51 protein-coding genes, 1 tRNA gene, 1 riboswitch and 2 other annotated features (1 of these 55 only partly in view) are annotated in these 57,671 nt (G+C 37.4%); of the genes, 4 read left to right on the top strand and 48 right to left on the bottom strand.

The genetic code is table 11. From position 1 onward, the window contains the following. Nucleotides 1-229 precede the first annotated feature (229 nt). From U9M49_RS09405 to U9M49_RS09520, 24 genes are all read right to left on the bottom strand, one after another. Nucleotides 230-469: a hypothetical protein gene (locus U9M49_RS09405; RefSeq protein WP_322909647.1), complete on the bottom strand. Its 240-nt coding sequence runs from the start codon at nucleotides 467-469 to the stop codon at nucleotides 230-232. Nucleotides 470-600: 131 nt separating this feature from the next. Continuing rightward, nucleotides 601-1,866, bottom strand: a complete 1,266-nt coding sequence (gene clpX, locus U9M49_RS09410; RefSeq protein WP_095372368.1) for an ATP-dependent protease ATP-binding subunit ClpX — start codon at nucleotides 1,864-1,866, stop codon at nucleotides 601-603. 448 nt (nucleotides 1,867-2,314) lie between these two features. Then, entirely contained in the window at nucleotides 2,315-3,601 is a 1,287-nt protein-coding gene (gene tig, locus U9M49_RS09415; RefSeq protein WP_095372367.1) for a trigger factor, read from the bottom strand. 158 nt (nucleotides 3,602-3,759) lie between these two features. Next, a complete protein-coding gene (locus tag U9M49_RS09420) occupies nucleotides 3,760-4,776 on the bottom strand; it encodes a tetratricopeptide repeat protein (RefSeq protein WP_307312702.1) in 1,017 nt (338 codons plus the stop codon). 158 nt (nucleotides 4,777-4,934) lie between these two features. After that, complete coding sequence (leuD, locus tag U9M49_RS09425; RefSeq protein WP_307312701.1) at nucleotides 4,935-5,519, bottom strand: 3-isopropylmalate dehydratase small subunit; 585 nt, start codon at nucleotides 5,517-5,519, stop codon at nucleotides 4,935-4,937. 12 nt (nucleotides 5,520-5,531) lie between these two features. Next, nucleotides 5,532-6,947 carry a 3-isopropylmalate dehydratase large subunit gene (gene leuC, locus U9M49_RS09430; protein ID WP_095372364.1) on the bottom strand — a complete coding sequence of 472 codons (1,416 nt, stop codon included), beginning with the start codon at nucleotides 6,945-6,947 and terminating at the stop codon, nucleotides 5,532-5,534. Nucleotides 6,948-7,011: 64 nt separating this feature from the next. Continuing rightward, nucleotides 7,012-8,124, bottom strand: coding sequence for a 3-isopropylmalate dehydrogenase (gene leuB, locus U9M49_RS09435; protein ID WP_307312699.1), 1,113 nt, complete (start codon nucleotides 8,122-8,124; stop codon nucleotides 7,012-7,014). Nucleotides 8,125-8,151: 27 nt separating this feature from the next. After that, entirely contained in the window at nucleotides 8,152-9,693 is a 1,542-nt protein-coding gene (locus U9M49_RS09440; protein ID WP_322909648.1) for a 2-isopropylmalate synthase, read from the bottom strand. Further along, nucleotides 9,680-10,702 (bottom strand): ketol-acid reductoisomerase, encoded by a 1,023-nt coding sequence (ilvC, locus tag U9M49_RS09445; protein WP_095372361.1) that lies wholly within the window; start codon nucleotides 10,700-10,702, stop codon nucleotides 9,680-9,682. Before ilvC ends, U9M49_RS09440 begins: the two co-directional genes overlap by 14 nt. 32 nt (nucleotides 10,703-10,734) lie before the next feature. After that, on the bottom strand, nucleotides 10,735-11,253 hold the full coding sequence (ilvN, locus tag U9M49_RS09450; RefSeq protein ID WP_095372360.1) for an acetolactate synthase small subunit: 519 nt from the start codon (nucleotides 11,251-11,253) through the stop codon (nucleotides 10,735-10,737). Next, nucleotides 11,250-12,971 carry an acetolactate synthase large subunit gene (gene ilvB, locus U9M49_RS09455; RefSeq protein ID WP_307312698.1) on the bottom strand — a complete coding sequence of 574 codons (1,722 nt, stop codon included), beginning with the start codon at nucleotides 12,969-12,971 and terminating at the stop codon, nucleotides 11,250-11,252. The genes ilvN and ilvB overlap by 4 nt, the downstream gene beginning before the upstream one ends. 74 nt (nucleotides 12,972-13,045) lie before the next feature. Next, nucleotides 13,046-13,306 (bottom strand) — a binding site (T-box leader). 735 nt (nucleotides 13,307-14,041) lie between these two features. Beyond that, nucleotides 14,042-14,118: transfer RNA gene (locus U9M49_RS09460), tRNA-Arg, on the bottom strand. Nucleotides 14,119-14,227: 109 nt separating this feature from the next. Next, nucleotides 14,228-14,740, bottom strand: a complete 513-nt coding sequence (locus tag U9M49_RS09465) for a metallophosphoesterase (RefSeq protein WP_322909649.1) — start codon at nucleotides 14,738-14,740, stop codon at nucleotides 14,228-14,230. A 13-nt stretch (nucleotides 14,741-14,753) separates the two neighbouring features. Next, nucleotides 14,754-15,347 (bottom strand): XTP/dITP diphosphatase, encoded by a 594-nt coding sequence (locus U9M49_RS09470; RefSeq protein ID WP_322909650.1) that lies wholly within the window; start codon nucleotides 15,345-15,347, stop codon nucleotides 14,754-14,756. A 101-nt stretch (nucleotides 15,348-15,448) separates the two neighbouring features. Further along, the gene (locus tag U9M49_RS09475; protein ID WP_322909651.1) at nucleotides 15,449-16,519 is read right to left on the bottom strand and encodes a GerMN domain-containing protein; all 1,071 of its coding nucleotides are present in this window, start codon (nucleotides 16,517-16,519) and stop codon (nucleotides 15,449-15,451) included. Between the two features lie 115 nt (nucleotides 16,520-16,634). Continuing rightward, a complete protein-coding gene (recQ, locus tag U9M49_RS09480) occupies nucleotides 16,635-18,779 on the bottom strand; it encodes a DNA helicase RecQ (protein ID WP_322909652.1) in 2,145 nt (714 codons plus the stop codon). A gap of 135 nt (nucleotides 18,780-18,914) precedes the next feature. Beyond that, the gene (gene racE, locus U9M49_RS09485) at nucleotides 18,915-19,712 is read right to left on the bottom strand and encodes a glutamate racemase (protein WP_095372355.1); all 798 of its coding nucleotides are present in this window, start codon (nucleotides 19,710-19,712) and stop codon (nucleotides 18,915-18,917) included. Nucleotides 19,713-19,724: 12 nt separating this feature from the next. Beyond that, the gene (locus U9M49_RS09490; RefSeq protein ID WP_095372354.1) at nucleotides 19,725-20,183 is read right to left on the bottom strand and encodes a MarR family winged helix-turn-helix transcriptional regulator; all 459 of its coding nucleotides are present in this window, start codon (nucleotides 20,181-20,183) and stop codon (nucleotides 19,725-19,727) included. Between the two features lie 217 nt (nucleotides 20,184-20,400). Then, nucleotides 20,401-20,625: a helix-turn-helix domain-containing protein gene (locus U9M49_RS09495; protein WP_066191568.1), complete on the bottom strand. Its 225-nt coding sequence runs from the start codon at nucleotides 20,623-20,625 to the stop codon at nucleotides 20,401-20,403. 148 nt (nucleotides 20,626-20,773) lie between these two features. Next, a complete protein-coding gene (locus U9M49_RS09500) occupies nucleotides 20,774-21,241 on the bottom strand; it encodes an acyl-CoA thioesterase (RefSeq protein WP_095372353.1) in 468 nt (155 codons plus the stop codon). Between the two features lie 369 nt (nucleotides 21,242-21,610). Further along, nucleotides 21,611-25,489, bottom strand: a complete 3,879-nt coding sequence (locus U9M49_RS09505; RefSeq protein ID WP_322909653.1) for a 5'-nucleotidase C-terminal domain-containing protein — start codon at nucleotides 25,487-25,489, stop codon at nucleotides 21,611-21,613. A 291-nt stretch (nucleotides 25,490-25,780) separates the two neighbouring features. Beyond that, on the bottom strand, nucleotides 25,781-26,554 hold the full coding sequence (gene sdhB / locus U9M49_RS09510) for a succinate dehydrogenase iron-sulfur subunit (RefSeq protein ID WP_095372351.1): 774 nt from the start codon (nucleotides 26,552-26,554) through the stop codon (nucleotides 25,781-25,783). A gap of 32 nt (nucleotides 26,555-26,586) precedes the next feature. Next, the gene (gene sdhA / locus U9M49_RS09515) at nucleotides 26,587-28,338 is read right to left on the bottom strand and encodes a succinate dehydrogenase flavoprotein subunit (protein WP_095372350.1); all 1,752 of its coding nucleotides are present in this window, start codon (nucleotides 28,336-28,338) and stop codon (nucleotides 26,587-26,589) included. A 72-nt stretch (nucleotides 28,339-28,410) separates the two neighbouring features. Next, nucleotides 28,411-29,019 (bottom strand): succinate dehydrogenase cytochrome b558 subunit, encoded by a 609-nt coding sequence (locus U9M49_RS09520; protein WP_095372349.1) that lies wholly within the window; start codon nucleotides 29,017-29,019, stop codon nucleotides 28,411-28,413. A gap of 447 nt (nucleotides 29,020-29,466) precedes the next feature. Here U9M49_RS09520 and U9M49_RS09525 point away from each other — a divergent pair, with 447 nt between their 5' ends. Further along, nucleotides 29,467-29,943: a YslB family protein gene (locus U9M49_RS09525; protein WP_322909654.1), complete on the top strand. Its 477-nt coding sequence runs from the start codon at nucleotides 29,467-29,469 to the stop codon at nucleotides 29,941-29,943. Between the two features lie 97 nt (nucleotides 29,944-30,040). On the opposite strand, the gene U9M49_RS09530 is transcribed toward U9M49_RS09525, so the two are convergent. The 13 genes from U9M49_RS09530 to zapA form a co-directional block, all read right to left on the bottom strand. After that, the gene (locus U9M49_RS09530; protein WP_095372348.1) at nucleotides 30,041-31,270 is read right to left on the bottom strand and encodes an aspartate kinase; all 1,230 of its coding nucleotides are present in this window, start codon (nucleotides 31,268-31,270) and stop codon (nucleotides 30,041-30,043) included. 154 nt (nucleotides 31,271-31,424) lie between these two features. After that, nucleotides 31,425-31,605: riboswitch (Lysine riboswitch) on the bottom strand. 69 nt (nucleotides 31,606-31,674) lie between these two features. Next, nucleotides 31,675-33,447: an excinuclease ABC subunit UvrC gene (uvrC, locus tag U9M49_RS09535; protein ID WP_251162600.1), complete on the bottom strand. Its 1,773-nt coding sequence runs from the start codon at nucleotides 33,445-33,447 to the stop codon at nucleotides 31,675-31,677. Between the two features lie 142 nt (nucleotides 33,448-33,589). Then, on the bottom strand, nucleotides 33,590-33,907 hold the full coding sequence (gene trxA, locus U9M49_RS09540) for a thioredoxin (RefSeq protein WP_095372346.1): 318 nt from the start codon (nucleotides 33,905-33,907) through the stop codon (nucleotides 33,590-33,592). Between the two features lie 230 nt (nucleotides 33,908-34,137). After that, complete coding sequence (locus U9M49_RS09545; protein WP_095372345.1) at nucleotides 34,138-35,115, bottom strand: electron transfer flavoprotein subunit alpha/FixB family protein; 978 nt, start codon at nucleotides 35,113-35,115, stop codon at nucleotides 34,138-34,140. A 39-nt stretch (nucleotides 35,116-35,154) separates the two neighbouring features. After that, on the bottom strand, nucleotides 35,155-35,928 hold the full coding sequence (locus tag U9M49_RS09550; RefSeq protein ID WP_224935805.1) for an electron transfer flavoprotein subunit beta/FixA family protein: 774 nt from the start codon (nucleotides 35,926-35,928) through the stop codon (nucleotides 35,155-35,157). Between the two features lie 211 nt (nucleotides 35,929-36,139). Further along, entirely contained in the window at nucleotides 36,140-36,913 is a 774-nt protein-coding gene (locus U9M49_RS09555) for an enoyl-CoA hydratase (protein WP_322909655.1), read from the bottom strand. Between the two features lie 25 nt (nucleotides 36,914-36,938). Next, complete coding sequence (locus tag U9M49_RS09560) at nucleotides 36,939-37,523, bottom strand: TetR/AcrR family transcriptional regulator (RefSeq protein ID WP_095372342.1); 585 nt, start codon at nucleotides 37,521-37,523, stop codon at nucleotides 36,939-36,941. A gap of 234 nt (nucleotides 37,524-37,757) precedes the next feature. Further along, nucleotides 37,758-39,464 carry an AMP-binding protein gene (locus U9M49_RS09565; protein WP_322909656.1) on the bottom strand — a complete coding sequence of 569 codons (1,707 nt, stop codon included), beginning with the start codon at nucleotides 39,462-39,464 and terminating at the stop codon, nucleotides 37,758-37,760. Nucleotides 39,465-39,844: 380 nt separating this feature from the next. After that, on the bottom strand, nucleotides 39,845-40,252 hold the full coding sequence (locus U9M49_RS09570) for a DUF350 domain-containing protein (RefSeq protein WP_095372340.1): 408 nt from the start codon (nucleotides 40,250-40,252) through the stop codon (nucleotides 39,845-39,847). A 76-nt stretch (nucleotides 40,253-40,328) separates the two neighbouring features. Beyond that, nucleotides 40,329-42,686 carry an endonuclease MutS2 gene (locus U9M49_RS09575; protein ID WP_307312691.1) on the bottom strand — a complete coding sequence of 786 codons (2,358 nt, stop codon included), beginning with the start codon at nucleotides 42,684-42,686 and terminating at the stop codon, nucleotides 40,329-40,331. 40 nt (nucleotides 42,687-42,726) lie between these two features. After that, nucleotides 42,727-44,445, bottom strand: coding sequence for a DNA polymerase/3'-5' exonuclease PolX (gene polX, locus U9M49_RS09580; protein WP_322909657.1), 1,719 nt, complete (start codon nucleotides 44,443-44,445; stop codon nucleotides 42,727-42,729). Nucleotides 44,446-44,617: 172 nt separating this feature from the next. Further along, entirely contained in the window at nucleotides 44,618-45,157 is a 540-nt protein-coding gene (locus tag U9M49_RS09585; RefSeq protein WP_322909658.1) for a CvpA family protein, read from the bottom strand. Nucleotides 45,158-45,165: 8 nt separating this feature from the next. After that, nucleotides 45,166-45,426 carry a cell division protein ZapA gene (gene zapA, locus U9M49_RS09590; RefSeq protein ID WP_095373635.1) on the bottom strand — a complete coding sequence of 87 codons (261 nt, stop codon included), beginning with the start codon at nucleotides 45,424-45,426 and terminating at the stop codon, nucleotides 45,166-45,168. Between the two features lie 116 nt (nucleotides 45,427-45,542). On the opposite strand from zapA, the gene rnhC reads away from it, so the two are divergent. Next, complete coding sequence (gene rnhC, locus U9M49_RS09595; protein ID WP_322909659.1) at nucleotides 45,543-46,487, top strand: ribonuclease HIII; 945 nt, start codon at nucleotides 45,543-45,545, stop codon at nucleotides 46,485-46,487. A gap of 253 nt (nucleotides 46,488-46,740) precedes the next feature. Here the strand turns inward: rnhC and pheT are convergent, their stop codons facing one another. The 3 genes from pheT to U9M49_RS09610 all read right to left on the bottom strand — a co-directional run bounded on the left by pheT (nucleotide 46,741) and on the right by U9M49_RS09610 (nucleotide 51,346). After that, nucleotides 46,741-49,155 carry a phenylalanine--tRNA ligase subunit beta gene (gene pheT, locus U9M49_RS09600; RefSeq protein ID WP_322909660.1) on the bottom strand — a complete coding sequence of 805 codons (2,415 nt, stop codon included), beginning with the start codon at nucleotides 49,153-49,155 and terminating at the stop codon, nucleotides 46,741-46,743. Between the two features lie 17 nt (nucleotides 49,156-49,172). After that, a complete protein-coding gene (pheS, locus tag U9M49_RS09605) occupies nucleotides 49,173-50,210 on the bottom strand; it encodes a phenylalanine--tRNA ligase subunit alpha (protein WP_307312687.1) in 1,038 nt (345 codons plus the stop codon). Between the two features lie 377 nt (nucleotides 50,211-50,587). Further along, on the bottom strand, nucleotides 50,588-51,346 hold the full coding sequence (locus U9M49_RS09610) for an RNA methyltransferase (RefSeq protein WP_322909661.1): 759 nt from the start codon (nucleotides 51,344-51,346) through the stop codon (nucleotides 50,588-50,590). A 127-nt stretch (nucleotides 51,347-51,473) separates the two neighbouring features. Here U9M49_RS09610 and sspI point away from each other — a divergent pair, with 127 nt between their 5' ends. Then, the gene (sspI, locus tag U9M49_RS09615) at nucleotides 51,474-51,680 is read left to right on the top strand and encodes a small acid-soluble spore protein SspI (RefSeq protein WP_095372333.1); all 207 of its coding nucleotides are present in this window, start codon (nucleotides 51,474-51,476) and stop codon (nucleotides 51,678-51,680) included. Nucleotides 51,681-51,714: 34 nt separating this feature from the next. On the opposite strand, the gene U9M49_RS09620 is transcribed toward sspI, so the two are convergent. Then, a complete protein-coding gene (locus U9M49_RS09620; protein ID WP_095372332.1) occupies nucleotides 51,715-52,800 on the bottom strand; it encodes a M42 family metallopeptidase in 1,086 nt (361 codons plus the stop codon). A gap of 160 nt (nucleotides 52,801-52,960) precedes the next feature. After that, on the bottom strand, nucleotides 52,961-53,395 hold the full coding sequence (gene dut / locus U9M49_RS09625) for a dUTP diphosphatase (RefSeq protein ID WP_095372331.1): 435 nt from the start codon (nucleotides 53,393-53,395) through the stop codon (nucleotides 52,961-52,963). A gap of 217 nt (nucleotides 53,396-53,612) precedes the next feature. On the opposite strand from dut, the gene U9M49_RS09630 reads away from it, so the two are divergent. After that, on the top strand, nucleotides 53,613-54,005 hold the full coding sequence (locus U9M49_RS09630; RefSeq protein WP_095372330.1) for a sigma-w pathway protein ysdB: 393 nt from the start codon (nucleotides 53,613-53,615) through the stop codon (nucleotides 54,003-54,005). Nucleotides 54,006-54,192: 187 nt separating this feature from the next. Here U9M49_RS09630 and U9M49_RS09635 read toward each other — a convergent pair whose 3' ends face one another. The 6 genes from U9M49_RS09635 to thrS all read right to left on the bottom strand — a co-directional run. Continuing rightward, nucleotides 54,193-54,780: a TVP38/TMEM64 family protein gene (locus tag U9M49_RS09635; RefSeq protein ID WP_322909662.1), complete on the bottom strand. Its 588-nt coding sequence runs from the start codon at nucleotides 54,778-54,780 to the stop codon at nucleotides 54,193-54,195. A gap of 73 nt (nucleotides 54,781-54,853) precedes the next feature. Then, a complete protein-coding gene (locus U9M49_RS09640) occupies nucleotides 54,854-55,126 on the bottom strand; it encodes a DUF1294 domain-containing protein (RefSeq protein WP_307312684.1) in 273 nt (90 codons plus the stop codon). Between the two features lie 226 nt (nucleotides 55,127-55,352). After that, a complete protein-coding gene (rplT, locus tag U9M49_RS09645) occupies nucleotides 55,353-55,712 on the bottom strand; it encodes a 50S ribosomal protein L20 (RefSeq protein ID WP_095372327.1) in 360 nt (119 codons plus the stop codon). A 25-nt stretch (nucleotides 55,713-55,737) separates the two neighbouring features. After that, nucleotides 55,738-55,938 (bottom strand): 50S ribosomal protein L35, encoded by a 201-nt coding sequence (gene rpmI / locus U9M49_RS09650; protein WP_095372326.1) that lies wholly within the window; start codon nucleotides 55,936-55,938, stop codon nucleotides 55,738-55,740. A 15-nt stretch (nucleotides 55,939-55,953) separates the two neighbouring features. Next, nucleotides 55,954-56,457 carry a translation initiation factor IF-3 gene (infC, locus tag U9M49_RS09655; protein WP_095372325.1) on the bottom strand — a complete coding sequence of 168 codons (504 nt, stop codon included), beginning with the start codon at nucleotides 56,455-56,457 and terminating at the stop codon, nucleotides 55,954-55,956. Nucleotides 56,458-56,559: 102 nt separating this feature from the next. Then, nucleotides 56,560-56,680: a sequence feature (ribosomal protein L20 leader region), on the bottom strand. 232 nt (nucleotides 56,681-56,912) lie between these two features. Beyond that, nucleotides 56,913-57,671 carry the 3' portion of a threonine--tRNA ligase gene (thrS, locus tag U9M49_RS09660; RefSeq protein ID WP_095372324.1) on the bottom strand. It continues 1,176 nt past the right edge of the window, so only the last 759 of its 1,935 coding nucleotides appear in the window; its start codon lies off the right edge, out of view; it ends in the stop codon at nucleotides 56,913-56,915.

Here is a 57,671-nt window from a genome sequence, read left to right on the forward strand (position 1 = left end):
AGAATTTTAAATTCAATAAGAGGAAGCTTATGGTTGTTTTAGCATTTATTATAGGCGAATTATTTAGTAAAAAAGGAAATCAATGAAAATAAGTTTCACTTTTTGTTAAGCTGTGATTGAGCTACACAAAAAAGTGGTTGTTTTCATCTTCTACTTTACCTAGAGTTATAAACCTCAATCGTACGATAATTAACAAGTTTTACTATTTTTGATGATTTCCTATTTTACGTTAAAAGAACACACAGCTTACCTTGACTGAAAGGTATTTTTGGGGTCCTCTTTTTCGAGTGAGTTGTTTTTGCTCTGCTAGCTTTGTGGTTTTCACGTTGGATGTACGAGGAAATCGGCTTTGTTCTGCTATCTTTGGTATTTTCTTTTTGGATGTACGAGCTAATTGACTTTGTTCTGCTATCTTTGACATTTCTACACGAGCTAATCGACTTACCCCTGCTATTTTTGCGATTTCCACTCTACAACTACGAGCAACTACCGTTTACTCCATAATGGGGCGAAATCACTTATCTTTTTTCTCTATCCCTTCAACCTTTTTGCTGGAGGTAATAGAAAAGGAACTAAACCGTAGTTTAGTTCCTTTCAAACTTATGCAGACGTTTTTCTTTCTTCTTTCACAATTGTACCGTCTTCAAGTAATAACTTTGGTGAACCATTCTCAAGGACTGTATCTTTTGTAATGATACATTTTTTAATGTCTTCACGAGAAGGTAAATCAAACATGACATCAAGCATAATTCCTTCAATAATTGAACGTAATCCACGGGCACCTGTTTTTCTTTCAATTGCTTTCTTAGCAATTTCAATTAGTGCTTCATCCTCGAATTCTAACTCAACATCATCTAATTCAAGCATTTTTTGGAATTGTTTTACTAAAGCATTTTTCGGCTTTGTTAAAATTTCAATTAATGCTTCTTCATCTAATGGTGTTAAGCTTGCAATAACCGGTAGACGACCAATAAATTCAGGAATTAAACCGAAACGCAATAAGTCCTCTGGTAAAACCTTAGATAGTAACTCATGTTGTTCAAGTTCTTTCTGCTTATTATCCGAACCGAAACCGATCACTTTTTGACCTAAACGGCGTTTAATGATTTGTTCGATACCGTCGAAGGCACCACCACAAATAAATAAAATGTTCGTCGTATCAATTTGAATAAATTCTTGATGCGGATGTTTTCTTCCACCTTGTGGAGGTACGCTGGCAACAGTGCCTTCAAGAATTTTCAATAATGCTTGTTGCACACCTTCACCAGATACATCTCTTGTAATCGACGGATTTTCTGACTTACGGGCCACTTTATCAATCTCATCGATATAAATAATTCCTTTTTCAGCTTTTTCCACGTCATAGTCAGCAGATTGGATAAGCTTTAGGAGAATGTTCTCAACATCTTCACCAACATAACCTGCTTCTGTTAACGAAGTCGCATCTGCAATTGCGAATGGTACATTTAGAATTCTTGCTAATGTTTGGGCTAGTAATGTTTTACCACTTCCTGTTGGCCCAATCATTGCAATATTACTTTTTGCCAGTTCTACATCATCTACTTTACTGTTCGAATTAATTCGTTTGTAATGATTGTAAACTGCCACAGCTAGGTTTTTCTTTGCTTGGTCTTGACCAATTACATATTCATCGAGAATGTCGCGAATCTCGGACGGCTTTGGCACATCCTTAAATTCAACTTCTTCCTCTGTTCCAAGTTCTTCTTCCACAATCTCGGTGCATAATTCAATACATTCGTCACAAATGTAAACACCAGGACCAGCTACTAGCTTACGAACTTGATCTTGTGTTTTCCCACAGAAGGAACACTTTAATTGACCTTTTTCATCATTAAATTTAAACAAATCCTTCACCCCTTGATCAAACTTCTAAGCGATATATCTTCTGCGAACTTTTGTTTATCATTAGCTAAATATTTGAGCCAATTCACTCGCCAGTTCTTATTAAAAACGCTTGATAAAAACTAACCTTTAAGTTATGTATTGCATTGTAACACACTTCAGCAAAAGACAGGAAATAATAACACTTACCTCTAAGTTATGTACGTAATACGTTATTCATGATTCGCAGAAGGAAATCACTCAATAAAACTTGTACTTCCATAAGCATGTCCATTTTTATGCCCATCCATAAGTGGAATTTTTTTCAGGCAGTTATGTATGTGATAAGGTATCCTGCTTTTGCCGTACTGCTATTATGTAATATCTTAAATTGTAGAAAACAAGGCACGATGTGATCGCGCCTTGTTATGTGTAAGTTCCGGGTTGCTACCGTTACTTTGTTATATTCATTTTAAACAGTTTTACTATTTTCTACAAGTAAATCGATTGCTTTTTTCGCTTTAATATCAGATTGTAAACCATCAAGGCTACCACCCAGCGCCATTTGAATATTTTCAGCTGTCATATTATACATTTCAGCCATTTTATTTACTTCTTCGTTTATTTCATCTTCAGAAACTTCGATGTTTTCTGCAGCAGCAATTGCTTCAAGAGTTAAGTTAATGCGCACGCGCTTCTCTGCGTCAACTTTCATTTGCTCACGTAATGCAGACTCATCTTGTCCAGAGAATTGATAATAAAGCTCAAGGTTCATACCTTGCATTTGTAAACGTTGTTCGAATTCTTGCATCATGCGATCTAATTCAGTATCAACCATTGCAGCTGGAATATCAATTGTTGTGTTTTCTGCTGCTTTTTCTACTACAGAATCACGCACATGGTGCTCTGCTTCATGGTTTTTACTATCAACTAGTTGTTTCTTCGTTTTTTCTTTTAGTGCATCTAATGTTTCAACTTCTTCATCTACATCTTTAGCGAATTCATCATCTAATGCAGGAAGTTCTTTTGTTTTGATTTCATGTACAGTCGTTTTGAATACTGCTTTTTTACCCGCAAGCTCAGCAGCATGGTATTCTTCTGGGAACGTAACATTTACTTCTTTAGATTCACCAGCAGAAACACCAATTAATTCTTCTTCAAAACCTGGAATGAATTGTCCAGAACCAAGTTCTAATGAGAAGTTGTCACCTTTTCCACCTTCGAATGCTTCTCCATCAACGAAACCTTCAAAGTCGATAACAACTGTATCACCTTGTTCTGCTGTACCTTCTTCTTTAACAACAAGCTCAGCTTGTTTTTCTTGTAGGCCTTTTAATTCGTTTTCTACATCTTCATCCGTTACTTCTGTATCGAATTTTTCTACTTCAAGGCCTTTATATTCGCCAAGTTCTACTTCAGGTTTTACAGTTACTTTCGCAGTGAAAATAAGCGCTTTACCTTTTTCGATTTGTTCTACATCGATTTCAGGACGATCAACTGGCTCAATGCCTGTTTCATCAATTGCATTTGCATACGCTTCTGGTAAAAGAAAATCTACTGCATCTTGGTATAAAGACTCAACACCAAAGCGTTTTTCAAATAGGCTGCGAGGCATTTTACCTTTTCTGAAGCCAGGAACATTTACTTGTTTAACTACTTTTTTAAATGCAGCGTCTAAACCTTCGTTTAACTTCTCTGCATCTACTTCAATTGTAAGAACCCCTTGGTTCCCTTCTAACTTTTCAAATTTAGCAGACATACTATTATTTCCCTCCAAAATCTATGATCATTTCATTCACAGCAAATAGAATGAATATGTCTAATCGATTATTCATTTATATAAGGTGAATCAGCTTTCTATCCACATAATACAACCATTATATTATAACATAACGTCTCTAGCTTTCAACAATGAGACTATATTTTAGGATAAGAAAATTCTTCTATTGCTTCAATATAAGTAATAGCTGCATGATAATCCTCTTCTTCGACACAATATTTCTCAAGCATCTCATCCACAGCAAGGTCCATCCCTAGGTAATCAATCGCAAGAGTATGATAAGCTGCAGACCATGTTTCAATAGAAAAAGGTTCTAATTCTATCGGATACATGAGAAATAAATGACGGTTCACAAGAGATGCAGCATGTTCAAGTAAAATGGGGTCATCTTGCTCCATTTTTTCTTCTAACACTTTGAGCATTTCAATCCTTTGTTGGAAATGCTCAAAGTCAGGCAAGTGTGCAGGAACAAAACTTTTTATATTACCCATTTTTTCAACAATAACTTCCTTATTATATAGATGCTGTTTTAACACATCGAGAAGTAATGTCTTAAAAAAGGGATGTCCCTCCTCAGATCGTAAATAGGAAAGGATTTCTTTTACATTGTGCACAATATTCTTTTCTGCCAATTCTTTAGCGAGCATCATCTGCTCTTGTTGATCTTTTATTTCAAAAAGCTGTAGGTGATTTTCCGAGCCGTCCTCTACCTCACTGGATTTTATGTCTGCTTCAGCCATTCTACGGCTGAATTCTAATAACCGACTAAAATGTTCAAATTTTTCATGAGGTACTTTGTTCTCTTCAAATAAGTATTCAATAGTGGTCACAATTTCATCGTAGCGATGTAATTGTACTAAAATCATCAAATACATATCTACCACTTGAAGGTAGTCACCTATCCCATTATGGAGCATGTATTCCGCTTGTTTTTGCGCATGTTGTAATTGACCTGATTCAAAAAAGGCAAGCACAAGACCCGTTTGAATATCTTCATCCTTATCATTTAGCTCTGAAGCTTCTGTTAAGAAATCTACTGCCTCTTGAAACTCCCTACGGTGTAAAGCCTCTAACCCTTTCTCTAATAAACGTCTATCTAAAAAGGGAAAGGGAATCACTTTATTTTTTTTGTCATCACGATTATGTTTTGTCATTTTGCCTACGTCCCTTTAATTCCTTATTTAGAGGTAAGTGTAGCATGAAAAGAGAAAAATGCAAAAGGATTGTGCGATTGAGAGGTTCAGCGGAAAAACTTCATAAAAAATGAGCCCTATATACAATGCATACGGGCTCACAAGTAATGATTTATTTACTATCTTAATGCTTGTTCATATGCAGTGATGTGATCATCTAATTGCAAGGTAATTTCAATTTCATCCCACCCATTCATTAGCATCGTTTTCCAATAAGCATCAATTTCAAATGATACTTGGAACCCTGCTTCATCACCAATCGTTTGCTTCTCTAGATTCACTTCTAATTGATAAGGCTGTTGTTTGCCTTTTTCAAGTAATTGCACAATTTGCTCCTTTGGTAACGCAATCGGTAACACACCATTTTTCAGGCAATTTTGATGAAAAATATCTGCGAAGGATGGTGCTAATATCACTTTGAACCCATAATCTAGGAGGGCCCATGGTGCATGCTCCCTAGATGACCCGCAACCGAAATTCTCATTTGCAATTAAAATCGATGCATGTTGATTTTCATCTTGATTCAATTCAAATGTTGGGTTTAAACTACCATCTGCCATATAACGCCAGTCATAGAACAAAAATTGACCAAAGCCCGTTTTTTCAATTCGTTTTAGAAATTGCTTAGGAATAATCTGATCTGTATCTACATTGGCACGGTCAAAAGCAATCGCTTTATCCTTTAAAGTTTTAAATCCAGTCATCTACTCCGCTCCCTATCTTACTGGTTGTCTTTCAACCATTTTTCTAACATCGACAAAATGACCATGAATAGCTGCTGCTGCAGCCATAATTGGACTGACTAAATGAGTTCTCGCTCCAGATCCTTGCCGACCCTCAAAATTCCGATTAGATGTGGAAGCACAATGTTCACCGCTAGGGACAATATCATTATTCATACTCAAACACATACTGCAACCCGAATCTCTCCATTCAAACCCAGCTTCTCTAAAAATTTCATCCAGACCTTCTTCTTCTGCAAGCGACTTGACCGTTTGTGAACCTGGCACAACTAGTGCACGCACATCAGGATGAACTTTATTGCCTTTGATTACAGAAGCAGCCTCACGTAGATCTTCTAGTCGTGAATTGGTACAAGAACCGATAAATACATGTTGAATCTGAATATCTTCTATTTTCTGTCCTTCCTTTAGTCCCATGTATTTAAGCGCACTCTCAAGTGATTTCTTTTCCACGGCTGTTTCATAATCACTTGATGTAGGAATTGAATCAGTAACTTTAGATGTCATCGCTGGGTTTGTCCCCCAGCTAACCATTGGGGCAATATTAGCTGCATCAATAGTAATCACACGATCATAAGTTGCATCTTCATCCGACACTAATGATCTCCATTTTGTCACTAGCTCTTCAAAGGCATCCCCTGTTGGGACATACTTACGTCCTCTTAAGTAAGAAAATGTTGTTTCATCAGGGTTCACTAATCCCGCCCTCGCGCCACCTTCTATCGACATATTACAAATCGTCATCCGCTCTTCCATTGACATATGAGCAATAACTTCTCCCGTATATTCAATGACATGTCCTGTTCCAAAATCAAACCCATACTGAGAAAGGACATAAAGGATAACATCTTTTGCTGATACACCTTGTTGCCTTTTTCCATTGATTTCGATTTTTAACGTTTTCGGTTTTTGGCGCCAGATGGTTTGTGTGGCTAACACATGCTCCACCTCACTTGTACCGATACCGAATGCAATCGAGCCGAATGCACCGTGTGTGGATGTATGACTATCGCCACATACAATTGTCATCCCTGGTTGCGTTAGGCCTAATTCCGGACCAATGACATGAACAATTCCTTGGTCTGGATGATCAATTCCTGCTAGTGGTACTTGGAACTCTTCACAGTTTTTTTCTAGTGTTGTCATCTGGTTTAATGCAATCTTATCATTGATGACTTTACGATTATCTGTTGGGATATTATGATCCATCGTAGCGAAGGTTTTATCTGGTCTTCTAACCGTTCTTCCTTTCATTCTTAGGCCAGAAAACGCTTGAGGCGATGTCACTTCATGCACTAAATGCAGATCTATATACAATAAGTCCGGTTTTCCCTCTTCTTGATGAACAATATGTTGTTTCCATATTTTCTCTATAATTGATTGCCCCATTAATATTCACACCTTTCTAAAAGAAACACGGACCCACAATAGGGCCGTGTCCCTTCTTCATTATTTAAGCGTACGCACCCATAATATGCATAATGGCTTCATTATCAAGTAGCATCGCTTTTACTTCCGCAATCATTTCTGTTGTCGATGTCACTTGTTGGCCGAACTCCGCAATATCACTCGTTCTAAAGCCTGCATCTAACACTTGCTTTACAGCACGTTCTACTTCATTCGCTTCTGTTTCTAACCCGAACGATTCACGAAGCATCATTGCAGCAGATAAAATCATTGCTAACGGATTGGCCACGTTTTTCCCAGCGATATCAGGTGCCGAACCATGAATCGGTTCAAATAAATATGGACCATTCTCAGATAAACTAGCAGATGGTAGCATACCTAATGAACCGGTTAAAACGGAAGCCTCATCACTTAAAATATCACCAAACATATTCTCGGTTACGACAACATCAAACTGTTTAGGATTTGTCACCATCTGCATCGCCGCATTGTCAACTAACATATGCTCAAGATACACATGGGGATAATCTTTTGCCACTTCCTCTGCTGTTTCCCTCCACATCCTACTTGATTCAAGCACGTTTGCTTTATCAATAGATGTGACTTTTTTTCTTCTCTTATCTGCTAAAATAAACGCTTTTTCGATTACTCGCTTCATTTCTGCTTTTTTATAAAATAATGTATCGACTACCGCAGACTCCCCGTTAGCATCCATGCGTTCACTCGGTTGACCAAAATATAATCCGCCAGTTAATTCGCGTACCATCAATAAGTCTACACCTTGGATCACTTCATCTTTTAGAGGAGAAGATTTCGCCAAACTTTCAAAATAAGTTGTTGGACGAAGATTGGCATATAGATTAAGCTCTTTACGGATTTGTAATAACCCTCTCTCCGGACGGATATCAGGATTTACTTGATCCCATTTAGGACCACCCACTGCTCCTAAAAGAATCGCATCGCTTTCTTTGCAAAGTTGAATGGTTTCTTCCGGAAGTGGTTTGCCTTTTTCATCAATCGCATGGCCGCCAATCATACCATAAGCAAATTCAAATTGGTGATTATAGCGCTCTCCGACTGCTTGGAGAATTTCAACTGCTCCCTTTGCAACTTCTTTCCCGATCCCGTCTCCTGGTAGTACAGCGATACGTTTTTTCATCTTTTATCCCTCCGATTAAAGTGTAAGTTAACTATTCTGCATAGCTGGTTCCGTTTTTTCCTTCATATATATGACTCGGTTAACTGCATTTAAATAGGCTTTTGCTGATGCTTCTAGCACATCTTGAGCGAGCCCTCTACCACTCGTTTCTACCCCTTGGTAAGCTAACTTAACGAACACTTGCGCAAGTGCATCTCTACCGGCACCAACTGATTGAATGCGATAATCGAGTAAACTAATCTCACCATTCACACTTGCTTCTAATGTGTTATATAGTGCCTCAATACTACCTGCACCCGTACCTGCTTCTTGTATCACTTGATTATCGCTACCGGATAATGTAACCGTTGCTGTCGGCACTTGATTCGTACCGTACTGAATTTGGATTTGAATTAATTCATAGAATCGTTGTTCCTTCGACAATTTTTCTTCTAGCACAAGGGCGACTAAGTCTTCATCTGTCATCTCTTTTTTGCGATCGGCTAAATCTTTGAATACGGTAAATAGTGGTTTGATATCTTCATCTGCCACATCTAAACCTAATTCGTCTAAACGATTTTTAAATGCATGTCGTCCTGAATGTTTACCAAGAACAAGAGAGTTAGATTGCACACCGACTAATTGCGGTGAAATAATTTCATAAGTGGTTACTTCTTTTAATACGCCATCTTGATGTATACCAGATTCATGAGCATAAGCGATTTCTCCAATAAATGCTTTATTTGATGGGACCGGCATTCCGGAAAGTTTGCTTACAAGGCTACTTGTTCGGCTAATCTCCCCTAGGTTTAACGTTGTTTGGGCATTATAGAAATCTTTTCTGATGTGAAGGGCGACAGCTATTTCCTCAAGCGCTGCATTGCCCGCTCGCTCACCAATTCCGTTAATCGTTCCCTCTATTTGTGTCGCACCATTTTCGATCGCAGCTAAAGAATTCGCTGTCGCCATCCCTAGATCATCATGGCAATGAGCAGATAATGCTACTTTATCGATAGATGGGACATTATTTTTTAAATATTTAAAAATCTCTCCGTATTCCTTCGGTGTTGCATATCCGACTGTGTCCGGGATGTTGATCACCCTCGCTCCTGCTTGGATGACTTTCTCCACGATTTCTGCCAAGAAGGGCAATTCCGTCCTTGAAGCATCCTCTGCTGACCATTGCACAATGGAGAAGCGTTCCGCCGCATACTTAACGGTGTTAACTGCCGTTTCCACTACTTGCTCTTTTGTCATTTTAAGTTTGTAATCACGATGGATAGGGCTAGTTGCTAAGAAGGTATGGAGCCTTGGTTCGGCTCCTCCCTTCAATGAGTCCCATGCTGCATCTATATCCGATAAAACCGCTCTCGCTAAACCTGTTACAGAAGCGTTCTTTACTGTTTCTGCAATAGATTTTACCGATCCAAAGTCTCCTTTAGACGCGGCTGGAAAACCTGCTTCGATGATGTTTACATTCAGTCTTTCTAGCTGTCTAGCAATCTCTAATTTCTCAGAGAAGTTCAAGTTGACTCCTGCTGATTGTTCTCCATCTCTAAGCGTTGTATCGAATATATTAATTTGTTGCACTGCTCACCACTTCTTTCTTTTTATTGTTTTGGACGAATGGCATCATTTTGCGAAGCTCTCTACCAACTCTTTCAATTTCATGTTCACTTTCTTTTGCATTAATAGCTGTAAACACCGGACGATTCACCTGGTTTTCCATAATCCAGCCTTTAGCAAATTTGCCTTCTTGAATATCTTTTAATACTTCTTTCATTTCTGCTTTTACCCGTTCATCTACAACCCGTGGGCCACTGACGAAATCTCCCCATTGTGCTGTATCAGAAATAGAATATCTCATTCCTTCTAATCCACCTTCATACATAAGGTCAACAATTAATTTGAGTTCATGGAGACATTCAAAGTAAGCGAGTTCCGGCTGATAACCTGCTTCCGTTAACGTTTCAAATCCTGCTTTAACAAGAGAAGTCAGTCCGCCACATAATACTGCCTGTTCTCCAAATAAATCTGTTTCTGTCTCTTCTTTAAATGTCGTTTCTAAGCCCCCGGCTCTTAGTGCCCCAATTGCTCTTGCATAAGCTAGTGCTAATTCTCTTGCTTCACCTGATACATCTTGGTGAACGGCGAATAACGCTGGTACACCTGCTCCCTCTTCATATGTTCTTCTTACTAAATGACCTGGTCCTTTTGGTGCGACTAATAAAACATCACTTTCTTTCGGTGGAACGATTTGATTAAAATGGATATTAAATCCGTGAGCAAACATTAATGCTTGATTGGTTAAATTTGGTTCGATTTCTTCTTTATATACTTTCGTTTGCAATTCATCTGGTAATAAAATCATTACGATATCTGCTTTAGCAGTCGCTTCTCCTACTGAGTAAACTTGAAAGCCATCTTCAACTGCTGTCTGCCATGATTTTCCCTGCCTTAAGCCGATTACTACCTCTACACCGCTATCTCTCATATTTTGCGCATGCGCATGACCTTGTGATCCGTATCCAATTACTGCTACTGTTTTCCCGTTTAAGTAGTTCTCATTTGCATCTCCGTTATAGTACATTTTAGCCATTATTCATTCTCCTCTATTCATCATTTATTTTTTTATACAATTGAAAAATTATGTTTTTGTTGCGACTGTCTTTGTGTCCCTCTTGGGAAAGCTGTTGTACCCGTTCTAGCAATCTCTTTAATACCGTAAGGCTTAATTAACTCTAGGAAAGCTTCGATTTTTTCAGATTCTCCTGTAATTTGGATGACTAGACTATCTTTGCTAACGTCAATGACAGAAGCTCTGAAAGGTTCAATTAAGGAATAAATCTCATTTCTTGAGTGCGGATTAGACTGTACCTTTATCAAAGCTAGTTCTCTAGCAACAACTGCTTGATTTGTAATATCCGTCACTTTCAGTATGTCGATCTGTTTATTGAGCTGTTTCGTAATTTGCTCACTTTGTTGGTCAGACTCAACATAAATTACACATGTGATTCTTGACATCCCCTCCTGTTCAGATAAACCCACTGAAATACTTTCGATATTATAATTTCGTTTAGAAAATAAATTAGTAATTCGATTAAGTACACCAGGTTTATTTAAAACAAGCAGCGATATGATTCTCTTCATTCTTTCACACCTACCATCTCATGAATCCCTTTACCCGGAGCGATCATTGGAAAGACATTTTCGTCAGCATCGACACGGAAATCTAGCAATACAGGCTCTCTTGTGTGTAATACTTCAGCTAACACTCTCTCCGCTTCTTCTTCTGTTGTTATGGTATAGCCTTTAATATCGTAAGCTTCAGCTAGCTTCACAAAATCAGGTTGAACTGGAATCTTGCTATGAGAAAAACGTGATTCATAGAAAAACTCCTGCCATTGTCTAACCATCCCTAATGATTGATTATTGAATATTGCGATTTTTATCGGTAAGTTCATTTCTTGTATAACTGCTAATTCCTGTGTTGACATTTGAAAGCCTGCATCACCGACAATGGCAAGCACACAACTATCTGGATCAGCAATTTGAGCGCCAATACTAGAAGGTAAACCAAATCCCATCGTTCCAAGCCCACCAGATGTAACCCACCTATCAGCATGTTTAAAGCGATAGTATTGCGCAGCCCACATTTGGTGTTGACCGACATCTGTCGTTACAATCGCTTCGCCCTTCGTGTTCTCATACAAGAGCTCCATTACTCTTTGCGGCTTTAACTTTGGTGAAGCTTTATCATAATGGAAAGGATGTGCAACACTCCACTGTTTTAATGTCTCCATCCATTCGCTATGAGCTGGTTCATTACATTCTTCTTGAAGAAGTGCGAGAAGCGCAGCCTTTGCGTCTGCTACAACAGGAATAACTGTCGGTACATTCTTACCAATTTCCGCTGGGTCAATATCGATATGAGCAACCTTAGCATTCGGAGCAAAGTGTTCCAAATTACCTGTTAAGCGGTCATCGAACCTTGCACCGATATTAATCAATAAGTCACATTGTGAGAGTGCCATATTTGCTGTATAACAGCCGTGCATGCCAGCCATGCCAATGAATAATGGATGATCACTTGGAAAACCACCAAGACCAAGTAATGTATGGACAACTGGTATTTTTGTTTTTTCTACATACTGTAAGAGTTCGTTTGCCCCCTTCGAATGAAGAATGCCTGCACCCGCTAAAATGACTGGTTTCTGTGCTGCTCCTATCGCATCTGATAGCTTACGAATCTGAAGGCGATTAGGCTTTAGTGTCGGTTGATAACCCGGTAACTCCATTTCTGCTTCTTCGGGCCTTTCGGTAATCGTCGAAGCTATATCTTTAGGAATATCAATGAGCACTGGACCGGGTCTGCCTGTCTTTGCAATATAGAACGCTTCTTTAATGACTCTTGGAATATCCTCCAATTGGCGAATTTGAAAATTATATTTTGTAATCGGTGTTGTAATTCCTAATATATCTGCTTCTTGGAAAGCATCTGAACCAATCACACTTGTTGCTACTTGGCCTGTGAAAGCTACAATTGGTAATGAGTCCATCATGGCATCAGCCAAACCTGTTACGATATTCGTTGCTCCAGGCCCGGATGTTGCAATGACGACACCAGGCTTACCTGAAATTCTTGCGTAACCTTCTGCAGCATGTATGCCGCCTTGTTCATGTCTAGGTAAAACATGAAGGAATTTCGCATCATAAATCTTATCGTAAATCGGCAAAACCGCTCCGCCAGGGTAGCCAAAGACGACTTCTACATTTTCCCTTTCTAACGCATCCATTAATAAGTCTGCGCCTGTAATCGTCTCAAGCTTTGTTTTCACTTCTTCTGTTAAGGCAGCTTCCCGCACCATCGCTCTTTAACCTCCTTAATAAAATAAAATTAAATATAAAAAAGCCTCTCCATCCCTCATTGACCAATCATTGGTCAAGGGATGAAAAGGCTTTGATCACCATTCCACGGTACCACCCTTGTTCGCGTTTTAAATCTCCACGCGCACTCAGTAACAGCATAATAACTGCTAAGCTTAGATAACGGGTTCCTTCGACCCGGAAGACTCTACTTATCATTGTTCAAGTCTTCACTCCGAGGTGAGTTCATTTTAAGACTGGTTTACCGGTTTCCAGCTTGCCCGGCTCTCTGCAAAACCTACATCAAAAAACTACTTATCCTCATCAACGCTTTTAGTTTCTCACTTTAAACCACTAAAATTTCGTTTGTAAAAATAAAAGGAAAATAACGCTGCTTCCAATTTCATTTTCGATTTATTTTATTGTGCTTTGCTTTGTTGAGGACTATCTTACGCCCATTTTCAAAAGTCGTCAACACCTTTTTGGAAAATTATTTGATAATTTAGATTAGTCTGTTTTCATGTATCCGCTTACATCATTGATCTATTAACCTTTTAATTGGACAAAATTTTTTATTGATTTATTCATTCTGTGGCATGCGAGAATAGCAAGTGAAGTACTTTTAGGATGGGGGTATTTGAACAGCTCATGAGCAAAAGAACGCGACTAATTGAAGGCTATTACAAGATAAATCATGTGCGTTCATTTACGATAAATACTATACAAAGAAACTACAACCTTCAGAGACCATTTCATGTTAATCCATTTTTTTAATATTTAATCACATACAAACGTGATAACTTCTACCATATGCTGACTCATCGTTACATCATTCGATAAAAATCACCAGTATTTGGGGATGTTTTTATTCAGTGCATCTTATCACTATTATTTCAATATAGTATTTTTATAGTTGTTTCTTTGGGTTTTTAATTGAGGATGGAAAACAACAAAGGAAGATTACTTATGGAGAAGTCTAATATGAAATCGATCTCTAGCTGAAATAAAAAAAGCGCTAATCCAAGTTTTCACAGGAATCAACGCTAGTGTTGGTAGATAAATATGTAGCTAATGGCGTCCCAGGAGAGATTCGAACTCCCGACCGACAGCTTAGAAGGCTGTTGCTCTATCCTGCTGAGCTACTGGGACTTAATATCAAGACAATATTTATTATACGCAGGATAAACTGAAGTGTCAATTAATTTTTAAATAAATTTATAATTGGCAGAGAACTGCTGTAATAATAGCAGTTCTCTGGCTACGCAAACGAAAAGGATTGCTGCCATTCCTCGAGCTCGACACCGTCTCTTGTCCAAATGGAAACGACCACTTTTTCCACTGTCCAATCTACCATCATATATGTTTTTTCTTTCGGCTGCCTTGGAAGCGAGATACTATTTGGATTAAGATAAAGGATTTGATCTACCATTTCAGCCCCCAGTTGATGCGAATGACCAAAGCACACAATACGTGCAGCTACTTCTTTTGCTCTTAAGCTTAAACCTAATAAAGACGATTTTACGCCATATAGATGACCATGTGTAATCCATACTTTGCCGTTATCCGTATCTATTAATTCTTCGTTTTTAAAGCGAGCATCGGCATCGCAATTCCCTCTCACAGCGACATATCCAGTGATTTCAGCTTGGTCACTACTTAATTCAGAGTCACCACAATGAATCATATAGTCGACATTTTGACTGTGACGTACTTTTAGTTCTTGCAGGATGTCACCATCACCGTGGCTGTCACTAACGATGAGTAACTTCATGTTATCCTCCTCCTTAAAGAATAGTTGGAAGATCTTTTTCTAATTGCTTTAATGCTTGTCCTCTATGGCTAATGGCTGCTTTTTCTTCTGATGTTAACTCTGCCATCGCCTTATTCTTTGCATTCGCCCAAAAGATGGGATCATAACCAAAGCCATTTGTTCCTTTTCGTGCATAAAGAATTTTACCTTCACATGTCCCCGAAACGGTGTATGTTTTCTTTCCAGGGATAGCTACCGCAAGTGCACAATAAAACCGAGCATCCCGCTTCTCTTCCGGTACATGTTTCATTTCTTCAAGTACTTTATCTATATTCGCTTCATCATTTTTATCTTCCCCTGCATAACGAGCGGAAAATATTCCTGGGCGTCCTTCAAGTGCATCAATTGATAATCCGGAATCATCAGCAATCACCGGTCGATTCATTAAGCGCGAAATCTCTTCTGCTTTTAAAACGGCATTTTCTTCAAAAGTCGTACCCGTTTCTTCCACATCTGGCATATCAGGATAATCATGTAATGTTTTCACTTCATAACCGAGTGATGCAAACATTTTTTTAAATTCTTCTGCTTTGCCTTTATTCTTTGTCGCAATAATAATCTCAGACATATAGCGTTTCCTTCCTTTTATGTTCGTCATAAAAAATAAAGAGAAGAGGAGGCCCCTTTCCTCACTCTTCTCATTTTACTATAAAAGGATGGTGATACCAATTAATAGCTACCTGTATTCACACTTTCAGGTCTTGAAACAGGCTCTAGCTTTTCGCCATCTTCATCAAGTAAATCAGCCTCGCCATTCACTGTAACAGCAACAGATTCCACTTCTGCTTGTTCTGTAAGTGATAACGCTAAAACTTTTAATACATTCTCGTTAATGACATTTTCTTCCCCACTAGAGAAAATCGATTCATCGAAATCGAGCGTAATCGTTCCATCCTCTACTTTAGGTTCACCTAATAAAGCAACTTCACTTGGTAAGACGGCAGAAAGTTTAGATCCTAAAGAAGGGTTCCCTAACTCATCAATGATTGCCGTCACGTTATTGTCGACATTATTAGACACTCTTTTTGTTACTGGAACAAAGTATTTAGCATCTTCTTCGCCACCCATGTAATAAACGGTAACTGGTTTTGTATTTGTAATATCTGTGACAACAGAGTTATCATAATTGATACCGATAGAACGACTTACTTCTTCGCCAATCGGTGTACCATTGACTGGCATTTCTTTAATCGCATTCCCATTTATACTCAATTTCACTTGTTCTATTTCATCGAATTGGGTCAATGTCCATGTGACTGATTGCAGGATTCTTGCTTCATCTTCTGGATTATACTCAGCAAATTCCTTAGAAAAATCAACTTGAGCCACTTTATCTTTCACATCAACCGTCATTTTTGTATCTGCTGGTAAGACTGCACGGAAATTATTTGGTAAGAGTTCAGTTACTTTTCCATCTACCACTAAATATTCTAACGCTTGTTTAGCAACAGAATTCGTACTTGGTAAATCTAATGTTTGTGATACAACATAACCATTATTGTCAATTAAGTATAATTCTGTTGGAATCGTTGTTGTTTCTGCCGCTTCATCAGCAGCTCCACTTTCCTCACCAGTCGTCTCTTCTGTCTCTACATTGGCATCTTCGTTATTAATGGACATTTCACTCGGTGGGTCAATTTTCTCTTTCTCCTCTCCACCAAATAATCCACAACCTGATAACAAAGCAGATGAAACTAATACAGCGGACACTGCGATGGTCGCTTTTTTATTTAAAGACATAACCTTTCCCTCCTAAGACAGTTTGTACTACATGTATACGAGCCTATTTACAAAATAGACCGCCTTTAGGAAAGAAAGTCTTCTATTCTTTTAGACAAATTTGGACAAAGCTTATTCAAACAAAACGATGTTTCGTTAGAACAGCCTTAATTTGAAAGTAATCAATTGTATCATCATTGATTTCATCTTTAATCGGTCTTAACTTTTCTACACCGACTTTATCTGCAGCTACAAGTACTTCCTCTTCTACCTGCTCATTGAAAACTTGATCCCAGTCAATCGGATGGCCCTCTGCTACCGCTCTAAAAATATGATTTTGAATCGTTATCGGTGAAAAAGAACGCTCTCTAGCAATCTCCGAAATCGTTTTACCTAATAGAAAGGCTTCATATGAATGGATATGACTTCCTGTCCCTTCAGCCGCTTTTTTATTTACTGGTGGTGTCTTCACATAGTGTTGCTCTTTGACCTCGATGTTATTTTTTTCAGTAAAAACTTTTATCTCTTCTAGAAATGCTTCCCCATATTTACTATACTTCATTTCACCAACACCTTTAATCGATAACATCGCTTCTTTAGTAGTAGGGAAATAAGTGCACATTTCTTTTAACGCTGTATCAGCAAAAACGACATAGGGCGGTACACCTTGTTCTTGCGCTAAGTTTTTTCTTAACTCTCTTAAGATAGCAAATAACTCGCTATTTTCTTCACCAGCTGGACGTTCTTCTAGCTCTTTATCTTCAGAGATTTTCATAGATACTTGGGCTTCTCTTTTTAAAACCGGGATAGCTTCATCAGCTAAAGTAACGGTCGGATATTGTCCATCTGTCATAGAAAGATAGCCTTCAGCAAGTAAATAATTAATCATATCAACAATTTGCTTTTCCGTTTTTTCTTTCATAAGCCCATATGTCGTAAGTGTATGAAAAGACAATTGCTTAATCCGCTTATTCGCGGACCCTTTTAACACTTGAGCTGTTAGCTTAACGCCAAAACGCTCTCCCATTCGTTTAATACACGAGAAAATCATCATCGCTTCATTCGTAATGTCAACAGATTGTCTTTCATCTAAACAGTTCGAACATTTATTACATGACGATACATCTTGATTGGCAAAATAAGCGACAATATAGGATTGCAAGCAACTTTCCGTATGACAATAATTCGTCATCTGTCTTAGTTTTTCATATTCTTGCTCGCGAAAGCTTGTTGACAGCTCGCTCTTTTCTATTAAAAATTTTTGTAGGAGAATATCTTGAGGTGAGTAAAGTAAAATACATTCACTTTCTTCCCCATCTCGCCCTGCTCTTCCGGCTTCTTGATAATAAGCTTCGATGTTTCGTGGCATATTATAGTGCACCACATAACGCACATCCGGTTTATCTATCCCCATCCCAAACGCATTGGTAGCAATCATCAACGTCACTTGATCATGGACAAATTTTTCTTGAGAGTGTTTACGATTATCCTCAGAAAGACCAGCATGGTATCTTTCAACTTTATAACCTTTCTTTAGAAAATGTTCATATAATTGATCGGATTGTTTTCTGCTAGAAGTATAGATAATACCTGATTCTTCTTTTCTACTGGAAACATAGGCTTCTAAATACTTGCGCTTATCTCTTCCTTTTAACACTTGAAAAGAAAGGTTCGTTCGGGCAAAGCCTGTAACAAAAATATGTTCTTTTTCTATATGCAATAAGCGACTTATATCTTCTTCTACATTTTTCGTCGCTGTCGCTGTTAATGCAGCAATTACAGGCGTTTCAGTAAGAGAGAAAATCCTGTCCACTACCGATCGATAACTCGGTCTAAAATCATGCCCCCATTGAGAAATACAATGCGCCTCATCAAAGACAATCATTGATAAATGAATCTTCTCCATAATCGTTAGAAACTCCATTGACTCCAGACGTTCCGGAGCTATGTAGACAAGCTTATATTCCCCTGCCAACAGTCGCTCTTCTGTTTCCGAATATTCCTTGTAAGAAAGACTACTATTCATATAGGCTGCAGGAATTCCTGCTTCAAGAAGGGCATCTACTTGGTCTTTCATTAGTGAAATTAAAGGGGAGATAACGATCGTCACACCGTCATTCATAAGTGCGGGAATTTGGAAGGAGAGTGATTTACCACCGCCAGTTGGTAGAATGCCAAGTACGTTGTGGCCATGATTTAAATTGTAAATAATATCTTTTTGACCTGGTCGAAAACTTGTATAACCGAAATACTTCTGCAAATGCTCCTCTGCTGTTTGCATATCCATCCTCACCTCATTCTTATTGATATATATTTAAAAGCATAACGCATATCGTTTCTTTCTCGCAATCTATTCATTTAAAAAACACCAAATACAACCAATGATTGTTCATTGATTATATTTGGTGCCTCCATATTATCCGAGTTGTATGCGCTCCACATCGTTTATCTCTCTATGCAACCATTTTGTTGCAATGTCTTTGAACATCGCTTCAGAACCTGTTGTGAAAAAACGGTGCTGAGGATCTTCTTCACTCGTGTTTAAAAAGCCGCGATCATAAAGAATCGTGCTTGCTTCTCGAGCGGTTTCATCTCCGGAACTAATCACGTTAACACCTTCACCCATCACTTGCTTAACAAGATTCTCCAACAGCGGATAATGTGTACAGCCTAATATCAATGTGTCTAAACCTTTATTTGTTAATGGCCCTAACGTTTCTAGAACGATTTTTTTCGCAAATACACTCTCGTACTCCCCACTTTCTACTAGTGGGACAAATTTAGGACAAGCTAGGCTATGAACTACCGTACGATTATTGATCCCTTTTAATGCGAGTTCATAAGCACGACTCTTCACCGTTCCCGCTGTACCAATGATGCCAATGATATGATTTTCTGTTACTTTTAGCGCCGTTCTTGCTCCAGGAAAAATAACGCCAATGACCGGAATTGGTAACTCATTCTTAATATCATCTAATGCAACAGCAGTCGCAGTATTACAGGCAATAATGAGCATCTTCACTTCTTTTTCTAATAAAAACTTCGTCATTTGCCATGTGAATTCTTTTACTTCTTCTCCAGACCTCGGACCATATGGACATCGAGCTGTATCTCCTAAGTAAATAATATTTTCATTAGGTAACTGACGCATCACTTCCTTTGCAACAGTTAACCCGCCAACCCCTGAATCAATAATACCTATCGGTTGTTTCACTTTCTTCTCGCCTCAATCTCTTTTCATATCTTGATGCAATTTTCTTAGATTCTCCCTTAAATGAACGACCTCTTCACCGGAAAAATCCTTTAATACTTCTTGCAAATAATCTTGCCTTTTGTCGATCACTTCTTCTATAATTCTTTCGCCTTCCTCCAATAAGTGGATTCTTACAACGCGACGATCATTAGGATCTTTCACTCTTTTTACCAATTCACTCTTTTCCATACGATCGACTAAATCTGTCGTTGTACTAAAGGCTAAGTACATTTTATTCGATAATTCTCCAATTGTCATGTCCCCGTCCTCTAATAACCACTGTAAGGCAATAAATTGCGGGGGAGTAATGGTATAATTGCTTAAAATTTCACGGCCATGTTGCTTAATAATTCCAGAAATATATCGTAAATCCTTTTCTATATCTGCTACAACTTCATTAACATGTTCATTTCTATGTTCTCTTACGTTCATTCACTACACTCCTATATATATCATCGAAATATTCGGTTATTCCGTTACTTTTAATCCTAATTTTATTGTCACCTTTTTCGAAGGAAAATTCAAGCGAGAACTGTAAGCAAACTAAAAAAATATGTCAAGAAAAGAAAAACGAGCATTGCGCCCGCCTAAAATAATAAAATTCTATTACATTGATAACCGGCAATCCAGACGGACTGCCGGTCTAAAATTATAACTCTAGCTCTCCCATACGAAGGAGCTCTACAACAGCTTGTGAACGCCCCTTTACACCAAGCTTTTGCATGGCATTAGATATGTGGTTCCGAACTGTCTTTTCGCTTATAAATAATTCACCAGCGATTTCCCTAGTTGTTTTATCTTGTACTAGCAGCTCGAATACTTCCCTTTCTCGTTTTGTGAGTAACGGCTTGTGAGTATAATCATTCTCCTTCAAGTATTGTAACCCTCCTTGCCTTTCGCCAGCCATGAATCGCGGGGTGGGTGTGTATTAGTCATCATATCATATGTATGTTAAACAATGAGAGTGACTGAAATTCTTGAAGTAGAGAATGTTTATTTTCTAAATGTACGCCTGTCCCTATCTAAGATTGAGGTACATTTATTTTCTCATGAAAAGCAAGCTTCATATCATCAGTCCACTGCGCACCTTTACCAGTTAATTTAGATACCTGAACAATCGTTCCTCTTCCTGTAAAGCAAATGTCACCATTCTCTCTTTTACCCATGTAATGAATATCTACCGATGATTGTCCGATTCTGCCTGCTTTTACATAAATTAAGAGGTTCTCATCGAAGTAAACTTGCTTCATATAGTCACATTGAAGATCTGCAACGACAATAAATGTTTCGTTTTCTTCCTTCACCCAATCGTCCATAAGATTTAAACTTTTAAAATACTCAATGCGAGCCTCTTCAAAGTAAACAAATGGAACCGTATTATTTAAATGACCAAACATATCTGTTTCAGAAAAACGCACCTTAACAGGGTGAGCAAATATAAATTCTTCTTCCCATGTCACAAAATTTTCTATATAATCAGTTTTTTTCACTTTTAGATCCTCCTCGAAAATGAATGAGCATTCAGTCGTTCTTTTTCTTATTATAGCTTTTTTCACACAAATACTAAAGGAGAAATTCATACATAATCTTATGTTACTTTTTCTGATTTTGTAACTATAATTGCTTAATTGAGTCATTCATGTGAAAAAATGTTTAAGGCAGACCGTGTAAAACGTGTTTTTGGGTCATTTGAAAGGATTTCCTTTTCAAATGTAAAAAGCAGATAAAATGACTCAACAAATAATTTACCAACACTTTCTTATAAAAAACGAGAAATCTCAAAGATATGGAGTTAACACTACAATAAAAAACCCCAGCACAAACTTTTTTACGAAGTGTGTGCTAGGGCTTACTTTATCCTAAAATCCAAACCATTTTTTAATCATTTCCCAAATCCATCTTGTGAATTCTCTTACCTTATCCTTCAAGTGATCAATGATTTCTTGTTTACACTCAGACCAGCTAGTATCAGGGCCAGGAATACAAGCGCTCGGCTCTTCAGGGTTTTCAGGTTCACTTGGCTCTTCCGGATCTGTTGATTTGACTTCTGCAATAATTCTTCCTTCAACTTCCGGAGCTACCGGATTATTGTTTTCCAAATAGGTGGAAAACACATCATAATCCACTTCAAATAGTTCAGTAATTCTGCCCTCATCCTTGGCTTTTTTGAACATATCATATCCATCTCCACCATCGGCCGTGAAAGCGTTGGTCGCAACCGTATAGGTTTCGTCTTCATTGATTGCTATATATTCACCGTCTACTTTCACGTCAACGCCATGGACACGTTCACCCACTGGCTGTGCTTGGTCAAATTTAAAGCGAAGACCTGCCACTTGCATAAACTGGCCAGCACCTTCTTCAATATTTGCTACACTATGTTCTAAAGCTTGTTTTATTTCTTCTCCTGTTAAATCAAGGGTGACTAACATATTACCGAAAGGCAACACAGTAAGAACATCGCCAAGCGTAATTTCACCTTGAGCAATGGATGCACGAATACCGCCACCATTCTGCATCGCAATTTGTGTTGGCACAGATTCATTAGCTTTAGAGAGCATACCATCTGCAATCAAGTTTCCTAAATTGGTCTCTTTCGTACGAACATCAGTACGTTCACCATTCAAGGCAACTTCACTGTACCCGACTACTTCTTGTTTTAATTCCTCCAGCGGTTCACTTAACTCATCAAGTTTATTACGCGCCCATTCATCTTCTTCATAAACATATTCACCGTTCTCATCTTGACTAACGAGATCAAGTAATTCACCATTCCACTCTGACAGTACGCCTTCATCATCGAAAACAATGTCTAAAGAGCCTAAATATTTATGATATTCATTGGCTTGAACGATTAAAGTTGGTTCTCCATCTTCATTTTTTACAACTGGCTCTTCTAATGTCGTATGAGAATGTCCTCCAACAATCACATCGATACCTTGAACAGCTTCAGCTAATTCCTGATCTGGCGTATAACCTAAATGTGAAAGTGCAATAATTTTATTAATTCCTTCTTCTTCAAGCGCTGCTACTGTATTGCTAGCCATTTCAACTGCATCTTCAAAAACAATGGCTTCATCTGGGTTCGCCAAAAATGAAGTGTCCTCTGTTGTTAAGCCAAATAATGCTACTTTTTCGCCATCTACTTCTTTAATAATGGCAGGATAGATCTTACCGTTTTCTCCAGGATATCCAAACTCATTTACTTTTAATTGGCTTAAAATCTCATCATTCTCAACATTCACATTTGCACTAACAAATGGAAAATCCGCATTGGATACAAAGTCAGCCAACACTTGCGAATCTTTGTCAAACTCATGATTTCCAAATGTCATAGCATCATAACCTAAACGATTCATAAATTGTAAGTCCGCTTGTCCTAGGTACATATTGAAAAATAATGTACCTGAGAATACATCCCCAGCATCAACTAATAGTGTATTTTCTTTTTCATCTCTTAGTTGATTCACTGCAGTAAACAATCTTGGAACATTTTCTAAATGAGCATGGGTATCATTTGTATGAAGGATACTCATTGAGAATGGCCCCTCATTTTCCTCTTCTACCGCGATGTCTAACTCAACTAATAACGGATCATGATCACTAGCTCTACCATGCTCCTCCATGTATAGAGAATTGATATTTAAAATATCTACTTTGGCAGCTTCTGCTAAATGATTCGATACTAAAATATGATCAAGTACTTGCATATTTCCTTGGTAATTATACGTATACTGTTCGTTTTCCGGTAAAGTATCAACCATATTCGTTAACTCTTCACCTTTTAATGTTTCTAATGTGGGAGTGAATTGAAAATCATTCATATCCCCTAATACAACAACATTCGCATCTGGGTTTTTAGACTCTATATCTTTCACAAACCCATTTACAGCTTCTGCTAACTGTATTCTTTGTGCTTCACTCACTAATTCCGGAGGTTGATTCTTCCCAAATAGTGGTTCATCACCTGACTTAGAATTAAAGTGATTAGCAACGACAATCACATCTTCTCCATTAAATTCAAACTGTGCTGCTAGCGATTTTCTTGTATCTTGGAAAATTTCATTCGTCGGATCGATGCGACCTGGGTTCAATGTTAATTGACCGTCTTCATACGTAACTGCGTCGTTAGCCCCACCTTTGGGTGCCTCTTTTAAAGTAACTCTTTCTGGATTATAGAGATATCCTACTCGGATATTCCCACCCGGCTGACCACCATCTTGCTTGTCTTCTGGGGCAATATCTGCCCAGTCATACGTCGGACCACTATTTGCGGCAATGGCTGCAATTAATTTCTCATAACTAGCTTTTGCCGTTGTTATACCATCATCAGTCGGGCCATTATCATCTTGTACCTCTACAAGACCAATAATATCCGGTGAATTTAACTCATTAACCATTGACTGCGCTATTCTATTTGTCTTTTCTTGGCTTGTACCTTCATAATAATTTTCAATATTATAAGAGGCAACTGTTAATTTTCCTTCATCCTTGCCAAGTTCTGTCGTTACTTCTTCTTTTTCCGATTCAATAAGATCTGGTAAAGAATCCATATCCACTAACACTTTAAAGTTGCTATAACCATAACTAATTACACCGGTGACTGTACCATCAAAACGATCACCCGTTTTAGCTACATAATTATCCTCTTCTAATAAAAGATGCAGTCTTTCTGGATTTGCATTATCTTCCGTTAATAAAACCCCACCTTGATCCGTATAGAGTTTATCCTCTTCTTGATTCGCAATGACAGGTATTTCACCATATTTTTGAGGTGCAACAACTTGAGGATTCTCCACTGCGACGCGCATACCCTCTAGACTCTCATAAAAATCGATACCATCTTCTTCAGGGTCAAAAGATTGCATTTCATCATTATCAATAATATCATGAGGTAAAGGAAGATCTTTGCCTAAAACAATTGCTTCTGGCAGGTCATTTCCTGATGATTCAATGCTTACCCTCCCATTTTGGGCATTGATTTCAGTCATGGCTAAATCTGTTTCTAACTTTTCACTATATCCGTCAAGAACCCATTCTTTCACAAGCCCATCCACTGTAACCTTATCTCCAACTTTTACTTGATGCGTAGGCTTGTAGACGAGAATCCCTTCTGATGTATGGGGATTATCATCGGGTGTATCATCTTGCATATAAAAATTACTGTTATCTACTACTTTTGTTACAATACCTTGTACAGCTGTTACGTTCTGATTTACATAAGGAGACTCATGCCCCGCTCCTTGTATATCACCAATGCGCAGACCTTCAACACCATCAGATGGCTCTTCCTCTTCCCCATCATCAGGGTTTCCATCAGCAAATGTAAATGCAGTTGGATTTTTCAAGCCAGGTACGGTAAAATATGCTTCAAGATTGCCTGTTATTTGTACTTTTTCACCTATAATATCAGGGTTAGTCTGTAAGCCAAATGTCGCACGAAAGCTGCTAGACACTTGCACAGGTAAAATTTTTGACGAATCTTGTTCATTCGCATCATCAGCTATCGCAATATTATAGTCATTACTAAAAGGTGGATTAAAATTGTAATTATTCGTCGAAACTGTATGACCTACTATGTAACCTTCTACTGTTGCATTTCCTTCGTTATTTTCAATCGCTTCATTCACCGTCAATACATCTTCTTGTGCTGCTTGTCCCGCTAGAGGGCTGAAGCTAGAAAATATTAACATAAAAATCATCAATAAGGCCAACCATCGATTACTAGCTAATTTCATTCTGTTCCTCCTTCAAATTATTATTAATCTTTCAACAACTGAAATATACCAGTTTTTCTATGATTCGTGTTTATTTATAACAAAAATTCTACATTTTTTGCCAAAAATAAGCTGAAAGTACTTTCTTCATTCATCAATTAATAGGTATTTTGTTTTATTATTATGAATTTTCAGTACGAATTGCTTAATAACTATTAAAATATTGCTCCTTCAAACGAAGATCACACTCTTACCCTTTTACTGGATAAAAAAAACACTGAGGCTATAAGCCTCAGTGTTCTATAAAATCTATTACACACGGTCACTTCCAAAGAAGTTTTTGAAAGATTGTAATGTTGTATCACGGTTAAGCGCGGCAATTGATGTTGTTAAAGGAATACCTTTAGGGCAAGATTGCACACAGTTTTGTGAGTTACCACAGTTAGCAAGACCACCGTCACCCATAATTTCCTCTAAACGATCTGCCTTATTCATTTCACCCGTTGGATGAGAGTTGAATAAACGCACTTGAGAAAGTGGTGCCGGTCCGATAAAATCAGATTTGCTGTTTACATTTGGACACGCTTCTAAACATACACCACAAGTCATACATTTTGATAATTCATAAGCCCATTGGCGTTTTTTCTCTGGCATACGAGGCCCTGGACCTAAATCATATGTTCCATCAATCGGAATCCATGCTTTTACTTTTTTCAATGAATCAAACATGCGACTACGATCAACTTGTAAATCACGTACTACCGGGAATGTTTTCATTGGTGCTAAACGAATTGGTTGTTCTAATTGGTCGATCAGAGCTGTACAAGATTGACGCGGTTTGCCATTAATGACCATAGAACAAGCTCCACAAACTTCTTCCAAACAGTTCATGTCCCAAGTAATTGGTGTTGTATGCTCCCCTTTTGTATTTACCGGGTTTCTTCGAATTTCCATTAGAGCAGAGATCACATTCATATTTGGACGATAATCAAGTTCAAATTCTTCTACATAAGAATCTGAATCAGGACCATCTTGTCTTGTAATTTGAAATAATACGGTTTTAGACTTTACTGCTGCTTCTGACACGATTAATTACTCCCCTTTCATCGAGTTTTCTCTTAATGTTTCGTTGTATAGTCACGTTTACGTGGCTTAATCAAGCTGATATCCACTTCATCGTAATGGAATTGTGGCGCTGATTTGCCATCAACGAATTTAGCCATAGTTGTTTTTAAGAATTCATCATCATTTCGATCAGGGAATTCTGGTTTATAATGGGCACCGCGGCTTTCGTTACGGTTATATGCACCAATTGTAATAACACGAGCTAATTGAAGCATATTTTGTAATTGACGAGTAAACGCCGCCCCTTGGTTACTCCATTTTGCTGTATCGTTAATGTTGATATTTTCATATCTCTCTAACAATTCAACAATTTTAGCATCTGTTTTTAATAAACGATCGTTATGACGAACAACTGTTACATTATCAGTCATCCATTCACCAAGTTCTTTGTGAAGGATATATGCATTTTCTGTTCCATCAAGAGACATGATTTTATTCCATTTCTCTTGTTCTTGTTGAACTGCACCTTCGAATAATGAAGAAGATAAATCTTCACTTGATTTCTCTAATCCTTCAATATATTCAAGCGCTTTTGGTCCAGCAACCATACCACCATAAATGGCAGAAAGCAATGAGTTAGCTCCAAGACGGTTACCACCATGTTGTGAATAATCACACTCACCTGCAGCAAACAATCCAGGGATATTTGTCATTTGATCATAATCTACCCATAAACCACCCATTGAATAGTGAACAGCTGGGAAGATTTTCATTGGTACTTTACGAGGGTCATCACCTTGGAATTTCTCGTAAATTTCAATAATACCACCCAATTTAATATCTAATTCTTTCGGGTCTTTATGTGAAAGATCAAGGTAAACCATGTTTTCACCATTGATACCTAGTTTTTGGTTTACACAAACATCAAAGATTTCTCGTGTAGCAATATCACGAGGAACTAAGTTACCGTATGCCGGATATTTTTCCTCTAAGAAATACCAAGGTTTCCCGTCTTTATATGTCCAAACACGACCACCTTCACCACGTGCAGATTCACTCATTAGACGTAGTTTGTCATCTCCTGGTATAGCAGTTGGATGGATTTGAATGAACTCACCATTTGCATAATACGCGCCTTGTTGATAAACGATTGATGCAGCAGAGCCTGTATTAATAATAGAGTTAGTTGATTTACCAAAAATAATTCCCGGTCCACCAGAAGCCATAATGACAGCATCTGCTGCGAATGATTGGATTTCCATTGTTTGTAGGTTTTGCGCTACTACCCCGCGACAAACTCCGTCATCATCAATGACAGTTCCCAAGAACTCCCACCCCTCATATTTTGTTACTAACCCTGCTACTTCGTGACGACGCACTTGCTCATCCAATGCATAAAGCAATTGTTGACCTGTTGTCGCACCAGCAAAAGCAGTACGGTGATGCTGTGTTCCGCCAAAGCGTCTAAAATCTAATAACCCTTCAGGTGTACGGTTGAACATAACACCCATACGGTCGAATAAGTGAATAATTCCAGGTGCTGCTTCTGCCATTGCCTTAACTGGAGGTTGGTTAGCTAAGAAGTCACCACCATAAATTGTATCATCAAAGTGAATCCAAGGAGAATCCCCTTCACCTTTTGTATTTACTGCTCCGTTAATACCACCTTGGGCACAAACAGAGTGAGAACGTTTAACCGGCACTAAAGAAAATAATTCTACTTGTCCGCCAGCTTCAGCAATTTTAACAGTTGCCATCAATCCGGCTAATCCGCCACCGACAACAATAACCTTTCCTTTACCCATATCTGACTCACTCCCTTAATACTAATACCTCTAAAAAAAACCGAACAAATTATAGAAAAATGTATGTATTCATTACACGAAAGCAAAAATAGCACGAATACCTACAATTGATAATGCGATAAAAATGACTAAAGTTACATAAGTTGAAATCAATTGTGATCTAGGAGATACTGTAATTCCCCAGCTTACCATGAAGGACCATAAACCATTTGCAAAGTGGAAAATTGCAGATAATACACCAACGATGTAAAATGCTAACATGAATGGGCTAGACAAAATATCAGCCATCATATCATAATTTACTTCGGCACCGAACATTGCTGCAATACGAGTCTCCCAAACATGCCAAACGATGAAAATCAATGTAATTACACCGGTTACACGTTGAACTAAGAACATCCAGTTTCGGAAAAATCCGAATCTTGAAGTGTTATTTTTTGCTGTAAACGCAATGTAAAGACCGTAAATTGCATGATATAACAAAGGTAAGAAAATAATAAATATTTCTAGGAAATATCTAAAAGGAAGACTTTCCATGAAATGTGATGCGCTATTAAATGCCTCTTCTCCCCTAGTTGCAAAATGGTTCACTACTAAGTGTTGGATCAGAAAGACCCCAACAGGTATAACTCCAAGTAATGAATGCAATCTGCGATTTAAAAACTCTCGATTACCCGCCATAAGTTTACCCCCTTGAATTTGTAGCATGACACGCTGAATATGTACATAACAAATCCTTCGCATCACTAAGAAAATGCAAATCATTTTCAAAACATTTATATGACATGTCCATTTTACTCCCATCGCCCATTAGCGTCAAGAAAACGGATACAGATTTTGTCGATATTACGAAAATTTTTTCTATTCTAGTTTCACTCAAAAAACCAATGATATAGTTTTTTCAACCCTATTTGGCGGTATATTAAAATAGCTTAAATCACGCAATAATATTCATATTTTACGCATAAAAATGCATTTACATTAGATTATTATTAGTGTTAAGATTATTCCCATAATTTACACCAGTTTTACAAACTAAAAATTTTTCCCTTTTCACTGTACGTATTCGTTTTTTCCAAGTAAATTGTATATATTAGACTTTATGAAAGAGGGGAGATTTAGCATAATATGCCATCTCAAGAAGCCCAAATAGAACAAACCGAAAACATGGCAGAATCAATTGAACCAAACAAAGAAATGATTTCATCCTTTGGCTATGAATTAATTAGAGAAGAACTTTTACATGATTTACTAGGTAAAGACGCACCAGATATCTTATACTGGGCAGGCAAGAGACTAGCACGTAAATATCCTCTTCAAACAGAAGAAGACTTATTCAGCTTCTTTGTCGAGGCTGGTTGGGGAAAATTAACGAAAAACCTCGAAAACAAAAAAGAAATCGAATACGAGTTAACAAGTGAAGTCATTCAAAAGCGCTGTAAAGAAAATGCTCACGCAACATTCCAATTAGAAGCTGGTTTTATTGCTCAACAAATCGAACAGAAAAAAGAAGTGATTTGCGAAACATTCGAGCACCCACGTAAAAAAGGTGGAAAGGTCCTCTTCACAGTCAAATGGGATAAAAAGGACATTATCCACACCTAATAAATATACCCAACAGTAAAAAAAATCCAAACATCATTCTTTTTAAGGCGTTTAAATGGTGTTTGGATTTTCCTATCTTATACTACTGCTAGCTCATTTAATTTTTTATTAAATCCCCAGCTAAATTAAACGTTTGATGTAAAGCTTGAGCAGCATTTAACATATGCGCTTGGTCGATCACAGCCGAGACCTTTATTTCAGATGTACTGACCATCTTTACAACGATGTTATTAGCAGCTAATACATTAAACATCTCCGCTGCTACTCCTGGGTTTGAAATCATTCCTGAACCGACAATCGAGATTTTCGCCAATTGTGATTCCCATTCAATCTGATCATAACTTAAGGCTTCTCGATTTTTTTCTAGTATTTTCACAGTCTCTGTAAGATCTTGGTTTTTAATTGAAAAAGATAAGCCTGATGATTTATCATCTGTAATACTTTGTATAATAATATCAACATTTATATGTTCTTTCGCCAAGAGTGAAAAGATGGATGAAAGGCTTATTAAAGGGTCTTTAATCCCTAGGACAGATACCCTTGTAATATCATCTTCAAAAGCAACCCCTCTAACAACTAAGTTCTCTTCCATTTCCGCAACCTCCTCAATAATTGTTCCTTCTTCTCGTTCCATACTGGAACGTACTTCAAGCTTTACATTGTAATTTTTTGCAAACTCAACTGCTCTTGGGTGTAGAACGCCTGCACCAAGATTAGCTAATTCAAGCATTTCATCGTAAGAGATTGATGGAAGCTTTCTTGCATTTTTTATATAGCGTGGATCAGTTGTGAATACACCTGTTACATCAGTGTATATATCACATTTGTCCGCTTTTAATACTGCTGCAAGAGCCACGGCTGTTGTATCAGAGCCACCCCGACCTAATGTCGTTATTTGGCCAGTCTCACTTAAACCTTGAAAACCCGCTACGATAACAATTCTCCCTTTCTTTAACTCTTGTGAAACAGGCTTTGTGTCAATATCAGTGATTCTTGCGTCACCATGTACTGATTCCGTTTTAATCCCTGCTTGCCAGCCTGTATAGGAAGTTGCCTCATAACCTTTGGAATTTAATGCAATTGTTAATAAGGAGATTGTAACTTGCTCACCTGTAGATAACAACATATCCATTTCTCTCTTACTTGGAGCAGGTGATAATTCTTTTGCCATACCAACTAATTGATCAGTCGTTTTGCCCATAGCCGACACAACGACAACGATATCATTACCATTATTTTTTTCTTCAATGACACGGTTGGCTACATTTTGAATATGATCAACCGAGCCTACGGAGGTTCCACCAAATTTTTGTACAATTAAGCCCACTTTTCTCCCCTACTTTCAAGTCATTCGTTTTTATTCCCTGCCGCCTGTATGTACAACCAACACATTTCTACCCATATTCGGCATAAAAAAAAGCAATGAGATGAAACCCATCCCATTGCTGTGTAGTCAAACGTATGAACAATCTACGCACACACAGTGAGATAGCCCTCCAAGACAGATAGTCTTGACAATCCTGCATTTATTCAATGCAGAACCAGCGAAGAAAATATTGAGTCTTTCTTCACTTCGGCGAATATTCCCTTTCAAAGTCCTTCAAACGAAGCTCAATCTTCTAAGGAACTTTTACTAATGAAACTCGCACCTCTACCTTCACTTTCAAGTTAAAAAGTGATTTGATATAAAGTTAAAAACACTATACCATATTTGTTTTTTTCAGACAATGTCTATTCATGTAACTTTTCATAAAGTTCTTGTGCAACTTTTAATGGTAAGCCAGATTCCCTAAGGTCTTCTACACTAGCTGATTTCATTTTTTTTACAGAACCAAAATCTTTTAATAACTGCTTTTTTCTTTTTTCCCCAATACCATCAATTTCATCAAGAAGTGACTGAAATGCACTCTTTCCACGAACTTGTCTATGAAATGTAATCGCAAATCGATGCACTTCATCTTGAATACGTTGTAATAAATAAAATTCCTGGCTATTTCGAGCGAGGGGAATGATCATTAATGGATTTCCATAAAGAAGTTGAGATGTTTTATGCTTATCATCTTTGACTAATCCTGCTAGTGGAATATCTAAACCGAGTTCATTCTCAAGCACATCTCGAACGACTTCAACATGTCCTTTTCCACCATCAATGATAATTAAATCAGGTAGGGGTAGCCCTTCTTTTAAAACCCGGCTATATCTCCGTCTCGTCACTTCCCTCATAGATTCATAATCATCTGGTCCTTTAACTGACTTAATCTTATATTTCCGATACTCCCTTTTTGCAGGCTTACCATCGATAAAGACAATCATTGCTGAGACAGCATCGGTACCCTGGATATTGGAGTTATCAAAAGCTTCAATGCGATAGGGTGTGTAAATTCCTAGCTCCTCACCTAAGCTTTCTATTGCATTCACCGTTCTTTTCTCATCACGTTCAATAAGCGAGAATTTTTCTTTTAAAGCAATCTTTGCATTTTTATAGGCAAGTTTCACTAGTTCTTTTTTTCTCCCTCTTTGAGGAATAAATATTTTCACATCCAAAAGCTGCTCAGCCATCGTCACATCAACAGAGTCTGGCAAGTAGATTTCCTTTGGTTTAAAATGGTTAGCTTGTTCATAAAAACGGCCGAGATAGGTGAGCATCTCTTCTTCAGGCTCATTATAGATTGGAAACATAGACACATCTCTTTCAATGAGTTTCCCTTGCCTAATAAAGAATACTTGTACACACATCCAACCCTTATCAACCGCATAAGCAAACACATCTCGGTCTGTAAAATCCGTCATCGTAATCTTTTGTTTTTCCATCGTCGTTTCTATATGGATAATTTTATCTCTGAAATCTTTTGCTTTCTCAAACTCTAGCGCTGCGGACGCTTCTTCCATTTTCGTTGAGAGTTCTTTTTTGATCTCTTTATAACCACCATTTAAGAAGCGAGTAATCTCATCTGTCATTTGTTTGTATGTGTCAGATTTTACTTCATTTACACAAGGAGCTAGACATTGTCCGATATGGTAGTAGAGACAAACTCTATCTGGTAAGGTGTTACATTTTCTTAAAGGATAAAGGCGATCTAATAATCTCTTTGTTTCATTGGCCGCCTGCACATTTGGATATGGACCAAAATATTTACCTTTGTCTTTTTTTACTTTTCTCGTGGTAATTAATCTCGGATGTCTTTCATTTGTTAATTTAATAAAAGGATAACTCTTATCATCCTTTAACATGACATTATATTTGGGGTCATGCTTTTTAATTAAATTTAACTCTAATAATAATGCTTCCATATCGGAAGAGGTCACGATATATTCAAAATCTTCAATTTCATTTACCAGCCTTAATGTCTTTCCATCATGCGAACCGGTAAAATAGGACTTAACCCGATTACGAAGCACTTTCGCCTTACCGACATAAATAATTGTCCCTTGGCGATCTTTCATTAAATAACAACCTGGTTGAGCAGGTAATAAAGGTAATTTATTTTTTATATTATCATTCATAATTAGCTGTCACATCCATACCTAAAAAGAATATCATTGCAGGAGGAAACCATACCCTTCTTACTGATTTTGCCATACTTGTACTGTAAAAAAACCCCGATCTTCTAAAAGTAGAAGCCGGGGTTTGTTTTTATGGTACTTCTTATGCACCATGTTTTTGAAGCAATTCAACTAATGCTTCTTTCGGTTGGAAACCAACCACTTTATCTACTTCTGCACCATCTTTAAATACGATGAGAGTCGGGATGCTCATAACACCAAATTTACCAGCAGTTTCTTGGTTATCGTCAACATCAAGTTTAACGATTTTTACTTTATCTCCCATTTCTCCATCAATTTCCTCAAGAACTGGTCCAATCATTTTACAAGGTCCGCACCATGGTGCCCAGAAGTCTGCAAGTACAAGACCTGAACCAGTTTCAGCAGTAAAGTTTTGATCTGTTGCATGTGTGATAGCCATAATATTTATATCCTCCTAATAAATAACTAAAAAATCTTATCGAAAGTATATCATCGATTAATAATGGATGCTATTATTTTGCTCGTATAGATTACCCATTTTTTTATTGTAGCATACTGAACCTCTAAAAAGGATTCAATGTCTATTTTATTCAACATTAATCTTTTTGCCAACATAGTAAAGAAGCGGATAGTATAAGTCTACCCGCTCATATCAGATGTAAACGAAAATTATGCATTTACAAGTAATTCTTTAAACTCTTTCGTTAGTAATGGAAGGACTTCGAATAAGTCGCCCACAATACCATAATCCGCTACTTTAAAGATATTCGCTTCAGGATCTTTGTTGATGGCAACAATAATCTTTGAATTGGACATCCCAGCTAAATGTTGAATCGCACCAGATATACCACAAGCGATATAAAGGTCCGGTGTAACTACTTTACCTGTTTGACCAATTTGAAGTGAGTAATCACAGTAGTCTGCATCGCATGCGCCACGTGAAGCTCCAACAGCACCACCAAGGACATCTGCCAATTCTTTTAACGGCTCAAAACCTTCTTCACTTTTCACACCGCGTCCACCAGCAACAATAACTTTTGCTTCAGAAAGGTCTACACCTTCTGTTGCTTTTCGTACAACTTCCTTGATGACTTGACGCAAGTTTTTAATTTCTACAGATAAAGATGAAACATCTCCATTTCTACTTTCATCTTTTTCAAGTGGTGCAATGTTATTAGGACGAATAGTAGCGAAAAGAAGTCCATCTGTTACAATCTTCTTTTCAAATGCTTTTCCTGAGTAAATCGGACGAGTAAAGACTAAGTTACCACCCTCAACTTCTAGATCTGTTACATCAGAGATAAGACCGGATTCTAACTTTGCCGCAATCTTCGGTGCAAGATCTTTACCTTGGGCAGTATGTCCGAAAATAATTCCTTCAGGATCTTCTTGATCAATAACGGCAAGTAAGGCTTGGGAATAACCGTCAGATGTATATTGTTTTAACAGTTCATCCTCAACTGTTACCACTCGGTCAGCTCCATACTGAATGAATTCAGCTCCTAAAGCGCTTACAGAATCACCAAACAAAACACCTACAACTTCTCCACCTTCAGCAGATGTTTTTGCTGCAGCAACTGCTTCAAAAGAAACATTTCGCAATGAACCTTCTCTTACTTCACCTAATACTAAAACTTTTCTAGCCATTATTATACCCCCAACGTTTTTATTCTTTTATGCTCACTATTAGACAACTTTTGCTTCGTTATGAAGTAGACTGACTAATTCTTTTACTTGACCCTCTAATTCACCTTCAAGCACTTTTCCAGCTTCTTTTTTCGGTGGTAGGGAGATTTCGATTGTCTTTGTTTTCGCTTCTACATCATCTTCGTCTAAATCAAGATCGTCTAATTCAATTTCGTCTAAAGGTTTTTTCTTTGCTTTCATAATCCCTGGTAAAGAAGGGTAGCGCGGTTCATTTAAACCTTGTTGTGCAGTGACAAGTAATGGTAGAGAAGTCTCGATTACTTCAGAATCACCTTCTACATCACGAACAACTGTAGCTGTTGTACCTTCAATATCTAACTTAGTGATGGTTGTGATATAAGGAATAGCTAATAGCTCCGCTACGCGTGGGCCAACTTGACCTGATCCACCATCGATCGCTACATTCCCACCAATAATCAAATCAACCTCTTTATCTTTAAGGAATTCAGCTAAAATTTTAGAAGTCGTAAACTGATCTCCTTCTTCAACGTCATCTTCTGTATTAATCAGTACTGCTTTATCAGCACCCATCGCTAATGCTGTACGAAGTTGCTTCTCAGCTTCTTCTGTCCCTACCGAAACAACCGTTACTTCACCACCATGTTCATCACGAACTTGGATTGCTTCCTCAATTGCGTATTCATCGTAAGGGTTGATGATGAATTCTGCTCCATCTTCATTAATTTTACCGCCTGAAATCGTGATCTTTTCTTCTGTATCAAATGTTCTTTTCATTAGTACATAGATGTTCATGGTTTCGCCTCCTAATTTTACAAACATTCCATTGCTTCATAAGATTTTGACAAATAAAACTAAATTGTTGACTGAGCGTATGCTCAGTCTTACAATAACCTATTCCTAAAAATACTTTTCAAATCGATTATTATTTAACAATTTAAATTATTAAATCTATTATAATAGATTATGAACAAAATTGGTAATGAAAACGTTTATATTTAAAAAATTATTTTCCTGAGAAAACTGGATTTCGCTTTTCAACAAATGCAGAAATACCTTCCTTTGCATCCTCACTTATGAAAACTTGACCAAAAAGTTCTGCTTCCTTTTTCACCCCATCATAATAACGGTTGGATTTACTATAATTCAGTAATTCTAATGTTGCACCGACAGATACTGGGCTCTTTTTGGCGATTTTTTGTGCCATTGAATAGGCATTTTCTAACAGCTTTTCTTCAGGGTAAGCATGATTGGCTAAACCGAGTTGTACAGCTTCTAGCCCTGTAATTGGATCACTCGTTAAAATCATTTCAGCTGCTTTTGCCGTTCCAACAAAACGAGGTAATCGTTGTGTACCAGCAAATCCAGGAATTAATCCAAGCTGCAATTCTGGTAGTCCCATTTTTGTATTCTCAGCAACTAAGCGAATATGACAACTCATTGCAAGTTCCAGACCTCCACCTAAAGCTGCACCATGAATGGCTGCAATAATAGGCTTCTTGAAGGTTTCTATTCTCTCAAAGAGCGCTTGTCCATTTTCTGCTAGATGTGAGAAACCTTCACCACTTTCGATAGAAGTAAACTCCTTAATATCTGCTCCAGCAGAGAAGAAGCGGCCTTCTCCATGAATGAGGATCACCCTAATATCTTGGTTTGGCTCAATCTGATCCAGTACTTCACCTAATTCCTCAATCAACCCAGATGATAGTGCATTGGCAGGAGGGCGATTAATGGTAATTGTTGCAACTTCATTATCAATCTTCCAATTTAAGTATTCCACTTTTGCTTACCTCCATTACTTTTAATTACTGGCTTTTGCACCCACTGATTAAAAGGCGATGAACTTCGGGCGCTAACGCAGTTAAATCATATTTTTGATCATTCATCACCCATGTTGTGGCAGTTTCATCCATTGTCCCAAAGATCATCTGTCTAGCTAATCGGACATCGAGATTACTAGCAAACTCACCCGTTTTTTTTCCTTCGAGTAAGATTGAATCGATTAAGCCTAAATAACCTTTTAAGATGGCATTAATTTTTTGCCGTAAATCGATATTCGATTGCCTTAGTTCTAATTGTGTCACGATAGCTAAATGTTTGTCTTGAGATAAAATATGAAAGTGGGTTTCGACCATCATTAATAACTTCTCTGCTGCTCTTACTTTTCCTGCTATTTTCTCCTCAATCATTTCAACAAAGTGACCCATTTTGTTTTCAAAGAGGGAAATTAAGATATCTTCTTTGTTCTTAAAATATAAATAAATCGTCCCATCAGCCACGCCTGCCTGTTTGGCAATCTTTGAAACTTGTGATTGATGGTAGCCATTCTCAGCAATGACTATCACTGCCGCATCAATAATCTGTCTGTATTTTGGTTTGTTCTTCTTCAAAATCATTCTCCCCCTATATTACTCTTGCTCCTATCAAAGAGTATACCGGAATGGAGATACTCGTTTCCACCTAATCAACAGAACAACCATTCCGAATGATAAAAATGAATGAATAGTCATTCATAAAATTATATTATTATCTAATGATTGTTCTGTCAAGAAACTTTGCATAATTATTATGTTTTTAAGGTGGACAAGCTCTAGGTTTCAAAAAGAATGAGCCACTTGGCCCGATTATTTGATCGCCTCATTTTGCTCTTCAGCAAATTTCTTTTTATCTTCCTCAATTAAAGCTCTTCTCAGTATTTTTCCTACTGCTGTTTTAGGTAGTTCCTCACGAAATTCATAAATTCTCGGTACCTTATAAGCAGCTAAGTGTTTTCTAGCAAACTCATTTAATTCATCTTCTGTAATATGGACACCCTCTTTTTTAACAATATAAGCTTTAACTGTCTCTCCTCGGTAAGGGTGGGGCACGCCAGCTGCTACTACTTCCTGGACTGCTTCATGCTCATATAACACTTCTTCTATCTCTCTTGGATAAATATTAAATCCACCGGCGATAATCATATCTTTCTTGCGGTCAACCACATAAAAATAGCCATTTTCATCCATATACCCTAAATCCCCTGTTAATAACCAGCCGTCTTTTAATGTTTGTTCCGTATCATCTGGACGGTTCCAATAGCCTTTCATGACTTGTGGACCTTTTACACAAATCTCTCCAATTTCACCAACAGGTAAAAATTCGCCATTTTCAGTAGACATAATTTTTGCATCAGTGTCTGGCCAAGGAATCCCAATACTTCCCTTTACTCTCGGTTCATCCCAAAGGAAATTAGCATGTGTCACAGGTGAAGACTCTGTTAGCCCATATCCTTCTACTAATTTACCGCCAGTGATTTCTTCAAATTTTTGTTGGACCTCAACAGGTAGTGCCGCTGATCCACTGATACAGGAATCGATGGAAGAAAGGTCAAATTCTTTAATTTTAGGATGATTCAATAATCCAATATAAATGGTCGGAGCACCTGGGAAAAGTGTTGGCTTTTGCTTCTGAATGGTCTTCAAGGTTGTTTCAACATCAAACTTTGGTAGTAAAACCATTTTGTTAGCTTCCATAATTGTTAAGATCATAACAGTTGTCATACCATATACATGGAAAAATGGCAATATCCCTAGAATAACCTCTTCGCCCTTTTTCGTTTGATATAACCATGCTTTACACATTGCAGCATTGGATACTAAATTTTTGTGGGTAAGCATAACTCCTTTCGGAAATCCAGTCGTCCCACCTGTATATTGTAATAGTGCTAAATCTTCATTGAATTCTATATCATATGTTTGAACTGGTCTTGCTTCACCTTTTAATATTTCTGTTAATAAGTGATAATTGCCTTCATGTCTGACATTGACTGATAAGCCATATTGCTTTTTCTGAATAAATGGATACACAATATTTTTTGGAAATGGTAAAAAGTCCTTGATAGCGGTTACAATTACATGTTTCAATTCTGTTTGAGGTAGTATTTTAGTCACTCTTGGAAAAAGTATATCCATTGTGATAATCGCAATCGCTCCTGAATCCTTCATTTGGAATTCAAGTTCTCTTTCCATATAAAGTGGATTTGTTTGGACCACCACTCCTCCTGCGAATAGAACACCATAATAACTTATGACTGACTGCGGGGTATTAGGTAACATGATAGCGACTCGATCGCCTTTCGTTATTCCGATACTTTGCAGGTAGCCTGCAACTTTTAGAGCGGATTCATAGACATAACGATACGTAAATTCTTTCCCCATAAAGTGAATGGCTTTTTTTTCAGGGAACTCATTTGCGGCAGCAACTAAAAACTCCTGAACAGGCTGTTCTGGATAGGCAAGTGTTGATGGGATTTCATTAGGGTACAGCTTCAGCCACGGTTTTTCTTCAGACATTTACGACCCTCCCCAAATATTATATTTTTAGAACATTTAAAATTGTTCACTTTTTATTATAATATACACTTGTAAGCAAGACAAATGAAATTATATAAATCTGTGCCTTATTTCCTAAAGATGCCTCTTTATCTTATGCTAAATAGCACAAACCATAGCCACCATGAGGGAAGGAGAAAAGTTGTATGAGTAAATAAAGTATGGCGCTCTTTGACTAAAAAAAAACTAGACAACCATTCGTTGTATTCCACATACGAATAATTGTCTAAATCTAATTAATGAATCAATTCCTTTATATCATAAAGATGACGCCCGCTAAGATAAATAATACGCATAATACAAGTAATATTTTTGCTAATCTCTCCATTCAATTACGCTCCCTAAGATATGCTCGCACCAATAATATAAGAAATTCCGATAGATAATATCATAGATATCAGTCCAACAGCAATATTATTATTTTGTATTTCATCATCTACTTTTATTTTCGGACTCATGAATTCAAAAACAAAATAAGCGACTAACAATAAAATAAAACCGAACACACCCCAACCAATCATGACAAGTAAATGATCATTATGCATAATCGAATGACGAAACACATTTGCTATCCCAAAAATCTTACCACCTGTAGCCATTGCCACAGCAACATTTCCTTTTTTAATCTCTTCCCAATTCTTATATTTCGTTACAAGCTCAAATACTGCTAAAAAGACAATCATACATAGAATAACCACACTAAAGTAGGCAGCGGTATGAACAAATTCATTTTCCCAAAACTGATTCATTTTATGTTCTCCCCAAAAATTTTTAATGAATTCTTTTTGTGCTTACATGTTTTTTCATCCATGTGTAAGATAATCGCTATTTAAATTCTACCACAGTCACACCAGTTCCACCTTCACCAGCTTCCCCAAAACGAATAGATTTGACCGAACGGTGATTTCGTAAATACTCTTGCACACCTTGCCTTAGAGCACCCGTGCCTTTTCCGTGAATGATAGACACGCGCGGATAACCTGCTAGAAGAGCATCATCAATATATTTCTCGACTCTCAAAAGAGCGTTTTCATATCTTTCGCCTCTGAGGTCAAGCTCCAAACTAACATGATAATCTTTTCCTTTTACAGTTGCCATTGGTTTTGTTTCCACCGGCTTAGTTGTTTTAATAAACTCTAAATCTTTTTCTTCCACCTTCATTTTTAAAATGCCGATTTGGACACTCCATTCCTTTTCAGCTAGTTTTTCTAATAGCTGGCCTTTTTGACCGAAACTTAATACCTTTACTTCATCTCCAGGCTGGAATTGATGAGTTTGATTTGCACTTTTTTTCTTTTGCTTCTTCACTATTTCAGGTGCGGCGTCAGATAGACGTTTTCTTGCTTCAATCAGTTCATGCTCTTTAACTTCTGCATGCTTTTCTATGCGCATTTGTCTAAGTTCGCTAATAATGCTTTCTGCTTCTTCTTTCGCTTTCTCTACAATAGATGCGGCTTCTTCCTTTGCTTTTTGTTCTAGCCCATCTTTTTCTTCATAGTAGGAAACCATTTGTTTTTGCAAATCTTTATGAAGCTTCTCAGCGTTTTTTAATAATGCATATGCTTCTTCACGCTCTGCCTCCGCTTGCTTTTTACTACTTTCCAATGAGGCAATCATATTTTCTACTTTGTTACTATCAGCACTTATATATTCCTTGGCATTGGTAATTACACTTTCATTTAAACCAAGTCGTCCTGAAATTTCAAAAGCATTACTGCGACCAGGAACGCCAATCAATAATTTATAAGTAGGACTCAACGTTTCTACATTAAATTCAACACTGGCATTTACAACCCCCTCACGATTGTAACCATAGGCTTTTAACTCGGGATAATGGGTTGTTGCAATGACTTTAGCTCCTCTGTTATACACTTCATCTAAAATAGAAATGGCTAAAGCTGCCCCTTCTTGCGGGTCTGTTCCTGCACCTAATTCATCAAAAAGGACTAAACTATTACCGTCCACTTTTTCTAAAATATCAACTATATTGACCATATGTGACGAGAAAGTACTTAAACTCTGTTCAATTGACTGTTCATCACCGATATCAGCATAAACAGCGCCAAATACCGCTACTTCTGACCCGTCTAAAGCAGGAATTTGTAGTCCTGCCTGTGCCATCAATGTAGAAAGACCAACTGTTTTTAATGTGACTGTCTTACCACCTGTATTCGGTCCCGTAATAACGATGGAAGAATAGGCTTCTCCCATCGTTATATCGTTCGCTACGACTTCATTGGCTGGAATCAATGGATGACGAGCTTTGAAAAGCCTAATATGACCTTTGTCGTTTACAGATGGTTTACTTGCCTTTATGCTCTTTCCATATCTTGCTTTTGTGAACATAAAATCCATTTCACCTAAAACATAAACAATAGTTTGTAGTTCATTATTATACTCATTCGTTAATAATGATAGCTGAATCAGGATCTTCTCAATTTCTTGCTGCTCTTTTACCCTGATATTTTGTAATTCATTATTTAGTTGGACAATAGACTGTGGTTCTATAAATAATGTCTGCCCAGAAGAACTTTGATCATGAATAATACCACCATAATGACCGCGATATTCTTGTTTAACAGGAATAACGAAACGATCATTACGAATAGTAATAATCGCATCAGAAAGCATTTTCTGTGCGCTGGACGAACGAATCATTGATTCTAATTTATCTCGTACCCGACTCTCTCTCGTTCTTAATTGTGTCCTTAATTGGCGTAAGTTTTCACTCGCACTATCAAGTACATCTCCATTTTCGTCAATGCTATTTCTAATCGCCGTTTCTAGCTCAGCTAGAACAATGATTTTTTCGCTATAGCTGAACAAGATTGGTATTTCATTTTCTTCTTCATCAGCAAAATCTTCAATGAAACGCTTCATTTGTCGACTTACATGAATCGTACTGGCTATTTGCATCAGTTCATGGGGACTCAACATTGCACCAATCTTTGTTCGTTTTAAGTGAGGAGTAATGTCAAAAATCCCCCCTAAAGGTACACTACCTCTCATACGTAACACTTGAGCTGCTTCATCCGTTTCGTTTTGCAACTTAATCACTTCGGAAAAATCTGTTGACGGTACTAAATCTTCCGCTTTTTTCTTCCCAAGGCTTGAGGACACATAGGTTAAAAGCTGTTCTTTCACTTTATGAAATTCGAGCATTTTCAAAATTCTATCTTGCATGAAGTAATCCCCCTTCATTTTCCGTATCTATCCGCTCTCTTTACTTACGATTCTTTAAAAACTGTAATAAATCATCGGCTTCAAATGTATTAAGCACCGTATCTTTTAATAACCATGCTTTTTTTGCTGCTGATACACCCACTTCCATATGATCGAGTGTTTCTGTTTTATGAGCATCCGTATTAATGACAATCTTCACATTAGATTCTTGTGCTAATTTTAATGCTTCTGTTGCAAGGTCTAACCGATTCGGGTTAGCATTTAATTCAAGTACCGTATTGGTTTCTTTTGCTAATGCAATTAATTTCTCAATGTTGACTGCATAACCATCCCGTCTCCCAATCAACCGCCCTGTCGGATGAGCAATAATATCAACATGTGGGTTTCTCATCGCATTTTCTAATCGGTGCATGATTTGCTCTTCTGATTGTGAAAAAGCTGAATGAATAGAAGCAATAACAATATCCATCTCTTTCAACACATCATCTTCATAATCTAGGGAACCATCCGGTAAAATATCCATTTCTATCCCCGACAAAACTTGAAAATCATCATATTTTTCATTGATTTCGTGAATGATTTCTTTTTGTTTTAATAACCGTTCTTTTGTTAATCCATTCGCTACTTTTAAATATTGCGAATGATCCGTAATAGCCATATAACGATAACCCTTTGTGCGACAGGCAGCAATCATCTCTTCAATGGAATTAGCACCATCACTCCATGTTGTATGCATATGAAGATCGCCCTTGATATCTTCGTTTTCTATAAGTGGCGTGTTTGCAGTATATGTCTCAACTTCCTTACCATCTTCACGAATTTCAGGAGGAAACAAAGGTAATTTAAAATGAGCATAAAAATCTTCTTCTGTTTGGAACGTTTTAATCGTTCCTTTTTCTATATCTTCTACACCATACTCACTGATTTTTTCTCCCCGTTCCTTCGCCAATTGACGCATACGAACATTATGGTCTTTAGAACCGGTAAAATGGTGAAGTGTAGAAGCAAACTCTTCAGGAGTTACAATTCTAAAATCAACAGAGACATCATATTTTTCTGCAAGCACTACAGAAACTTTTGTTTCTCCTGCCGCAATCACTTCTTTAATCTCACCTATTTGTAAAAGCTGTTCTTTCACTGAAGCAGGAACCGTTGTTGAAATAATAAAGTCCAAATCTTTAATCGTTTCTCTCATTCTTCTAATACTACCTGCTCGAGAAAAACGGTCGATATCTATAAATGAAGATAGAAATCCTTCAATTTTCTCAGCAATCGGTAGCATAAAAGCAAGAGGCAAGCGTTCCGGTCTAGTACCCACATTAGCTAATGCTTCGAGAATTTTTTCTTCTGTTTTCTTTCCAAATCCGGCTAAAGCTTGTACTTGATGATCATTACAAGCTGTCCTTAAATCTTCAGCATTCTTAACCCCAAGCTCTTTATACAATTTAGCAATTTTTTTACCACCTAAACCCGGCAATTGCAAAAGTGGAATCAAACCTGCTGGTACTTCCTTCTTTAATTCATCAAGTGCACTAGTTGTGCCTTCTTCTACAAACTCTGTGATAACTGCAGAAGTACCCTTACCAATACCAGGTAACTTCGTATAATCCTCTATTTCATCCAACGTTAAATCACTTGTCTCTAACGCCGTTGCTGCTTTACGAAAGGCAGCCGTTTTAAAAGGGTTCTCGCCCTTTAACTCCATATAAATAGCAATCGTTTCTAATAAATGAACAACATCCTTTTTATTAATTGTCATAAGTGTATCGCCTCATTTACATTCATATTTTCTTAGTCTTTCCCGTTTTCTTACTACCTATAAAATCATACAATATTTCCACCGTTCCAGACAGTCCGCCTCTTATTGGTGACCTATCAAAAAAAAAGATTGGCTTTAAATAAAGAAAACTTCTCTTCCTAAGGTAGAGAAGTTAAGAAGCTACATAATCAATCCATAACTCTTTTATCTGCTGGGATAACACTGGTGTGTGCTCAATAATAAAGTTTGCCATAAACGAGCCGTCTAGAGTTGACTGCACACTATCTATTGGTAATAATGCTGCTATGTATAATAAGATAAACATGATAAGATAAACTTCTATAAATCCTAAAATACTTCCAGCCCAACTGTTTAATTGTTTTAATATCGGAAAACTTGCGAGAAAATCTAGCATACTGCCGATAATTTGTAATACAATCTTAACTGCAAAGAAAATGATTGCAAATGCAATTGCGCGATAATAAGCTGTCTCTAAGTCTGTGTTACCTAAAATCGTTTCAAGCTGTGAATTCCCGAAGTTCGGATATGGAATCCATAAGGTTAATTTAGGAGCTAAAGGCTCATAGTATAGTCTTGCCACAACGAAGGCGACAATAAAGCCTAATAGATGGATAGCTTGAAGAATTAATCCTCTTCGTAGACCTATGAAAAACCCGAAGATTAACATGATAATAATGGCAAGATCAAGCATAATTCGTGTCAGTCCTTTACTCTATTTAATTCTTCTTTAAGACGTTCTACTTCGTCTTTAAGTTTCAAATAATCGTTCATTGTGTTCACAGCTGTTAAAACAGCAAGTTTACTAATATCGAGCGAAGGATTCTTTGCACTAATATCTCTCATTGTTTCATCCACCATGGATGCAACTAAACGGATGTGGCTGGAGCTCTCCGTGCCGACAATTGTATACGGGATACCATATATATCAACCCTTGTCCGGTTTTTATCAGTATTTGACAACATACAAGCCCCCATTCTGAAGAATCCTAAACATTATCATAACACGAACCATTTTTTGAGGGAAGTCAAAGCTTGTCAAAAAGACAGAGGAATTGTCAAAATAGGAGGAATCAATTATGAGTCAAATAGTATTAAAAAAATCTACAGCAGAACTTCAACTAATGAAAACACATTACCAAGCTCTACTATCACCGAAACAGCCTCCCGGTAGTATTTTCACTGCCAAAACAAACAATTGTACAATTACTGCCTACAAATCAGGTAAAGTATTATTTCAAGGAGCAGGCTGTCAATCAGAAGCTGATAAATGGGGGGGCTCTAATAGCGAAGTCGCACCGAAAAAGAAAGCCAGCTCGCCAAAAGGATCCAAATTACCGGATCATTTTGCATCCCTATCAGTTGTGGGCTCAGATGAAGTTGGGACAGGAGATTACTTTGGACCAATGACTGTAGTAGCAGCTTATGTAAGTGCAACAAACATCCCACTATTAAAAGAGCTTGGCGTGCAAGACTCTAAGAATTTAAATGATCAGAGAATTATCCAAATCGCTAAACAAATTAAAGATGTCATTCCCTTTAGTTTACTTACACTACATAATGAAAAATATAACAACATGCAGCAAAAAGGAATGTCTCAAGGAAAACTAAAAGCTCTCCTTCATAACCAAGCTATTAATAGTGTGCTTGAAAAAATGTCTCCAGAGAAGCCAGACGCCGTCTTAATCGATCAATTTGCTCAAGAAGGAGTATATTATAATTATTTAAAATCTCAAGCCAATATACAAAGAGAAAATGTATATTTCAGTACGAAAGGTGAATCTGTACATATCGCTGTCGCAGCTGCATCAATCCTTGCACGCTATGCGTTTCTCCTTCGTTTCGAGGAATTAAGTAAAAAGGCTGGCTTTCCACTAACAAAAGGTGCCGGCCCTAAGGTTGACGAATGCGGTGCGAAATTAATACATATCCATGGTGAAGATTCTCTAACGCGCTTTGTGAAACTGCATTTTGCTAACACCGATAAAGCAAAAGCTCTTTATATAAAGAAGTATAAAGCATAAAGCAATAGGGCTCCGCTCTTTTATGAAGAGCGGATTTCTACTTTTACTAGCGCCTCTCAAGCTCTCAGCTTGTGTTCTACTTCTAATACAGGGCGCTTCTTCTGGGACCAGTGATTCCTCATCTTACCACTATCTTACTCTTATTTCTTCCTATATTTATAGTCTCTTAAATAGTAATTTTTCTTTTCAACTACACTGTACAAAAAAAGTGATACTACCGAAAAATAACAGTAAGTATCACTTTGATGATTATTTATCCACGAAGGACAGCACCAGTTTTTTCTTCTAATGCTTTTAACACTTTGTCATGGGCTTTTACAACATCTTCATCTGTAAGAGTCCGTTCTGGATCAAAATATTTCAGTGAATAGGCAATTGATTTTTTACCTTCTTCCATTCGATCTCCTTCATATAAATCAAATACATGAACGTCTTTTAGTAATTTGCCGCCTGCTTCACGAATGACAGTACTTAATGCTTGAGCTGTCGTTGTTTGATCGACCACTAAAGCAATATCTCTCGTAATAGATGGGTAACGAGGAATAGCTTCATAGCGTAAAGGTTTAATTTCAGCATGTAATAATTTCTCTAATGATAATTCAAAAACATACGTTTCTTTTAAGTCTAATTCTTTTTCAACATTCGGATGAACTTGACCAATAAACCCTATACTCGTTTCATTTAGAAATACTTCTGCTGAGCGACCTGGATGTAGTCCGTCTTTCTCAAATTTGGCAAACGTGATTTGTTCTAACAAACCAAGTTTACTAAATAATCCTTCTAGAATTCCTTTCAGAACAAAGAAATCAACTGGCTTTTTCTCCCCTTGCCATTGATGTAACTCCCATAAACCTGTAATGGCCGCAGCTAAATGTTCTTTTTCCTCAGGCAACTCATTCTCAGCTGTACGTAAGAAAACAGAGCCTGTTTCGTAAATAGCAGTAGCGTCAATTTGTCTCGCACTATTATATTTAAGGACTTCTAGTAAATGCGGAGTTAAGCTAAGCCGTAACACACTACGCTCTTCACTCATCGGCATCGCAAGCTTAATTGGGTCTCTAGCTTCTAAGGAATAGTTTTGCGCTTTATCTTCACTCGTTAATGAGTAAGTGATGGCTTGATATAATCCCGCCCCTTCCAAGTATTGACGAACGATACGTCGTTTCTTTTGATAAGGCGTTAAACTACCTGCTGAAGCCGTTCCACCGGGCAATGTTGAAGCAAGATTATCGTATCCGTATAGGCGACCCACTTCTTCTACAAGATCCTCTTCTATTGTAATATCACCACGTCTTGTTGGCACTGTTACTGTAATTTCATTCTCTTCAACCACTGTCGTGAATTGCAATCTTTCTAAAATATCTTTTGCTTCACTCACTAGTAACGATGTTCCAAGGACACGATTGATTTTATCAATGGTAATGGTGATAACAGCAGGTTCTACTTTTAACGTGTCAACCTCTACTGATCCCTCTAATACTTCTCCGCCTGCGTATTGCGTGAGTAATTGCGCTGCTCTTTCTGCTGCTGGACGAACACGCTGTGGATCAACACCTTTTTCATAACGCGCACTCGCTTCACTCCTTAATCCGTGATCTTTCGAGGACTTTCTAATCGCACCTCCAGTGAAATAAGCTGATTCAAGTAGTACGGTCGTTGTTTCATTACCAACTTCTGAATTCGCTCCACCCATTACACCAGCTAAAGCAACTGGTACTTCCCCATTTGTGATAACTAGGTGATCTGTTGTTAATTCTCTCTCAGCATCATCAAGCGTAGTGATTTTTTCACCTTGGTTGGCACGGCGAACAAGAATCTCTTTCGAACCTAGGCGATCATAATCAAACGCGTGTAAAGGCTGACCGTATTCAAGCAAAATATAGTTCGTAATATCAACAACATTATTATGTGGACGAATACCAGCTGCTGTTAAACGAGCTTGTAACCATAGTGGTGACGGAGCGATTTTTACATTTTTAATTACTTTAGCGACATATAATGGGTTATCATCTGCTGCTTCTACATTTACAGTGATGTAATCAGCGGCCCTCTCAGAAACAGTCTCTACCTTTGTCTGCGGTAACTTCACATCTTTTTCTAAAATAGCAGCGACTTCATAGGCAACACCAAGCATACTTTGGCAATCTGCACGGTTCGGTGTTAACCCTAGTTCTAATACTTGATCATCTCTGTGCAATTGCTCTAATGCATTGGTTCCAAGCTCTGTATCTGCTGGAAACACATAGATACCTTCACTATAATCTTTAGCGACTAGCTTACTTTCAAAGCCTAGTTCTTGAAGAGAACAAATCATACCATTCGAAGCTTCACCACGTAATTTTGCTTTTTTAATTTTAAAATTCCCCGGTAATACTGCACCTACAGTTGCAACTGCTACCGTTTGTCCTTTATCAACATTAGGAGCCCCACAAATGATTTGCACAAGTTCGCCATCGCCAAGGTCTACTTGACAAATATTTAATTTATCAGCACTTGGATGTTTCTGTTTTTCAGATACATAGCCGACGACGACACCCTTAATTCCTTCATCAAGTGTCTCTACACCTTCAACTTCGATTCCGCTCTTTGTGATCTTCTCTGCTAATTCTTCTGGTGTAATCCCAGATAAGTCAACATATTCTTGTAACCATTTATATGAAACGTACATATCGTTGTCCTCCCCCTTTATTCATGAATTGAGAATTGCTTTAAGAATCTACTATCATTTGTATAGAAATGACGAATATCATCGACACCGTATTTTAACATGGCAATACGCTCAGCTCCCATGCCAAAGGCAAAACCTGTATATTTTTTAGAATCAAATCCTGCCATTTCAAGGACATTTGGGTGTACCATTCCTGCACCTAAGATCTCAATCCAACCGGTTTTTTTACATACATTACAGCCTTTTCCAGAACAAATCATACAAGAAATATCCATTTCTACAGATGGCTCAGTAAATGGGAAGAAACTTGGACGAAGGCGAATTTCTCTCTCTTCACCAAACATTTTTTTCGCAAATACTTCTAGCGTACCCTTTAAGTCTGTCATACGAATATTTTCATCTATCACAAGTCCTTCAATTTGCATAAATTGATGAGAGTGAGTCGCATCATCATTATCACGACGGAATACTTTTCCTGGACAAATGATTTTCACTGGACCTTTCCCCTCATGCTTTTCCATCGTTCTAGCTTGCACAGGCGAAGTATGTGTGCGTAATAAAATATCCTCTGTAATATAGAATGAATCTTGCATATCACGTGCAGGGTGACCTTTTGGTAAGTTCAATGCTTCAAAATTATAATAATCCTTCTCCACTTCTGGTCCTTCCGCTACGGTATAGCCCATTCCAATGAATAAGTCCTCAATTTCTTCAACAACCCTTGTTAATGAATGATGATTACCGGTATGTACAGGACGACCTGGTAATGTCACATCAATCGTTTCTGCAGCAAGCTTAGCTTGAATTTGCGCTTCTTCTAACTGCACTTGTTTTGCCGTTATTCCTTGCGTAATTTGATCACGCACTTCATTTGCTAATGCACCCATTTTCGGACGTTCTTCTGCAGAAAGTTTCCCCATTCCTTTTAGTACTTCTGTGATCGGGCCTTTCTTACCTAAATAAGCAACGCGGATATCATTTAATTCTTTTAAATCCATTGCCGCAGAAACCTTCTCTAACGCTTCTGCTTGCAATTCTTTTAAACGCTCTTGCATCTTGAAACTCCTCCTTTTAATACTTTTTTGACAAAATAAAAAACCTTATCCCATGAAAGGGACGAGGTTTGGAATCGCGGTACCACCCTTTTTAATACAACAATAAAAAACATGCTATATTCGCTTCATTTCGATAACGGCAAAAAGCCGGTGCATCTTTACATCGAAAATATTCGATGGTCCCGATGTCTGCTCAAGAGCTGAAATTTCGAGTAAGTCGCTCATAAAAATGCTTTCAGTCTCAGGCATTTTCTCCCTATTATGAACAAAACATACTTTACTTTGTCTCTATCATAGCTTTTAATTATTTCATTTTGCTATTTATTATATTACATTATGAGTCGACATTCAAATTGTTCTCACGATTTTTTTACTCATTATTCGTTTCTCAAATAATATAGCAATATACCTGCTGCTACAGCTACATTTAAGGACTCACTCTTACCGTATAAAGGAATATACAGATTGGCTGTAGTTTGTGTAAGTAACTCTTTATTTACACCGTTCCCTTCATTACCAACGAGCAATGCAAATTCATCCAGTGGAGCAAAGCTTTGATATTCTTTGCCTCCTTCTAATGCTGTACCGTATACAGGAATATTATTTTCCTTTAACTCCTTCATCCATACATCCAACTTGCCATGGATAATTGGTAGATGGAAGTGACTACCTTGAGCAGAACGTAAAACCTTTGGATTATAAGGGTCCACTGTGCCGTGACCGATGATAACCGCATCCATGCCAGCCGCATCAGCTGTACGAATCATTGTTCCTAAGTTTCCGGGATCTTGCACTTCATCTAATAGTAATAATTTCTTCAAACCAAGCGAATCGAAAGACCTCTCTTCTTCTTGATAACATACGGCCACAATTCCTTGCGGTGTTTGTGTATCAGTTAAGTCTCCAATCACATGTGGCGGTAGGATATAAACGGAACAGTTTCCTACATTCCAGCTTTTTGGTATATCCTTTTCCTCACTAATCATTAACTCTTTTACACGATTTTCTTTTAATGCTTCTTCAACAAGATGAAATCCTTCAACAAGAAAAGTACCTGTTATATCTCTTTCTTTCCTTTTGAGAAGCTTTTTCCACTGCTTCACCTGTGGATTTTTTGCTGATTGTAAGTACTTCATTTTTTCGCTCCTTCAATAAAACACGTGCCATTAATATTTCATTATACCGAAAAACACATACATAATAAATCTTAAATGAGAAACCCTATAATCGTAACGAATTCTAACGAAGGATGTGTTTACTTTTATGAACTTAAATTTACGTAATGCCATCTTACACAATGTTTCAGGTAATTCACAAGATGAATTAAAAGATACTATTGTTGATGCTATACAAACAGGCGAAGAGAAAATGCTCCCTGGCCTTGGCGTATTATTTGAAGTCATTTGGCAAAATTCATCTGAAACTGAAAAGAAAGAAATGCTAGAGACGTTAGAAAACGGCTTACAATAAGAAAAAAAACAGCCTTTCATCAGGCTGTTTTTTTCTATTCAAAAGTTATTTTTGCAACTGTATCGTTATCTAGTCTTTTAATAACAGCTGTAATCAGTTTTACTGCGTTTTCAAAATCATCACGATGAAGAATACCCGCATGTGAATGAATATATCTTGTTGCAATTGTAATTGAAAGCGCTGGCACACCTTTATATGTTAAATGTATGGAACCTGCATCCGTTCCACCACCTGGTACAGAATCAAACTGATATGGAATATTGAGCTCATCTGCTGTATTTGTTACAAAATCTCTTAAACCTTTATGTGACACCATAGAAGCGTCATAGAGAATAATTTGAGGACCATCACCTAATTTACTTAACGCATCCTTTTCTGTTACACCTGGTGTATCTCCTGGTATCCCAACATCAACAGCGATACCGATATCAGGCTTAATCATTTGTGCAGCTGTTTTTGCCCCACGCAAGCCAACTTCTTCTTGTACCGTTCCAACCGCATATACTGTATTTGGATGGTTCTCATTTTTCAAACCTTCTAGCACTTTAATTGCAATCGCCAAACCGATTCTGTTGTCCCAAGCTTTCGCAAGTAACATTTTCTCATTGTTCATCACAGTGAATTCAAAATATGGAACAACCATATCCCCTGGTTTTACGCCCCAACCTAATGCCTCTTCACGGCTAGAAGCACCGATATCAATGAACATATCCTTGATTTCAATTGTTTTCTTACGCGCTTCTGCTGGCAAAATATGTGGTGGCTTCGAACCAATTACCCCAGTCACATCTCCTTTAGATGTTACAATCGTCACACGTTGGGCTAACATCACTTGAGACCACCAGCCTCCAACTGTTTGAAACCGCAAAAACCCTTTATTATCAATACTTGTCACCATAAAACCTACTTCATCTAAATGACCAGCAACCATAATCTTTGGCCCATCTGCTTGACCAATTTTTTTAGCGATTAAACTACCAAGTCCGTCAGTTGATAATTCATCAGCTAAGGGTTCTATGTATTTTTTCATCACTTCACGCACTTCTCGTTCGTTACCTGGAACCCCTCTTGCATCAGTTAGTTCTTTTAGCATCGTTAATGTTTCATCAAGCTTAGACATATTTCGACTCCCTTAATATTATTTAAGCCCATTATACATGGTTAGTCCTTCTTTTGTAAAAACTTAAACTACTTCTTACTGTACTTCATTTCTATAGAACTTATACATATGTGTTAACAAGCGGGAAGACTTAAAGGTACTTTGAGGTTTAGACGCTCACTTATTTTCCGGATGAACCAAACCCTCCACTGTTTCTTTCTGATTGTGTTAAATCACTTACTTGGGCAAGCTCAACTTGAAAAACTGGTGCGATTACCATTTGGGCAATTCTCATATGTTTTTCTACACGGAATTCTTCTTTTCCATGATTAATCAAGATGACCTTCACTTCGCCTCTATAGCCCTCATCAATCGTCCCTGGACTATTTAAAACCGTTACACTATGTTTAAGAGCTAAACCACTTCTTGGCCTTACTTGTGCTTCCGTTCCTTTTGGTAACTCCATCTGAATACCTGTGCTAATTAAAGCTGACTGTCCTGATGGTATGATTACATCTTCAACTGAAAATAAATCTAGCCCAGCGTCCCCCTCATTTGCACGGTAAGGCATTTTAGCATCATTGCGAATCAATTTAATGTTTAATATATTCGTCATTGTTTATCCCTCATCTTATTATAGAATGATGTTATTATCATGTTGCATAAAATTACTTACTAATGGGTATATAAACCGTAAATGTCCCTCAGTTTTTTCGATTAAAGAGCCAATTATTTTTTACATAACAAAAAAATTATAACAAATTTAAACAAAGTTGAAACCTTTTTCGTTTTTATTCGTAAACACTTAAAAAATGTACAAAGGGGTATTCTTAATGTTATTGATCATTCGCCTATTACTAATCATTTTGATTATTTTGCTCATATATAGTGCTGTTAAGTATGTTACAAATCCGATGCGTAAATTAGAAAAAGCTCATAAACAAAAAAAATATTTTTTTTATGACGACGCAAATAACGCTCAGAAAAATTTCTTCATTACTTATAAAGGGGTTATGTTTGAAGGTGAAAAATATCTAGGTACAACAGATAACTCCTTTGATGTGGTTTCAATTTTCATTTGGCCTCATCAGCCATCAGAGTTACAAGGACTTGTTGGCGAGGACTTTATGTTTATCGAAAGCAAATTAAAAAACCATTATATGAATGCAAAAATCGACTGGAAGAGCCCTGTGAAAGAGCTAATGGATAAAAAGCGTAACCAGTGAAAGATGAGCCCAAACTTTAAGCCCTAACAAACCTTTACAAAGTTTGTTAGGGCTATATTTATATCTCTAAGTAGCATTTGCTAGATTTTTATTACATCAGTATTTTCCTCTTTTTCTGCAATCAAATAATTCCCCTCTCAAAGTCAATAAACAAAAAAAGCCAGGATACACGACCCTAACCTTTCATTTATGAAACTTTTTTCACCTTTGTTGTTTTAAAAAATTCTTGCCATTTTATCACAGTCACTTTCTCTCTAATGAGATAGAGAAGAATGGACAAAGACAGTAGAACCATAACAATCATTGTTGGTGTAAATCTACTGATAAATTCACCAAAAACAGTATAAAAGATTGCTAATGGTATATTTGTTAACAAAGCACCTTTGCAGAAATCACGAAATTTCGGGTTTTTTTCTAGCAAGCAAAAGTTAAGTAAATGAAAATGAATAAATGGAATCAAACGAAGAATGGAAATTTGACCAATGGTTAAATTACGATATTCTCCAAACCATTTCTTTTTTAAATGAGACAGTTTTTCATGAAAGGTAGGAAGTTGATAAATTAATACATAAAAAAATAAACAAGATAACATTAACCCTACTAGAGATAAAATACTACCAAATAAACTGCCAAACAATACACCACCAGCAATACAAACAAGTGGCACAGGGATAAAAAGGAACTGCCGCAAAATATGAAATAAAATAAATGCGAATGGAGCGAGAATACCTGCTGTCTCAATAATCCCCTTTGCAAGAGCAAGATGTTCATTCACCTGATAAACGCCCACCTTCCATGAACTATAAGATTCTTGGATGTTAGTACATCATATGGCAAGGGCACTAAAATTATGCCCACTCCATGATGAGGTAAACGAGGAATATCAACTGTAACACAGATAAGATAGGAAGACCAAATTTAAAAGAAAAATGCTTTGTCTTATGTCTATAACGCCTCATTCCCCAAGTCATTCCTATAGCTCCAAACAAAAGAGCAACCAGCCACAGATTTTGCTCACTAATGCGGTATTCTCCCTTTTGCGCTTTTCTTTTATCTATTTTCATCATAATTGCTGCAATGCCATTCATTATAAAAAAGACGATTATGATAGCAAAAATCATTCATTACACCCCTATTCTCATTTCGTTATCGAAATTATAGCTGATAAAGTAAATTAATCGTATTTATAAGTTCGTACTCGTGCCAAAGGTCATTAGTTTAATACGCTTGAGATGCTCACTAACATATACTTGAACTTTGCAGGAGTATATTTCGTTTTCTTCCACTTCAATAGACTAAAATCATAACAAAAAAAGCCACCCCCGAAAGAGCGACTCTTAAACTTTCTTATTTAGAAAGGTTTTGTTTTGCAACATTTGCTAATTCTGCGAATGCATTTGCATCAGAAACAGCTAATTCTGCAAGCATTTTGCGGTTTACTTCGATACCAGCTAGTTTTAATCCGTGCATTAAACGGCTATAAGAAAGACCGTTCATACGAGCAGCTGCGTTAATACGAGTAACCCATAACTTACGGAAGTCGCGTTTTTTCTGACGACGATCACGATAAGCATAGTTGTAAGATTTCATTACTTGTTGGTTAGCAACTTTATATAATGTATGTTTAGAACCGTAATAACCTTTAGCTAATTTTAATACCTTTTTACGACGTTTGCGAGTAACTGTACCGCCTTTTACACGTGGCATAATATTTCCCTCCTATTTTGCGAGTTTACTTAAGACCTACTAACATATTGCGGATACGCTTGAAATCACCAGTAGATACAAGAGTACCTTTACGAAGCTTACGTTTTTGTTTTTGAGATTTATTCGCGAACATATGGCTTCTGTAAGCGTGAGAACGTTTTAATTTTCCAGATCCTGTTCTTTTAAAACGCTTAGCAGAACCACGGTGTGTTTTCATTTTTGGCATGTGGAATTCCTCCTCTTACTTTTCGTTTTTAGGTGCAAGTATCATAAACATGCTTCGGCCATCCATTTTCGGATGAGATTCAACTGTTGCGACTTCAGAGCAAGCCTCTGCAAATCGAACAAGAACACGCTGTCCAATTTCCTTATGCGTAATCGCACGACCTTTAAAACGAATGGAAGCTTTTACTTTATCGCCTTTTTCAAGGAATTTGATTGCGTTACGAAGCTTTGTATTAAAGTCATGTTCCTCTATCGTTGGACTAAGGCGAACTTCTTTAACACTGATAATTTTTTGATTTTTACGTGCTTCTTTGTCTTTCTTCTGTTGCTCGAACTTAAACTTACCGTAGTCCATGATACGGCCTACAGGAGGCTTTGCATTCGGTGCTACAAGAACAAGATCAAGATTTACACGTGCGGCTATTTCTAGCGCTTCATTTTTAGATTTGATTCCTAGTTGCTCGCCATTCTGGTCAATAAGACGAACTTCACGGGCACGGATACCCTCGTTTAACAACATATCTTTGCTAATAGTTAGACACCTCCATGGTTTTATATGAACACAATGTTTGGGTCACTTTTCTAAAAGAAGCTTCCAGCTGCACCGAGTGATACAATTGAGGCAAATAAAAAAGTGCGGGTGAAGACACCCACACATTACGTACAATGTTAAAATTCACGTAAACCTGCTAACTGCCTAAAAGCGTCAATCAGGTGAGAAGCGGGCGCTTCTTCTTTACTCAAACTGTATTCAAATTACCTTAGAAAATATATCACAAAGCATAATATTTGTCAAATGGTATTGTTTTTTCACAACATAGAAAATGATATCAAAAGTTGCGGTGTTTGGCAACAACTTTTGAAATTTTTTTGTACCCACCTTTATCCAGCTTAACAACATGCATAAAGTGACGTTTTGAGTTAAGCATGGATAAAGACTCTGGGATACGATCATACACGTTGTTTGTAATATTTTTATCCTCTTTGAACTTCCTTCTCAATCAATTGTTTAAATTCATTAAAGGAGATGGTTTCTGATTTTTGTTCCCCATATTTACGTACATTAACCGCCTGTTCACTTACTTCATTATCGCCGACAACGAGCATATATGGGATTTTCTGCATTTGTGCTTCACGAATTTTATAACCCATTTTTTCATTACGATCATCGATTTCAACGCGAATTCCTGCAAGCTGTAAATCTTCTTTTACTTTTTTCGCATAATCAAAATGGATATCATTTGAAACTGGAATAACTTGGACTTGAACAGGAGCTAGCCATGTTGGGAATGCACCTTTGTATTCTTCGATAAGGAAAGCAACAAAACGTTCCATCGTTGAAACAACACCACGGTGAATAACAACAGGGCGATGCGGCTTGCCATCTTCCCCAACATAAGATAAGTCAAAACGTTCAGGAAGCAAGAAGTCTAACTGAACAGTTGATAACGTTTCTTCTTTACCTAGAGCTGTTTTTACTTGTACATCAAGCTTAGGACCGTAGAATGCGGCCTCCCCTTCGGCTTCATAGTATGGCAAGCCAATCTCATCCATTGCTTCTTTTAACATCGATTGTGCCTTTTCCCACATTTGATTATCATCAAAATACTTTTCAGTATCCTCAGGATCGCGATAAGATAGGCGGAACGAATAATCATTAATGTCAAAGTCTTTGTATACTTCGAGAATTAAATTAACAACGCGTATAAATTCTTCTTTAATTTGGTCTGGACG

Source organism: Cytobacillus sp. OWB-43, assembly GCF_034651445.1.
In the GTDB taxonomy this organism is placed as follows: domain Bacteria; phylum Bacillota; class Bacilli; order Bacillales; family Cytobacillaceae; genus Cytobacillus; species Cytobacillus kochii.

Coding starts and splice junctions, on each gene's coding strand:
- ilvB (WP_307312698.1), bottom strand. CDS start 12,971: ATGGTGCGGGAAGCTGCCTTAACAGAAGAAGTGAAAACAAAGCTTGAG.
- tig (WP_095372367.1), bottom strand. CDS start 3,601: ATGTCTGCTAAATTTGAAAAGTTAGAAGGGAACCAAGGGGTTCTTACA.
- U9M49_RS09465 (WP_322909649.1), bottom strand. CDS start 14,740: ATGAAGTTACTCATCGTTAGTGACAGCCACGGTGATGGTGACATCCTG.
- pheT (WP_322909660.1), bottom strand. CDS start 49,155: ATGTACGTTTCATATAAATGGTTACAAGAATATGTTGACTTATCTGGG.
- U9M49_RS09490 (WP_095372354.1), bottom strand. CDS start 20,183: ATGAACGTAAGAGAACATAGAAATGAACATGTTAATGAAGTTGTAGCA.
- U9M49_RS09525 (WP_322909654.1), top strand. CDS start 29,467: ATGCCATCTCAAGAAGCCCAAATAGAACAAACCGAAAACATGGCAGAA.
- U9M49_RS09640 (WP_307312684.1), bottom strand. CDS start 55,126: ATGATTTTTGCTATCATAATCGTCTTTTTTATAATGAATGGCATTGCA.
- leuB (WP_307312699.1), bottom strand. CDS start 8,124: ATGAAAAAACGTATCGCTGTACTACCAGGAGACGGGATCGGGAAAGAA.
- U9M49_RS09620 (WP_095372332.1), bottom strand. CDS start 52,800: ATGTCTAAGCTTGATGAAACATTAACGATGCTAAAAGAACTAACTGAT.
- U9M49_RS09420 (WP_307312702.1), bottom strand. CDS start 4,776: ATGACAAAACATAATCGTGATGACAAAAAAAATAAAGTGATTCCCTTT.
- rplT (WP_095372327.1), bottom strand. CDS start 55,712: ATGCCACGTGTAAAAGGCGGTACAGTTACTCGCAAACGTCGTAAAAAG.
- U9M49_RS09565 (WP_322909656.1), bottom strand. CDS start 39,464: ATGTCTGAAGAAAAACCGTGGCTGAAGCTGTACCCTAATGAAATCCCA.
- U9M49_RS09470 (WP_322909650.1), bottom strand. CDS start 15,347: ATGTCTGAGATTATTATTGCGACAAAGAATAAAGGCAAAGCAGAAGAA.
- recQ (WP_322909652.1), bottom strand. CDS start 18,779: ATGCAAACAGCAGAGGAGCATTTGCAGAAGTATTTCGGTTATACAAGT.
- leuD (WP_307312701.1), bottom strand. CDS start 5,519: ATGACTGGATTTAAAACTTTAAAGGATAAAGCGATTGCTTTTGACCGT.
- sspI (WP_095372333.1), top strand. CDS start 51,474: ATGAACTTAAATTTACGTAATGCCATCTTACACAATGTTTCAGGTAAT.
- U9M49_RS09505 (WP_322909653.1), bottom strand. CDS start 25,489: ATGAAATTAGCTAGTAATCGATGGTTGGCCTTATTGATGATTTTTATG.
- U9M49_RS09585 (WP_322909658.1), bottom strand. CDS start 45,157: ATGCTTGATCTTGCCATTATTATCATGTTAATCTTCGGGTTTTTCATA.
- ilvN (WP_095372360.1), bottom strand. CDS start 11,253: ATGAAGAGAATCATATCGCTGCTTGTTTTAAATAAACCTGGTGTACTT.
- leuC (WP_095372364.1), bottom strand. CDS start 6,947: ATGGGGCAATCAATTATAGAGAAAATATGGAAACAACATATTGTTCAT.
- U9M49_RS09570 (WP_095372340.1), bottom strand. CDS start 40,252: ATGAATCAGTTTTGGGAAAATGAATTTGTTCATACCGCTGCCTACTTT.
- U9M49_RS09575 (WP_307312691.1), bottom strand. CDS start 42,686: ATGCAAGATAGAATTTTGAAAATGCTCGAATTTCATAAAGTGAAAGAA.
- sdhA (WP_095372350.1), bottom strand. CDS start 28,338: ATGGGTAAAGGAAAGGTTATTGTTGTCGGTGGCGGATTAGCCGGATTG.
- U9M49_RS09545 (WP_095372345.1), bottom strand. CDS start 35,115: ATGGCTAGAAAAGTTTTAGTATTAGGTGAAGTAAGAGAAGGTTCATTG.
- U9M49_RS09520 (WP_095372349.1), bottom strand. CDS start 29,019: ATGGCGGGTAATCGAGAGTTTTTAAATCGCAGATTGCATTCATTACTT.
- infC (WP_095372325.1), bottom strand. CDS start 56,457: ATGTTGTTAAACGAGGGTATCCGTGCCCGTGAAGTTCGTCTTATTGAC.
- U9M49_RS09475 (WP_322909651.1), bottom strand. CDS start 16,519: ATGTCTTTAAATAAAAAAGCGACCATCGCAGTGTCCGCTGTATTAGTT.
- rpmI (WP_095372326.1), bottom strand. CDS start 55,938: ATGCCAAAAATGAAAACACACCGTGGTTCTGCTAAGCGTTTTAAAAGA.
- rnhC (WP_322909659.1), top strand. CDS start 45,543: ATGAGTCAAATAGTATTAAAAAAATCTACAGCAGAACTTCAACTAATG.
- uvrC (WP_251162600.1), bottom strand. CDS start 33,447: ATGAATGATAATATAAAAAATAAATTACCTTTATTACCTGCTCAACCA.
- U9M49_RS09550 (WP_224935805.1), bottom strand. CDS start 35,928: ATGAACATCTATGTACTAATGAAAAGAACATTTGATACAGAAGAAAAG.
- ilvC (WP_095372361.1), bottom strand. CDS start 10,702: ATGGCTAAAATGTACTATAACGGAGATGCAAATGAGAACTACTTAAAC.
- polX (WP_322909657.1), bottom strand. CDS start 44,445: ATGACAATTAATAAAAAGGATGTTGTTCATTTATTAGAAACGATTGCT.
- trxA (WP_095372346.1), bottom strand. CDS start 33,907: ATGGCTATCACACATGCAACAGATCAAAACTTTACTGCTGAAACTGGT.
- pheS (WP_307312687.1), bottom strand. CDS start 50,210: ATGCAAGAGCGTTTAAAAGAATTGCAAGCAGAAGCGTTAGAGAAGGTT.
- dut (WP_095372331.1), bottom strand. CDS start 53,395: ATGACGAATATATTAAACATTAAATTGATTCGCAATGATGCTAAAATG.
- U9M49_RS09630 (WP_095372330.1), top strand. CDS start 53,613: ATGTTATTGATCATTCGCCTATTACTAATCATTTTGATTATTTTGCTC.
- U9M49_RS09610 (WP_322909661.1), bottom strand. CDS start 51,346: ATGAAGTACTTACAATCAGCAAAAAATCCACAGGTGAAGCAGTGGAAA.